General features: G+C 58.1%; 51 protein-coding genes and 2 riboswitches (2 of these 53 only partly in view). Of the genes, 19 read left to right on the top strand and 32 right to left on the bottom strand.

Features of this window, described 5'->3' with window-relative positions; translation table 11 throughout:
* Positions 1 to 868, top strand: the 3' portion of a protein-coding gene (locus ACVDG4_RS19420) for an L-serine ammonia-lyase (protein ID WP_447236323.1). It extends 527 nt beyond the left edge of the window; only the last 868 of its 1,395 coding nucleotides appear in the window; its start codon lies beyond the left edge, outside the window; it ends in the stop codon at positions 866 to 868.
* Positions 869 to 883: 15 nt separating this feature from the next.
* Here ACVDG4_RS19420 and ACVDG4_RS19415 read toward each other — a convergent pair whose 3' ends face one another.
* The 13 genes from ACVDG4_RS19415 to ACVDG4_RS19355 form a co-directional block, all read right to left on the bottom strand.
* On the bottom strand, positions 884 to 1,501 hold the full coding sequence (locus tag ACVDG4_RS19415) for a GntR family transcriptional regulator (protein ID WP_447236322.1): 618 nt from the start codon (positions 1,499 to 1,501) through the stop codon (positions 884 to 886).
* Between the two features lie 164 nt (positions 1,502 to 1,665).
* On the bottom strand, positions 1,666 to 3,027 hold the full coding sequence (locus ACVDG4_RS19410) for an FAD-dependent oxidoreductase (protein ID WP_447236321.1): 1,362 nt from the start codon (positions 3,025 to 3,027) through the stop codon (positions 1,666 to 1,668).
* 31 nt (positions 3,028 to 3,058) lie between these two features.
* Positions 3,059 to 4,144 carry an anhydro-N-acetylmuramic acid kinase gene (locus tag ACVDG4_RS19405; RefSeq protein ID WP_409688961.1) on the bottom strand — a complete coding sequence of 362 codons (1,086 nt, stop codon included), beginning with the start codon at positions 4,142 to 4,144 and terminating at the stop codon, positions 3,059 to 3,061.
* Positions 4,141 to 5,490: an aspartate aminotransferase family protein gene (locus ACVDG4_RS19400; protein WP_447236320.1), complete on the bottom strand. Its 1,350-nt coding sequence runs from the start codon at positions 5,488 to 5,490 to the stop codon at positions 4,141 to 4,143. The genes ACVDG4_RS19405 and ACVDG4_RS19400 overlap by 4 nt, the downstream gene beginning before the upstream one ends.
* Before the next feature lie 177 nt (positions 5,491 to 5,667).
* Complete coding sequence (cysG, locus tag ACVDG4_RS19395) at positions 5,668 to 7,158, bottom strand: siroheme synthase CysG (RefSeq protein WP_447236319.1); 1,491 nt, start codon at positions 7,156 to 7,158, stop codon at positions 5,668 to 5,670.
* Entirely contained in the window at positions 7,133 to 9,823 is a 2,691-nt protein-coding gene (locus tag ACVDG4_RS19390) for a nitrate reductase (protein WP_447236318.1), read from the bottom strand. Before ACVDG4_RS19390 ends, cysG begins: the two co-directional genes overlap by 26 nt.
* A 49-nt stretch (positions 9,824 to 9,872) precedes the next feature.
* Positions 9,873 to 10,220 (bottom strand): nitrite reductase small subunit NirD, encoded by a 348-nt coding sequence (nirD, locus tag ACVDG4_RS19385; protein ID WP_209172541.1) that lies wholly within the window; start codon positions 10,218 to 10,220, stop codon positions 9,873 to 9,875.
* Complete coding sequence (gene nirB, locus ACVDG4_RS19380; RefSeq protein ID WP_447236317.1) at positions 10,217 to 12,670, bottom strand: nitrite reductase large subunit NirB; 2,454 nt, start codon at positions 12,668 to 12,670, stop codon at positions 10,217 to 10,219. The genes nirD and nirB overlap by 4 nt, the downstream gene beginning before the upstream one ends.
* A 16-nt stretch (positions 12,671 to 12,686) precedes the next feature.
* Positions 12,687 to 14,447 carry an ABC transporter ATP-binding protein gene (locus ACVDG4_RS19375; protein ID WP_447236316.1) on the bottom strand — a complete coding sequence of 587 codons (1,761 nt, stop codon included), beginning with the start codon at positions 14,445 to 14,447 and terminating at the stop codon, positions 12,687 to 12,689.
* Positions 14,448 to 14,457: 10 nt separating this feature from the next.
* Positions 14,458 to 15,540 (bottom strand): ABC transporter permease, encoded by a 1,083-nt coding sequence (locus ACVDG4_RS19370; protein ID WP_306148318.1) that lies wholly within the window; start codon positions 15,538 to 15,540, stop codon positions 14,458 to 14,460.
* A gap of 82 nt (positions 15,541 to 15,622) precedes the next feature.
* Positions 15,623 to 17,029, bottom strand: a complete 1,407-nt coding sequence (locus ACVDG4_RS19365; protein WP_447236315.1) for a CmpA/NrtA family ABC transporter substrate-binding protein — start codon at positions 17,027 to 17,029, stop codon at positions 15,623 to 15,625.
* 392 nt (positions 17,030 to 17,421) lie between these two features.
* The gene (locus ACVDG4_RS19360; RefSeq protein ID WP_447236314.1) at positions 17,422 to 18,531 is read right to left on the bottom strand and encodes a CmpA/NrtA family ABC transporter substrate-binding protein; all 1,110 of its coding nucleotides are present in this window, start codon (positions 18,529 to 18,531) and stop codon (positions 17,422 to 17,424) included.
* A 59-nt stretch (positions 18,532 to 18,590) separates the two neighbouring features.
* Positions 18,591 to 19,178, bottom strand: coding sequence for an ANTAR domain-containing response regulator (locus ACVDG4_RS19355; protein ID WP_133948643.1), 588 nt, complete (start codon positions 19,176 to 19,178; stop codon positions 18,591 to 18,593).
* 201 nt (positions 19,179 to 19,379) lie between these two features.
* Between ACVDG4_RS19355 and mtnA the strand changes: the two genes are divergently transcribed.
* Positions 19,380 to 20,483, top strand: a complete 1,104-nt coding sequence (gene mtnA / locus ACVDG4_RS19350) for an S-methyl-5-thioribose-1-phosphate isomerase (RefSeq protein WP_447236313.1) — start codon at positions 19,380 to 19,382, stop codon at positions 20,481 to 20,483.
* Between the two features lie 44 nt (positions 20,484 to 20,527).
* On the opposite strand, the gene doeB is transcribed toward mtnA, so the two are convergent.
* From doeB to ehuR, 5 genes are all read right to left on the bottom strand, one after another.
* Positions 20,528 to 21,517 carry a N(2)-acetyl-L-2,4-diaminobutanoate deacetylase DoeB gene (doeB, locus tag ACVDG4_RS19345; RefSeq protein WP_447236312.1) on the bottom strand — a complete coding sequence of 330 codons (990 nt, stop codon included), beginning with the start codon at positions 21,515 to 21,517 and terminating at the stop codon, positions 20,528 to 20,530.
* Between the two features lie 3 nt (positions 21,518 to 21,520).
* Positions 21,521 to 22,708, bottom strand: coding sequence for an ectoine hydrolase DoeA (gene doeA, locus ACVDG4_RS19340; protein ID WP_447236311.1), 1,188 nt, complete (start codon positions 22,706 to 22,708; stop codon positions 21,521 to 21,523).
* Positions 22,709 to 22,726: 18 nt separating this feature from the next.
* Positions 22,727 to 23,719: a cyclodeaminase gene (locus ACVDG4_RS19335; protein ID WP_447236310.1), complete on the bottom strand. Its 993-nt coding sequence runs from the start codon at positions 23,717 to 23,719 to the stop codon at positions 22,727 to 22,729.
* 3 nt (positions 23,720 to 23,722) lie between these two features.
* A complete protein-coding gene (eutB, locus tag ACVDG4_RS19330) occupies positions 23,723 to 24,721 on the bottom strand; it encodes a hydroxyectoine utilization dehydratase EutB (RefSeq protein WP_447236309.1) in 999 nt (332 codons plus the stop codon).
* A gap of 156 nt (positions 24,722 to 24,877) precedes the next feature.
* Positions 24,878 to 26,266, bottom strand: a complete 1,389-nt coding sequence (gene ehuR / locus ACVDG4_RS19325; RefSeq protein WP_447236308.1) for a MocR-like ectoine utilization transcription factor EhuR — start codon at positions 26,264 to 26,266, stop codon at positions 24,878 to 24,880.
* Positions 26,267 to 26,329: 63 nt separating this feature from the next.
* On the opposite strand from ehuR, the gene ACVDG4_RS19320 reads away from it, so the two are divergent.
* From ACVDG4_RS19320 to ACVDG4_RS19310, 3 genes are all read left to right on the top strand, one after another.
* Positions 26,330 to 26,842, top strand: a complete 513-nt coding sequence (locus tag ACVDG4_RS19320; RefSeq protein ID WP_133948655.1) for an Lrp/AsnC family transcriptional regulator — start codon at positions 26,330 to 26,332, stop codon at positions 26,840 to 26,842.
* A gap of 84 nt (positions 26,843 to 26,926) precedes the next feature.
* Complete coding sequence (locus tag ACVDG4_RS19315) at positions 26,927 to 28,408, top strand: NAD-dependent succinate-semialdehyde dehydrogenase (protein ID WP_447236307.1); 1,482 nt, start codon at positions 26,927 to 26,929, stop codon at positions 28,406 to 28,408.
* A gap of 24 nt (positions 28,409 to 28,432) precedes the next feature.
* Complete coding sequence (locus ACVDG4_RS19310; RefSeq protein ID WP_447236306.1) at positions 28,433 to 29,806, top strand: aspartate aminotransferase family protein; 1,374 nt, start codon at positions 28,433 to 28,435, stop codon at positions 29,804 to 29,806.
* Positions 29,807 to 29,875: 69 nt separating this feature from the next.
* Here ACVDG4_RS19310 and ACVDG4_RS19305 read toward each other — a convergent pair whose 3' ends face one another.
* From ACVDG4_RS19305 to ACVDG4_RS19275, 7 genes are read right to left on the bottom strand one after another with little or no spacing between them, the layout of a single operon-like run.
* Positions 29,876 to 31,132, bottom strand: a complete 1,257-nt coding sequence (locus tag ACVDG4_RS19305) for an ABC transporter substrate-binding protein (RefSeq protein ID WP_447236305.1) — start codon at positions 31,130 to 31,132, stop codon at positions 29,876 to 29,878.
* The gene (locus ACVDG4_RS19300) at positions 31,129 to 32,109 is read right to left on the bottom strand and encodes a branched-chain amino acid ABC transporter permease (protein WP_447236304.1); all 981 of its coding nucleotides are present in this window, start codon (positions 32,107 to 32,109) and stop codon (positions 31,129 to 31,131) included. The genes ACVDG4_RS19305 and ACVDG4_RS19300 overlap by 4 nt, the downstream gene beginning before the upstream one ends.
* Positions 32,106 to 33,020 carry a branched-chain amino acid ABC transporter permease gene (locus tag ACVDG4_RS19295; protein ID WP_447236303.1) on the bottom strand — a complete coding sequence of 305 codons (915 nt, stop codon included), beginning with the start codon at positions 33,018 to 33,020 and terminating at the stop codon, positions 32,106 to 32,108. The genes ACVDG4_RS19300 and ACVDG4_RS19295 overlap by 4 nt, the downstream gene beginning before the upstream one ends.
* Positions 33,017 to 33,745, bottom strand: a complete 729-nt coding sequence (locus tag ACVDG4_RS19290; RefSeq protein WP_447236302.1) for an ABC transporter ATP-binding protein — start codon at positions 33,743 to 33,745, stop codon at positions 33,017 to 33,019. The genes ACVDG4_RS19295 and ACVDG4_RS19290 overlap by 4 nt, the downstream gene beginning before the upstream one ends.
* Positions 33,738 to 34,511: an ABC transporter ATP-binding protein gene (locus ACVDG4_RS19285; protein ID WP_447236301.1), complete on the bottom strand. Its 774-nt coding sequence runs from the start codon at positions 34,509 to 34,511 to the stop codon at positions 33,738 to 33,740. Before ACVDG4_RS19285 ends, ACVDG4_RS19290 begins: the two co-directional genes overlap by 8 nt.
* Positions 34,504 to 35,586, bottom strand: a complete 1,083-nt coding sequence (locus ACVDG4_RS19280; protein ID WP_447236300.1) for an aldo/keto reductase — start codon at positions 35,584 to 35,586, stop codon at positions 34,504 to 34,506. Before ACVDG4_RS19280 ends, ACVDG4_RS19285 begins: the two co-directional genes overlap by 8 nt.
* A complete protein-coding gene (locus tag ACVDG4_RS19275; protein ID WP_447236299.1) occupies positions 35,583 to 35,993 on the bottom strand; it encodes a TIGR04076 family protein in 411 nt (136 codons plus the stop codon). Before ACVDG4_RS19275 ends, ACVDG4_RS19280 begins: the two co-directional genes overlap by 4 nt.
* A gap of 112 nt (positions 35,994 to 36,105) precedes the next feature.
* On the opposite strand from ACVDG4_RS19275, the gene ACVDG4_RS19270 reads away from it, so the two are divergent.
* From ACVDG4_RS19270 to ACVDG4_RS19205, 14 genes are all read left to right on the top strand, one after another.
* Positions 36,106 to 36,756, top strand: coding sequence for a GntR family transcriptional regulator (locus ACVDG4_RS19270; protein ID WP_447236298.1), 651 nt, complete (start codon positions 36,106 to 36,108; stop codon positions 36,754 to 36,756).
* Between the two features lie 11 nt (positions 36,757 to 36,767).
* Entirely contained in the window at positions 36,768 to 38,237 is a 1,470-nt protein-coding gene (locus tag ACVDG4_RS19265; protein ID WP_447236297.1) for an aldo/keto reductase, read from the top strand.
* Between the two features lie 116 nt (positions 38,238 to 38,353).
* Positions 38,354 to 38,578, top strand: a riboswitch (cobalamin riboswitch).
* A gap of 205 nt (positions 38,579 to 38,783) precedes the next feature.
* Entirely contained in the window at positions 38,784 to 38,921 is a 138-nt protein-coding gene (locus ACVDG4_RS19260; protein ID WP_428528426.1) for a hypothetical protein, read from the top strand.
* Positions 38,921 to 39,679 (top strand): metal ABC transporter ATP-binding protein, encoded by a 759-nt coding sequence (locus tag ACVDG4_RS19255; protein WP_447236296.1) that lies wholly within the window; start codon positions 38,921 to 38,923, stop codon positions 39,677 to 39,679. Before ACVDG4_RS19260 ends, ACVDG4_RS19255 begins: the two co-directional genes overlap by 1 nt.
* On the top strand, positions 39,672 to 40,574 hold the full coding sequence (locus ACVDG4_RS19250; RefSeq protein ID WP_447236295.1) for a metal ABC transporter permease: 903 nt from the start codon (positions 39,672 to 39,674) through the stop codon (positions 40,572 to 40,574). The genes ACVDG4_RS19255 and ACVDG4_RS19250 overlap by 8 nt, the downstream gene beginning before the upstream one ends.
* On the top strand, positions 40,571 to 41,467 hold the full coding sequence (locus tag ACVDG4_RS19245) for a metal ABC transporter solute-binding protein, Zn/Mn family (RefSeq protein ID WP_447236294.1): 897 nt from the start codon (positions 40,571 to 40,573) through the stop codon (positions 41,465 to 41,467). Before ACVDG4_RS19250 ends, ACVDG4_RS19245 begins: the two co-directional genes overlap by 4 nt.
* A 92-nt stretch (positions 41,468 to 41,559) precedes the next feature.
* Positions 41,560 to 41,773: riboswitch (cobalamin riboswitch) on the top strand.
* Positions 41,774 to 42,310: 537 nt separating this feature from the next.
* A complete protein-coding gene (gene mbhE / locus ACVDG4_RS19240) occupies positions 42,311 to 45,232 on the top strand; it encodes a hydrogen gas-evolving membrane-bound hydrogenase subunit E (protein ID WP_447236293.1) in 2,922 nt (973 codons plus the stop codon).
* On the top strand, positions 45,229 to 45,618 hold the full coding sequence (locus tag ACVDG4_RS19235; RefSeq protein ID WP_209172494.1) for an NADH-quinone oxidoreductase subunit K: 390 nt from the start codon (positions 45,229 to 45,231) through the stop codon (positions 45,616 to 45,618). Before mbhE ends, ACVDG4_RS19235 begins: the two co-directional genes overlap by 4 nt.
* A 5-nt stretch (positions 45,619 to 45,623) precedes the next feature.
* Positions 45,624 to 47,165 (top strand): Na+/H+ antiporter subunit D, encoded by a 1,542-nt coding sequence (locus ACVDG4_RS19230; protein WP_447236292.1) that lies wholly within the window; start codon positions 45,624 to 45,626, stop codon positions 47,163 to 47,165.
* Positions 47,162 to 47,542 (top strand): Na+/H+ antiporter subunit E, encoded by a 381-nt coding sequence (locus ACVDG4_RS19225; RefSeq protein ID WP_447236291.1) that lies wholly within the window; start codon positions 47,162 to 47,164, stop codon positions 47,540 to 47,542. Before ACVDG4_RS19230 ends, ACVDG4_RS19225 begins: the two co-directional genes overlap by 4 nt.
* Positions 47,539 to 47,895: an MrpF/PhaF family protein gene (locus ACVDG4_RS19220; protein ID WP_447236290.1), complete on the top strand. Its 357-nt coding sequence runs from the start codon at positions 47,539 to 47,541 to the stop codon at positions 47,893 to 47,895. Before ACVDG4_RS19225 ends, ACVDG4_RS19220 begins: the two co-directional genes overlap by 4 nt.
* On the top strand, positions 47,895 to 49,172 hold the full coding sequence (gene mnhG, locus ACVDG4_RS19215) for a monovalent cation/H(+) antiporter subunit G (protein WP_447236289.1): 1,278 nt from the start codon (positions 47,895 to 47,897) through the stop codon (positions 49,170 to 49,172). Before ACVDG4_RS19220 ends, mnhG begins: the two co-directional genes overlap by 1 nt.
* A 200-nt stretch (positions 49,173 to 49,372) precedes the next feature.
* On the top strand, positions 49,373 to 50,791 hold the full coding sequence (locus ACVDG4_RS19210) for an ATP-binding protein (protein WP_447236288.1): 1,419 nt from the start codon (positions 49,373 to 49,375) through the stop codon (positions 50,789 to 50,791).
* Positions 50,784 to 52,151 carry a sigma-54-dependent transcriptional regulator gene (locus ACVDG4_RS19205; protein ID WP_447236287.1) on the top strand — a complete coding sequence of 456 codons (1,368 nt, stop codon included), beginning with the start codon at positions 50,784 to 50,786 and terminating at the stop codon, positions 52,149 to 52,151. The genes ACVDG4_RS19210 and ACVDG4_RS19205 overlap by 8 nt, the downstream gene beginning before the upstream one ends.
* 59 nt (positions 52,152 to 52,210) lie before the next feature.
* Here ACVDG4_RS19205 and ACVDG4_RS19200 read toward each other — a convergent pair whose 3' ends face one another.
* The 7 genes in view from ACVDG4_RS19200 to ACVDG4_RS19170 are tightly spaced (at most 29 nt apart) and all read right to left on the bottom strand, a layout consistent with a single transcriptional unit that may run on beyond the window.
* A complete protein-coding gene (locus tag ACVDG4_RS19200; protein WP_447236286.1) occupies positions 52,211 to 52,645 on the bottom strand; it encodes a GFA family protein in 435 nt (144 codons plus the stop codon).
* Positions 52,646 to 52,664: 19 nt separating this feature from the next.
* Entirely contained in the window at positions 52,665 to 52,973 is a 309-nt protein-coding gene (locus ACVDG4_RS19195; protein ID WP_447236285.1) for a YciI family protein, read from the bottom strand.
* A gap of 8 nt (positions 52,974 to 52,981) precedes the next feature.
* The gene (locus tag ACVDG4_RS19190) at positions 52,982 to 54,943 is read right to left on the bottom strand and encodes a TRAP transporter large permease subunit (RefSeq protein WP_447236284.1); all 1,962 of its coding nucleotides are present in this window, start codon (positions 54,941 to 54,943) and stop codon (positions 52,982 to 52,984) included.
* Positions 54,944 to 54,957: 14 nt separating this feature from the next.
* Positions 54,958 to 56,004 carry a C4-dicarboxylate TRAP transporter substrate-binding protein gene (locus tag ACVDG4_RS19185; protein WP_447236283.1) on the bottom strand — a complete coding sequence of 349 codons (1,047 nt, stop codon included), beginning with the start codon at positions 56,002 to 56,004 and terminating at the stop codon, positions 54,958 to 54,960.
* Between the two features lie 29 nt (positions 56,005 to 56,033).
* A complete protein-coding gene (locus tag ACVDG4_RS19180) occupies positions 56,034 to 56,426 on the bottom strand; it encodes a YciI family protein (protein ID WP_447236282.1) in 393 nt (130 codons plus the stop codon).
* 12 nt (positions 56,427 to 56,438) lie between these two features.
* The gene (locus tag ACVDG4_RS19175; RefSeq protein ID WP_447236281.1) at positions 56,439 to 57,098 is read right to left on the bottom strand and encodes a malonic semialdehyde reductase; all 660 of its coding nucleotides are present in this window, start codon (positions 57,096 to 57,098) and stop codon (positions 56,439 to 56,441) included.
* Between the two features lie 19 nt (positions 57,099 to 57,117).
* Positions 57,118 to 57,671, bottom strand: the 3' portion of a protein-coding gene (locus ACVDG4_RS19170) for a 3-oxoadipate:acetyl-CoA acetyltransferase (protein ID WP_447236280.1). The gene runs 280 nt beyond the window's last position; 554 of the gene's 834 nt are visible here — the last part of the coding sequence; its start codon lies off the right edge, out of view; its stop codon occupies positions 57,118 to 57,120.

Below are 57,671 nucleotides of genomic sequence, written 5' to 3'. Positions count from 1 at the left end.
TCCCTTCCCGTTCGCTTCCGCCAAACAAATGCTGGAGATGGGCCAGGACCATGGCCTGAGCATTGCGGACATGAAACTGCAGAATGAATGTGCAGACAAAACAAAGCAAGAGGTCGAGGCGGGCATCGACAAACTCTGGTCTGCAATGGACGCTTGTATCAATCGCGGCATCACTCAGTCAGGCATCCTTCCAGGCGGCTTGAAGGTGAAGCGACGGGCTGCTGACATCTACCAAAAGCTTCTCAAAGAAGGCCGCTCAAACCCTCCGTTTGAACACAATGTCGTCGACTGGCTGGGTGTCTATGCCATGGCAGTCAATGAAGAAAACGCCGCCGGAGGGCGGGTTGTCACAGCCCCGACCAATGGCGCTGCAGGCGTCATTCCGGCGGTCACCCGCTACTATCTTGACCATTGCCCCGACGCGGACGCCAATGGCATTCGAACGTTTTTGCTCACAGCTGCTGCGATTGGCGGCATCATCAAGTCGAATGCCTCGATCTCTGGTGCCGAAGTTGGGTGCCAGGGCGAAGTCGGCTCAGCTTCCGCCATGGCTGCAGCGGGGCTCTGCGCGGCACTAGGTGGCACCAATGAGCAAATCGAAAATGCTGCTGAGATTGCCCTGGAACACCATCTGGGCATGACCTGCGATCCGATTGCCGGCCTCGTCCAGGTGCCATGCATCGAGCGCAACGCACTCGGCGCTGTGAAAGCCGTAACGGCGGCCTCATTGGCTTTGCGCGGCGACGGCTCGCACTTTGTTCCGCTTGATGGCTGTATCGAGACCATGCGCCAAACCGGCATGGACATGATGGAGCAATACAAGGAAACATCCAAAGGCGGTCTGGCGGTCAACATCGTGGAATGCTGATACCCGCCCAAAAATTCAGATCTGCTGCAGACGGGTTTTGTGGGCATGAGCAATGTGAAGCCGGGCAGCTGTTTCGGCAACGTTGGAGTTGCCGTCGGCAATCGCGGTCACAATAGCTGCATGCTCTTCGACGGCCGTTTCCCGGCGCTCCGGTGTGTCGAGCGTTGTTCCTGCCATGAGGATCAGGGACAGGCGCAAATGCTCGATCTGATCGACGAGATAGCGGTTGTGCGAGGCAAGGCACAGGCGCCGGTGAAACTCCCGGTTTGAGCGGACCAGGCTGTCCGTATCGGTGACCCGTTTGCGGTCCGCATCCACCAAATCCTGAAGGATTTCGATCTCCGGTTTCGAGGCATGTTTTGCGGCAAGGCCTGCAGCCGTCCCCTCCAGAACTTCCCGCATGAAATAGACTTCGTTGATCTGGTTATGATCGAGCGTCGGGATCACCATGCCCCGGTTGGGTTCGTGCACAGCAAGGCCTTGCGCCTCAAGCCGCTTCAACCCCTCACGGATCGGCGTGCGGGACACACCGAAACTTTCGGCCAGATCGGCTTCGCGCAACCGGTCGCCCGGCTTGAGCGTGCGTTCTTCGATGAGGCCGATCAGCCGGTGATAGATTTCAGATCCGTTCATGCCAAATCTGATAGCCTGCGGAAGCGCTTATGCCAAGCCGATAGTCCGGCAGTGCACGAAGACGAGCTATGTGAATGAAATGCGCTGCCCCGGTCTTGAACCGGGGCCATGGTTTTTTGGCCCCGGCGCGAGGCCGGGACAGCATTGGCATTGTCAGGTTAGGCTTAGTGCAGCCGGACGCCCTGACGCTTCAGTTCGGTTTGCAGCAGAGCAATATCCATCGCATCGAGGTCGATGCCATGTTTCACGGAGATTGCAGCGGCAACGCCCGCGCCCTGACCGGTCACCGTGCAGCACATCATGTTCCGTGTGGCCGCATGGCTGACCTTGTCACCTCCGGTCGCACGTCCGGCAACGAGTAGATTCTTCACGCCCTTCGGCAGCATGGTACGGTACGGCAGCTGGAAATAACGGCCCGTGGTCGGCAGGATGAGAATGCCGTACCCATCGATGAATTCCGGGAATATGCCAACGCTGTCATCAAACCGGCCCTGCTCGCGAACATCGTGGCCGGTCATGTCATAGGCTGCCAGGATCTTGCGGGTGTCCCGAATACCGATGGTCATGCCGAAATTCCGCAGCTTAGCGTCTTCACAGCCCGGCTGATAGCGCTTCAGAGCTTGAACCGCGAGCATGGCCTGACGGCGGCCCTCGATCTCGTTCATTGTCATGGAATCCGGATCGGTCCCGTCGCACTCCGGCAAGTGCACCAGATTGAGATAGGTCAGATCTCCGCTGTCATAAACAGCGCCCCAGGTCCCGGAAATGGTCTGCAGATGGGCCGGAATAATACCGGCTTCCAGGGCCTGCTTGAACGGCTTCTTCAGGAATGGCGAGAACATCTTGTCCTCCTTGCCGGTGGTTTCCACCGTCCATTCGCCGCTTTCCCAGTCCTTGTAGGTGTGCGGATCGGCCTTAACCGCCTCCATGAACTTTTTCTTGTCGACACCGTTCATGGAAAACATGACAGACGCCGCCTGCATTTCCTCAACTGGCGTTTTTTGCGTCTCGGCCCCGGCGCGGTAGGCAATGTCGGCATCGCCGGTTGCATCAATGACGCGCTTTGCGAGGATCGCTTCACGGCCCGCCTTGCTCTCAGTAATAATGCCTTTGATCTCATTGCCGTCCATGATCGGGGCAGCGAAGGCACGATGCATCATCGGCCGGATCCCGGCTTCTTCAACCAGATTGTCGGCTACCAGCTTGAAGCCCTCGGCATCAATCGCATCGCTGTCGGATTGCGGTTCCGGGGTCGTTGCACCGGCTTCGCGCGCGCGGCTTTCGAATTCCCGGCCGACGCCTTCCGTATCAACGGTCTTTTCGTGCCGGTACCAGGCAAAGCCCTCGACACCCACTGCCGTGATGTTTCCGCCCAAACAGCCGAAACGCTCCACAAGCGTCACATCAACGCCGGCGCGCGCGGCGCCAAGTGCAGCAGACAGGCCGCCCGGGCCAGAGCCCACCACTAGAACATCGGTTTCATGAATGACGTCAATTTCGCGCGCGGGTTCCGTGATTGTCTTCACGATGCCTCCAAAACCTCTTGAGAAGCGGAACTTACTCTCCGGGCTGGTAGAGCCGTCCGCCAATCACCGGGCCGCTGGCTCCGGTCGTTTCCGGGAAGGTTGTCGGCAATCCGGCCAGCAGCCGCGCGCCCAAAAACGCCATCGCTTGTGCTTCAAGCGCATCGCCATCGATGTTGTAAACATCGGCCGAAACGACGTCACCGGACAGCTCTTCCTCTAATCGGCGGAGTAACACGGGATTATGGCGCCCGCCACCACAGACCAAGCACAACTTTATACGTTTTGGCAAAAGTGTTTCTGCTTTTGAAATCGCCCCGACCGTGAACGCCAGAAGTGTTGCCGCGCCGTCTTCAAGGCTCAATCCTTCAACGAAGTCTCCGGAAAAGCTGTACCGGTCCAATGACTTTGGTCCAGCCTCAGACAAAAACGGATGGGATAGAGCATCAGCAAGACGGTCTTCCAAAACTTTGCCTTGTGCCGAAATCTCACCACCAGCATCATAGTCACCAGCCCCATGACGCCGGATCCAATCATCCAGCAGCGCATTCCCCGGCCCTATGTCGAATGCATGTAGTGTTTCGCCATCTATGAATGTGAGATTGGACACACCGCCTATGTTCAAAAAGCAGATCGGTTCCTGCTCACCGCCGACCAGAGATCGCGCGAGCGCCTGATGATAGACTGGAACAAGCGGTGCGCCCTGGCCTCCGGCCGCCATATCTGCCAAGCGAACGTCGCCGATCACAGGGACCTTCAACGTGTCCGCCAACAGTTGCGGGTCGCCGAGCTGAACAGTCTCTCCTTTGTCCGGATCGTGCCACACGGTCTGCCCATGAAAGACGACAGCATCCGGCGCCAAACCGTTGCTTGCGAGATAAACGGAAATAGCCTCGGCATGGTCTTCGGTCACGGCTCGGGCCAGATCCGGCCAGGCCTCCCGGCCCGTTCCCTTCCGCGCCGCCGCTTCCAAAACACGCGTTCGCGTTTCCGGCTGGTAGCTGATGGTCTCAGCTACGCCAAACGCACTCACCTGGTGTCCGTCGGTTTTGATCTCAGCCAGATCAATGCCGTCGGCCGATGTGCCGCTGATCGTGCCGACAATCGACCAATCGGTCATAGAAGCGCTGCCGCCTGGAGGCTGTCCTCCGCAATGTCGAACATCTCATTGATCTGATTTTCGGTGATGATCAACGGCGGGCAGAACGCCATGGCGTCCAGCATGTTACGCGAGATCAGGCCCTTTTCGAGAAACACCGCATTTGTCCGGGCGCCCAAGGCACCGGGCGTCTCTGCCAACGCCTCGTGGTGAAGCTCTGCCGCACCGATGAGCCCGATCCCCCGGGTTTCAACCACCAGCGGGTTTTGCGCCAAACCGGCGAGCCGCTTCTGAAAAAGTGGCGCCATCGCGCGCACGTTGCCAACGAGATCGCGCTCTTCAATGATCTTCAGGTTTTCCAGGGCAACCGCCGCCGCAACAGGATGGCCGCTACCGGTATAACCATGACCAAGGACGCCAATCTTGTGCGATTCGTCTGCAATCGGCTGATAGACGTTGTCATTGATTAAGAGCGCCGAGATCGGCTGATACGAGGATGACAATGCCTTCGACAGGGTCATGATGTCAGGCTGCAGATTGTAGGTCTGGGTCCCGAACATGTTTCCGGTCCGGCCAAACCCGCAAATGACCTCGTCGGCGACAAACAGTATGCCGTATTTTTTCAGAACAGGCTGAACCGCCTCCCAATACCCGTCCGGCGGAACGATCACACCGCCCGCCCCCATGACAGGCTCTGCAAAGAAGGCCGCAATTGTCTCCGGGCCTTCAGCGATGATCAGATCTTCCAGATCCTGGGCACAGCGCTTTGCAAAATCCGCCTCGCTTTCACCGTCTTTCTTCTGGCTGCGGTAATGCGGGCTCGTTGTGTGCAGGACTTGCGGCAGAGGCAAATCGAAGGAGCGGTGATTGTTGGGAAGGCCGGTCAGACTGGCCGACGCAATCGTCACGCCATGATATCCGCGCACCCGCGAGATTACCTTTTTGCGCTCCGGCTGGCCCAGCGCATTTGACCGGTACCAGATCAGTTTCAGCGCCGTGTCATTGGCCTCGGACCCGGAATTTGTGAAGTAGACCTTGGACATCGGCACCGGCGCCATCTCGATGAGCTTTTCGGCAAGCTCGATCGACGGACCGTGCGTCTTGTAAGTGAAGGTGTGGTAGTAGGGCAGCTTTTCCATCTGACGGGCGGCAGCATCGACCAAACGTTTTTCCCCGAAACCGACGGCAACACTCCAAAGGCCGGCCATGCCCTCAATGTAGCGCTTGCCGTTGATGTCGGTGACATAAATTCCCTCGCCCTTGTCGATCACAAGTGATCCGGTCTCTTCTTGCTTCCGGGCATCTGCATAGGAATGAAGCTGGACCGCGACATCGCGGGCTTCAAGGGAATTTGGGAGCTGCGTCATGAACCGCCTCTGAGACCTTCTGGATCGACAATGACTTGAAAGCCAAGAGCAACTCAGTTCCGCCGCCCTAGCTGAAGCCCAAGCTAGAACCTTTCCTTTCAAACGGGAAGGGCTGAGTCATCGACCGGGTGTTAGCAAGCCTCAGACGTAAACCATTGTTGGTGAATTACGGGCCGCTCAGTTGGCAACAGCAGCCCGGTGTTCCGTCTCATGATACGGCACTACTTCGGCTGCTTGTCCAACGTTGGCAAAGACTTCGCCAACCGCAATCAATACCGGACCGTCTGTTGCCAAGCTCTCCACTCCGTCAGCGAGGTCTGACAATGCGCCTGACCAGCTGGCCGAATTCTGCCGGGAAACATTGGCCATCACCCGTACGGGAGTATTCGGCTGACGGCCTTCAGAAATCAACCGCTCGCTGATCCGGCTTGCCATGCGGCGCCCCATGTAAAAAACAGTGGTTGTTGCAGGATCAGCAAGTCCGGTCCAATCGACTGTATCGGGCAGCGCGCCTTGACGCGAATGTGCCGTTACAAAACGAACGGCCTGAGCGTGATCACGGTGGGTCAACGAGACGCCAAGTTCGGCGGCCATTGCAGAGGCTGCGGTAATGCCGGGAACGACGCTGGCCGGAATGCCTTCCTCAGCCAGTCTCGTCAGTTCCTCACCCGCCCGTCCGAAAATCATAGGATCGCCGGATTTCAGCCGGACGACGTGTTTGCCCTGTCCGGCGAGCGACACCATCATGTCGTTGATGTCTTCCTGACGGCAGCTTTCCCGTCCGCCGCGCTTGCCGACCAGCATGCGTTTGGCTTCACGGCGCGCGAGTTCCAGAACACTGTCGTCGACCAGATCGTCAAACAGGATGACATCGGCGGATTGAAGCGCCCGCATGGCCTTCAGGGTCAGGTTTTCCGCATCGCCCGGTCCTGCACCGACCAGTGTCACCCGGCCCTGCCCGACGTGAGCGGCCTCGCCGAAAACGTCTTCCAGATCACGGCTTGTGGCCTCTTCTGCGGCAGCCTTTCCGGAAAAGGCCATGTCGGTGAACCGTTCCCAGAACCGGCGGCGCTCTGCTCCCGGTGCGAGGCTTTCCAGAACGCGGGCCCGGATCTGGCCCGCAAGCGCTGCCCAGTCCTGAAGCGAGGTTGGCAACAGCGTTTCAATCCGCCGCCGGATCGCCTGACCGAGGATCGGGGCGACGCCATTGGTCGAGATGCCGATGACGACCGGTGAGCGGTTGACGATGGAGCAGAACTGGAACTCGCAAAACGGCGGATTGTCGATGACGTTGACCGGAACGCCTGCGGCCTTGGCGGCGCAATAAAAGGCCTGTGCCGCGCCGTCCGAGGGGGCATCGGCGACGGCAAGCGCTGCCCCTGAAATCACGTCCGTGCTCCACGGACGGGCATGGTGAACAAAGCGGCCCTTCACGCTGCCCCGCTCCAGAAGCGTTTCAAACACCTCGCTGAGCTCTTCGGCAAAGATGTGGACTTCTGCCCCGCTGGCGGCCAGAAGTTCTGCCTTCCAGGCGGCTGCGTCCGTTCCTCCGGCGAGAACCACCTTGCGGCCTTCAAGCGGAAAGAACAACGGCAGGCTCGCCAAAGGCTCGACCCTTGCCGCACGCCGTTTGGGGCGCAGTTCAGCTGGCTTGCGCGATGTCGGCATCTTCACGTGTCTCCTTGGCAACAGCGTCGAGCAGGGTCTGGATTTCAGAGCGGCAAGACCCGCAATTGGTCCCGGCTTTCAGGCAAGCGCCGATCGCCTTAACAGTGGTCGCGCCTTTGGCTGCTTCTGCGGCAATTTCCGAACTGCCGACCTGAAAGCAGGAGCAGACGATTGCGCCCTTGTCGGGAAGGTCAGCCGGTGGACGGCCCGCAAGAACCCGGAACCGCTGATCTTTGTTCGACGTTTCAGCGGTCAACAACCCGCAGGCCCACGGCCGGGAAACAGCGACGGGATCAGGCGCGAAGAAAAACGCTCCGGCAAGGTTTGCGCCGGTCCAGCCAGCGATCCTGAGTGCGCCCGTTGTGCCGTCTTCAAACCGCAGGAATTCTGTATCTTCGGGAAGGAGACGGCCGGCAAGATCTTCGGGATTGGTAGACCTGTCGCCCGCCAGTTCGACCCGCCAGCCGCCTTCTGTCGGCGCAACGGCCCAATATCCGGTATCGAGCTGATCCGGCTTTTCTCGCAAGACGGCGAAGCCATGCCAGGCAAATTCCAGTTTGCGAATGGCAACAGGTGTGAACTTGGAACCGGGCTGACCGGACACCGGATCTGTTTCCGGCGCCACCACGGCATCGATCCGGCCTTTGGAGCTGACCTGATCGGTCCAGTGCATCGGCACGAACACAGATCCTTTCTGCGCCCGGTCGGTGATCTGCGCCCGGACAACGGCAGACCCGTGTGGGCTTTTGACTTCCATCAGATCGGCTGCAGCAATCCCGGCATCGCGCGCATCTTGCGGGTGGAGTTCGGCGAAAGGCTCGGCAATATGCGAAGACAAGCGTGGCGTTTTGCCTGTCCTCGTCATGGTGTGCCAATGATCGCGGATCCGGCCGGTGTTCAGAATCAGCGGGAACCGCCGTTCGCGCTTGCGCGGTTCCTTGTGAGAGACTGCAATGAAATTCGCCTTGCCGTTCGGTGTGAAAAAACCACCCTTAGCAAAGAACCGCGTTTCGCCATTGCACACGGTTGCCCCGCCCTGCGGCCACTGGACGGGCTCAAGATCGTCGAATTCGGCTGCCGAGATGTCTTTCAGGGCACTGATGTCAAAATCCCGTGAGCCGTTGTTTCCGGCATTGGACAGTGCCGCGTGTTCCCGGAAAACAGCGTCCGGGCCATCGTAGTGAAACGCGTCTTCAAACCCCATCCGGCGGGCAACGTCCGCCAGTTGCCACCAATCGGGTTTTGTGTCACCGGGCAGGTCCAGGAACTTCTTTTGCCGTGAAATCCGCCGCTCGGAATTGGTGACGGTGCCGTCCTTCTCGCCCCAGGCCGCGGCAGGCAGAAGAACATCCGCATAGGCGACGGTATCGGCTGCCCGGGTCACATCGGAGACGACCACGAACGGGCATGTCTTGAGCGCTTCGGCGACTCCATTGGCGTCCGGCAGGCTGTCGACCGGATTGGTGGCCATGATCCAGAGCGCCTTGATCTTGCCGTCCCTTGCCGCCTGGAAAAGGTCAACCGCTTTCAACCCCTGTTTTGATGCAATGACCGGGCTCTGCCAGAAGTCTTGCACGAGCGCACGGTGTTCCGGGTTTTCGATCGCCATGTGAGCGGCAAGCATGTTGGCAAGGCCGCCGACCTCCCTTCCGCCCATGGCATTTGGCTGGCCCGTCGCAGAGAACGGGCCCATTCCCGGTTTGCCGATCCGACCGGTTGCCAAGTGCGTGTTGATGATCGCATTGACCTTATCTGTCCCGACGACCGATTGGTTGACGCCTTGGCTGTAGAGGGTGACCGTCTTTTCCGTCCGTGCGACCAGTGTGTAGAAGGTCGCGATGTCATGGGGCGTCAGGCCGGTTTCATCCGAGATCCGGTTGATTTCACAAGGACCAGCTGCCGCGAGTGTCTCTTCAAAGCCGTTCGTATGGGCCGCGATATAGCTGCGATCCAGGGCTTCTGTTTCGGCAAGGAAGGCCAGCAGGCCATTGAACAGCGCGACATCCGTGTCGGGTTTTAAACCAAGGTGCAGATCGGCGATGGCGCAGGTTGCCGTTTCACGCGGATCGACCACGACGACCCGCATGTTCGGATTGTTTGCCTTTGCCGCTTCGACCCGCTGAAACAGCACCGGGTGACACCAGGCAAGGTTTGACCCGACCAGCACGAGAAGATCGCAGGTTTCAAGATCCTCATAGGTTCCCGGAACGGTGTCGCTGCCGAACGCGCGCCGGTGGCCGGCAACGGACGAGGCCATGCAGAGCCTGGAGTTCGTGTCGATGTTGGCCGAGCCGATGAAGCCTTTCATCAGCTTGTTGGCAACGTAATAGTCCTCGGTCAGGATCTGGCCGGAGACATAAAACGCAACGCTGTCCGGCCCGTGATCTCTGATAGCTTCAGAGAATTTGCGGGCAACAAGGGTGAGCGCGCAGTCCCAATCGGACCGTTTGCCGCCGATTTCCGGATGAAGCAGCCGGTCTTCCAGCGACAGGGTTTCCCCCAGCGCCGACCCCTTTGAGCACAAGCGGCCGTAGTTGGCCGGATGATCCGGATCACCGGCAATTCCCACCGATCCGTCTTCCTTGAGTGTTGCCAGCACCCCGCACCCGACCCCGCAATAAGGGCAGGTGGTCTTGACCGTTTTTTCTTTTGATGTGCCGGTCATCGGGCGCGGCTCCTTGGGCTTTCCTCGAATTTTGATTGGATGGACGCGGTCAGCTTGCCGACCGGCGTGCCAGATCGTCGGCGGCAAGGAGCACCTTGCCGCCCTCGACTTTGGCGGCCGTCACCGGGACTGCGCCTTCATCGGCACCGGTTGCAAGACCCGTTGCCAGATCAAACACCCAGTTGTGCAAGGGACAGGTGACCGACGTGCCATGGACAATGCCCTGGCTGAGCGGCCCGCCCTTGTGCGGGCAGCGGTCGTCCAGCGCGAAGACTTCATCGTCAACAGTGCGGAACACAGCAATGCAGCCCGCATCGGTTTTCACCACCCGGGCGCCCTCGCGCGGGATGTCGGTAAGGTCGCCGATCGCGACCCAATTCTTCAGTTCCGCATTCATTCGGCCGCCTCCCGCGTGAGTACTGCCATCGGCTTGAACTCGTGCTTGTCCTTGCCGGAGACACGCTCCGACCACGGATCGACCTGGGCGAATTTCTGGGAGAAGACGAAACGGTCGTAGTAAGCTTGGCGCTTGTCCGTGTCGTCCATGATCTGACGGCGGATCTCGTCATAGCCGATGCGTTTGGCCCATTTGTAGATCCGCTCCAGATAGTGACCCTGCTCGCGGTACATTTGCGTGAGCGCGACGATATGTTCGAGGGCCTCGTCTTCGGTTTTGACGAGACCGAGAACCTCGGTTCCCTTGATGTCGAGCCCAGCCGCGCCCGCAAAATGGATCTCGAAGCCGCTATCGACACAGACAACACCGATGTCCTTGCAGGTTGCTTCGGCGCAATTGCGCGGGCACCCGGAGACAGCCAGCTTCAGTTTGGCCGGTGTCCAGGAGCCCCACATGAACTTCTCGATCCGGATGCCGAGCCCAGTGGAGTCCTGTGTTCCGAACCGGCACCAGTCCGTGCCGACACATGTCTTCACGGTCCGAAGGCCTTTCGCATAGGCCTGCCCGGACACGAACCCGGCCTTGCCGAGATCGGCCCAGACAGCGGGCAGGTCTTCTTTCCTGATGCCCAGCATGTCGATGCGCTGGCCGCCGGTGCACTTCACCGCAGGTATGTTGAACTTGTCGACGACATCGGCAATCGCGCGCAGCTCCTTGGAGGAGGTCATCCCGCCCCACATGCGCGGCACAACGGAATAGGTCCCGTCCTTCTGGATGTTCGCGTGGACGCGCTCATTGATGAAACGGGACTGATAGTCGTCCGCATATTCATCGGGCCAATCGCTGACGAGGTAGTAGTTCAGCGCCGGGCGGCATTTGGCGCAGCCGCCGGAGGATGTCCATTCCAGCTCTTGCATCACGGCCGGAATGGTCTTCAGTCCCTTGGACTTGATCAGCCGACGCACATCCGAATGCCCGAGATGCGTGCAGCCGCACATCGGCGTGACAGCGGACGGATTATATGCCTCGCCAAGGGTCACCTGCATCAATTGTTCGACCAATCCGGTGCAGGTCCCACAGGATGCCGAAGCCTTGGTGTGGGCACGCACGTCATCAAGGGTGGTCAGACCCTTGTCAGTGATAGCACCAACGATTTTTGATTTACATACGCCGTTGCAGCCGCAGATTTCCGCATCATCCGGCAAGGCTGCAACGGCCGCCGTAGGGTCCAGGGGGGCGCCCCCCTGATACGCCTGGCCAAAGATCAAGGTCTCCCGCATTTCCGAGACATCTGATTGTTTTTTCAAAAGATCGAAGAACCACGGGCCATCGGCTGTCTCGCCGTAAAGCACCGCGCCAATGATTTTGTTGTCCTTCAAAACGAGGCGTTTGTAGACTCCGGCGCACGCATCGCGCAGGACGATTTCCTCACGGTCTTCGCCTTCGGCAAAATCGCCAGCCGAATAAAGATCGACGCCGGTGACTTTCAGTTTTGTTGCCGTCACCGAGCCAGAGTACTCGGAGGCGCCACCAAGGAGATTGTCCGCTATGACCTCGGCCATCTCGTAGAGCGGGGCAACCAGGCCGTAGCACTGGCCATTGTGCTCTACGCATTCGCCGAGGGCATAAATATCCGGGTCGGCTGTGCGCATGGTGTCGTCAACGAGAATGCCGCGATTGACATCCAGCCCGGCCGTTTTTGCAAGATCGGCGGACGGGCGGATGCCGACCGCCATCACAACGATGCTCGCCTCGATCTCAGTTCCGTCATCCAGCCGGATACCTTTGACGTTCCCGAAACCGTCATCGACGATTTCATGGCTGTTGGCTTTGGTGCGCACATCAATGCCGCGGCGCCTGAATTCTTCCTCCAGAAGAAACCCGGCTGCCGGATCGAGCTGGCGTTCCATCAGCGTCGGCATCAGGTGAAGGACCGTGACCTCCATGCCCTGCATTTTCAGACCGGCCGCGGCTTCTAGGCCAAGCAGTCCCCCACCGATCACAACGGCGCGGCCACCGCCCTTTGCGGCGTCCAGCATCTGGTCGACATCATCGAGGTCGCGATAGGTCAGGACGCCCTTGAGGTCCTTGCCCGGTAACGGGATGATGAACGGGTTCGACCCGGTTGCAATGACCAGCTTGTCGTAGTCGGCGGCAATGCCGTTTTCCGATGTGACGGTTTTCGAAGCCCGGTCGATATCCGAGACCCGGGCCGACTTGTGCAGGGTCACGCCATGCTCGGCGTACCAGTCGTCACCATGGGTGATGATGTCTTCATAGGACTTCTCACCGGAGAGGACCGGGGACAACATAAGCCGGTTGTAGTTCACCCGTGGTTCGGCGTTGAAGATCGTGACGTCATAAGCGTCATTGTCCTGATCAAACAGATGCTCCAGCATCCGGCCCGGCGCCATGCCGTTGCCGATGATGACAAGCTTTTGTTTCGTCATGGTTGCCATCCCCCTTTCATTCCGCTGCTTCGATCGCGGCCTTTTGACGGGCCATGCGCGCAGCACGTTTTTCCTGGATGGATTTGAGTTGGTCTTCACTCGGATCCGCGCCGCCCTCATAGGCTTCAAGGAAGTCGAGAAGTTCTTCGCGGTAGGCGTAGTAATCCGGGTGAGCCAGCAGTTCCTTGCGCGAGCGCGGGCGCGGCAGATCCACCTCCATGATGTTGCCGATCCGCGCATTCGGGCCGTTCGACATCATCACCACCCGGTCGGCGAGCAGGATCGCTTCATCGACATCATGGGTGACGCAGATCGCCGTCACCTGGGTGCGCTTCCAGACGTCCATCAGAACGTCCTGCAATTCCCAGCGTGTCAGGCTGTCGAGCATGCCGAATGGTTCATCGAGAAGGAGCAGTTTTGGCGACAGTGCAAAGGCGCGGGCAATCCCGACGCGCTGCTTCATGCCGTTGGACAGATCAACCGCCGGTTTTTGCATGGCATCGGCGAGACCAACCTTGGACAGGTAGTATTCGATGACGTCGCGCTTTTCCTGCTTCGACGCATCCGGATAGACCTTGTCGACGCCAAGGGCGACATTCTCATAAGCCGTCAGCCAAGGCATCAGGCTCGGTGCCTGAAACACGACCGCCCGGTCGGGCCCTGCCTGTGTGACGTGCGTGCCGTCAAGGATGATGGCGCCTTCGGTGATCGGATTGAGACCTGCGACCATGGACAGAACCGTCGACTTGCCGCAGCCGGAGTGGCCGATCAGCGTGATGAACTCGCCCTTGTTCATCTTCAGATCGAAGCCATCGACAACGGTCAACGGACCCTTTGGTGTCGGATAGACCTTCTTGAGTTGGGAGAACTCCAGGAAGCGCTCGTCTTTCAGTGTCTCCGCAGCTTTTTCATAGACGACCGGCAGCTTGTCATCCGACTTCAACCGCTGGGTGATCGGAACGATGTTTGGCAGGACGATGTCACGTTCCAGATCCGCGCCGCGTTCGGCCCCAACCGCCATCAGATATTCGGTAATGTCTGCCCGAAGCTTGATGAAGTCGTCATCATGGTTGAGCTCGCCCCGGTCACGCGGACGTTTAAACGGAACCTTGAATTCCGGCCCAAGCGTGGCGGACGTTCCGGGTTTCAATGGAACAATCCGGTCTGCCAGCAGGATCGCTTCATCCACGTCATTGGTGATGAGAACGATGGTCTTCTTTTCCTGCTCGCAGATCGCTGCAAATTCATCTTGTAGCTTGGCGCGGGTCAAGGCGTCGAGCGCGGACAGCGGTTCATCGAGCAGTAGGAGTTCGGGCTGCATGGCAAGAGCCCGGGCGACCGCCACGCGCTGCCGCATGCCGCCGGAAAGTTCCGCCGGCTTGCGGTCCTTGGCGTGGGCCAGACCGACCATCTCGATGTATTTGTCGCAGATTTCCTTACGCTCCCTGGCGCTCTTCTTCTTGAAGACACTGTCGACCGCGAGGGCGACGTTTCCAGTGACCGACAGCCACGGCATCAGGGAGTAGGACTGAAACACGACACCCCGGTCCGAGCTCGGTCCATCAATCTCTTTCCCCTTGAAGATGATCCCGCCGGTATCCGGCTCGATCAGGCCCGCAAGCAGAGAGATGAGGGTCGTCTTGCCGGTTCCCGAGAACCCGACGATGGCAATAAACTCGCCGTCGTCGACCTTGAGATTGATGTCGTCCAGAACATCGGTGCGGCTGGCGCCTTCACCGTAAGACTTCGAGACGCCGGAGATTTCCAAAAAGGACATCAGGGTCTCCTTACCGGTTGGCCGAGAATGTGAAGGCGCGCTGCAGGGCGAACATCAGCCGGTCGAGCATGAACCCGATAAGACCAATGGTCAGAACAGCAACCATGATTTTCGCAAGCGACTGGGAGGACCCGTTCTGGAACTCGTCCCAGACGAATTTGCCAAGACCCGGATTCTGGGCAAGCATTTCAGCTGCGATCAGAACCATCCAGCCCACACCCAGCGACAAACGCAGACCGGTGAAGATCAACGGTAGAGAGGACGGCAGAACCAGCTTGGTGATGGTCTTCCAGGTCGGGAGTTGCAAAACGCGGCCGACATTCATGAGATCCTTATCGACAGAGGCAACGCCGAGCGCAGTGTTGATCAGCGTCGGCCACATGGAGCACAGCGTGACTGTCACCGCCGAGATCAGAAGGGATTTGGACAACCAGTCATACGGGTTCGCGTAAGTCGCAGAGACAATCATTGTGACGATCGGCAACCAAGCAAGCGGCGAGACCGGCTTAAAGATCTGAATGAGTGGATTGATTGCGCCGTTAAAGGTGCGCGACAGGCCCGAGGCAATGCCGAGGGGCACGGCAATGATGGTCGCGATCAGAAACCCGAGACCGACGGTTTTCAGGGAGGTGCCGATCTGGTCGATATAGGTCGGTTTGCCTGTATAGGTCCGGTGCTTGATGCGATCGGTTTTGCCTTCTGCGGCAAACTTAGCGTTGCGGGCGTCCTGCCGTTCATAAAAGGCATCCGCCTTTTCGCGTTCTCGCACATGGTCTTCCCAAAGGTTGACCGTTTGGGTCCAAACTTGCGCTGGCCCTGGCACAGCGCCAAGGGATGTCTGGACTTGCGGTGCGAGCGCTGCCCACATGGCAAGGAACGCCAGGATACCGATCAGCGGGATCACGAGCACCCGCTTCAGCTCGCCCATCTGTTCTTTCGGGCTATCACCAGCGGCGATTTTCAGGAGCGGGACCAGCCAGGAAAAGCCCAGCGCATCCAGCCAGCCACCGGCCTTATTGATCGAAGTAAAAAGTTTTTCCTTGCGGGCGGCCCGGGCAAGGTCCGGGGAGCTAGCTGTATCGGCATTGGCCATCGGTGGCGTCCCTTAACGTCTGAATTCTGGTGTTGGGGAGGTGGAGCGGCGGGCTGCATTCCGCCGCTCCCACAGTCGGGGATTAACCGCCGACCACTTCGTTCCCGTCGACAACCTGCTTGCCTTTCAGGCCGATCGGCAGACTGTCGATGTAGGCGTTCGGCTGTTTTCCGTCGTAGGCAATGCCGTCAATGATGTCGGCTGCCGGGGTCGGAGCACGGTAACCGTCGCTGTCCCACGGGAAGTCTTCCTCGGCCACATGACCTTCCTCGACCAGCATGCGGGCTGCTTTCAGATAGGTATCCGGCAGGTAGACGGACTTGGCGACTTCGTCATACCAGCTGTCAGGCTTGTGCTCTGTGATCTGGCCCCACCGACGCATCTGGGTCAGGTACCAGACGGCATCGGAGTAGTACGGATACGTCGCATAGTAGCGGTAGAAGACGTTGAAGTCCGGGATTTCCCTCTTGTCACCTTTTTCGAATTCAAAGGTGCCTGTCATGGAGTTGGCGATGACCTCAGCATCCGCGCCAACATATTCGGAGCGGGCCAGGATCTCGACGGCTTCCATACGGTTGGCGTTGTCGTTCTCATCGAGCCATTTGGCTGCACGAATGAGTGCCTTCGTGATGGCGAGCGTGGTGTTCGGGTTTTCTTCCGTGAACTCCTTGGTCAGGCCGAAGACCTTTTCCGGATTGTTCTTCCAGATCTGGTAATCGGTGATGACCGGTACACCAATGCCCTTAAACACAGCCTGCTGGTTCCAAGGCTCACCCACGCAATAGCCATAGATGGTTCCAGCTTCCAGAGTTGCCGGCATCTGCGGCGGCGGTGTCACGGAAAGCAATGCTTCGCCCATGATCTGACCGGAGATATCGCTTTCAGAATAGAAGCCCGGGTGGATATCGCCTGCTGCCAACCAATAGCGCAGCTCGTAATTGTGCGTGGAAACCGGGAAGACCATGCCCATGTTGAACGGCTTGCCTTCGTCGATGAACTTGTCAACAACCGGCTTCAGAGCGGATGCGCTGATAGGGTGTTGTGGACGCCCATCATCCATTGTCGGGATGTTCGGCTTCATCATTTCCCAGATTTCGTTGGAGACGGTGATACCGTTGCCGTTGAGATCCATGGAGAACGGCGTGACGATGTGCGCCTTGGTACCGAACCCGATTGTTGCGGCCAGCGGCTGTCCCGCCAGCATGTGCGCCCCGTCCAGTTCGCCGGTGATGACGCGGTCGAGCAGTACTTTCCAGTTTGCTTGCGGCTCAAGCGTGACGAAGAGCCCTTCGTCTTCAAAATAGCCAAGCTCATAAGCAACAGCGAGCGGTGCCATATCGGTCAGTTTGATGAAGCCGAAGGTCAGCTCATCTTTCTCGACATCGAGCATTTCAGCCAAAGCGCCGGTCGCCGGGACCAATGCTGTTGCAGCCAACAGAGTGCCGAGCGCGGCCCGCCGGGTGAATTTGAGTGTATCTCTGAGTGTCACGTTCTGTCCCTCGCAGTTCTTTTTGCGCTGCAATGCAGCATTGGAAGGTCAAACAAAAAGCCGCCGACTGATCCTGCGGGCCTTGGGAGGAGGAACCTGCAAGTCAAATCGGCGGCTTTGCCTGAACGCCCACCAATGGGCGCAATATCGTTAGGCCAACGTCGGCCTCGTGTTATTGGTTAGCAGGAAGCGTGCCAACTACGGCATTTCGAATTTTTCTCATATTTATCAAAGGCCCATGTGCCTAAGAAACAGAGATGATCTTTTGGCAGCGCAACATGTTTTGGCTGAAAATGAAGGCAGATGATGTTTTTTTGTGCAGCGCAACAGGATGAATTGAATGGCAGGACCGCTCTTGATCATGCCGATTTGCCGATGACCAAATCGGAGTTTCACATTTCGGACATATCGAACAAGCGGATGGTTTGCGGCTTCCCAATCGGCCCAATCCCGAGCGCATCCTCATAAAGGTCAGGCGAAAAGATTTCCGCGGCCTGTCTTTCCGCATCCGGATCGGCCGCCGCTTGCCCCCAGCGTACCATCTGGCTGAAGAACCAGACACCTTGTGCGGGGGACGGCGCTGCGCGCAGTCCGCCGGAAAACGTTAGAAAGTCCGGTATGCTCTTGTGAGTATTTTGACCCAGCTTCATATCTCCGCCAAGGGCTGGCACGCAGAGGTCAGGAGAACAATCGATATACTTCGGGCCTGCGAGAAGCTGTGCAAGTTCGGTCAGATTATCAGACTGTGCGCACCAGTCGGCCGCGGCAGAGATTGCGCGCATCAATGCAAACAAGGTGTCCGGCTGGGCGTTTGCCCATTTCCGAGTGACACCAAGGACTTTTTCCGGGCTATCAGGCCAAATCGCCTGTTTGTAAGTCGCAATCCTGCCCGTGCCAGCTTGAACGGCCGCGGTGTTCCAAGGCTCACCTACGCAATAACCGTCCAATTGACCTGCAGCGAGGGCATCGGCCATCAACTGCGGTGGCACAACGGAGATCTCAACATCAAGATCCGGATCAAGTCCGGCTGCTGCGAGCCAATACCGGAGCTCGTAGGCGTGACCTGAAAAAGGATGAACAACGCCGAACCTCAGCCTACCCTCGCCTCTCTCTTTGCGGGCAGAGAGAACCTTTGCAAACGCCACACCCGTAGAAGCAGGATCGCCGTCCGGGTCAGCACCAAGATCTGCCATTTGCCGCCAAATGGAAGCCGCGACAGTGATGGCGTTGCCGCCGAGACCAAGCACCATGGGAGCCAGCATGGGGACCGCAAGACTGGTCAGGTTGAGGCTTGCAGCGATCGGCATCGGCGCGAGCATGTGGGCAACGTCAAAATGGCCGACAGCCAGACGGTCACGAATGTTCGCCCAGGACGTTTCACGGATCAGCTGAAGCGCAATGCCTTCTCGTTCGGCAAAGCCCTTTTCCTTTGCCGCCACCAACACTGCGCTGTCGAGCAGCGGTATGAACCCGGCAATCACCGGTGTCAGTTTGGTGCCCATAGTCTCCTGCTCTCCCCGATAACCGCCCCTCCCTGGCGTTTCGTCTTTTTCTGCATCCGTCAGTCTCCCAACAGCCCGCTGGCAATGACCAGACTTTGCGCGACTTCAATAATCTTTCGGCTTTGGTTCATCGCCGTCTTGCGCAGGAGGTCATAGGCCTCCTGTTCCGTGAGATTTTTCGACTTCATGAGAATGCCCTTGGCGCGGTCGATGGTCTTCCGGTCCGCCAATTCGTTGCGGGCATCTTCCAAATCCTGGGTAAGTTTTGAAAATGCGCGGAAACGGCTGATGGCCATATCCAGGATCGGCTTGACGCGTTCCCGCTTCAAACCATCAACAATGTAGGCGGAAACACCCGCATCAACTGCCGCCTCAATCGATTGGCTATCGGCCTTGTCGACAAACATCGCAATCGGACGCTGCACAGCCCGCGACACCTGGAACATGTGTTCCAGTCGGTCGCGGTTGGGGTTTTCCAGATCAATGACGATGACGTCCGGGTTGATATCCGCGATTTGCCGGACAAGCCCCTCCATCTGATGCACGAGAATGACTTTCTCATGCCCTGCATCGCGCAATCCCTCTTCAATGATGGATGCGCGGATCTTGTTGTCATCGATGACAAGTATGGATAGCCCGCCCCTCATGCCCGCATTATGCGCAAGGTCATTTTTTATGCAATGCAGAAATGCTGCAGCGCGGCATCAAAACACAATCGCACCTTCTTGCGACGTGATCGCTGCCGGGCTAAAGGCGGTAGCAATAGCAATTTGCGGATCTTGCAGCGGCGAGCCCATACTGTCTTTAAAGGACACACAGGGGCCAAAACCGGATAAGAGGGAAGTCGGATGAAGGTCAATGGAACACAGTACCGCTCGTTGTGGTGGGATGCGGAGTTGAACTGCCTTCAGATCATCGACCAACGTTGGTTGCCGCATGAGTTCAAAACCCAACCAGTGCGGACAATGCAGGAGTTTGCGGACGCGATCGTTGAAATGCGTGTCCGAGGCGCGCCGCTGATCGGCGCAACCGCTGCTTATGGCGTGGCATTGGCCATGGCCAATGATCCCTCTGATGCCAATCTGGACGCCGCCTGGACATTCCTGGAAAAGACGCGCCCCACTGCCATCAATCTGCGGTGGGCGCTAAATAGATGCCGAACCGCGCTCAAACCGCTTCCAGTAGAAGCGCGTGCGGCAGCCGCCCTCCAGCTTGCCCATGACATCGCCGACGAAGATGTCGAGATCAATCGCCGTATCGGTGAAAACGGGTTGAAGCTGATCCGCGACATTGCCGCCAACAAACCGGATGGCGAGCCCGTCCGACTGCTCACGCACTGCAACGCTGGCTGGATTGCAACCGTCGACTGGGGAACTGCGACAAGCCCCATGTATCAGGCCCATGACGCAGGTATTCCGCTGCATGTCTGGGTCGACGAGACACGACCGCGGAACCAGGGGGCCCTCACATCGTGGGAGCTCGGAAGCCACGGCGTTCCGCACACCTACATCACCGACAATGCCGGTGGTCATTTGATGCAACATGGGCTCGTCGACATGGTCATCGTTGGCACAGATCGGACAACCCGACGCGGGGATGTGTGCAACAAAATCGGGACTTATCTAAAGGCACTGGCTGCTCGCGACAACGATGTGCCGTTCTATGTGGCCCTACCCTCTCCAACGATCGACTGGAGCGTGAGCGACGGCGTGTCCGAAATTCCGATTGAAGAACGTTCTGAGCGCGAGACAACCCATATCCAGGGAAAATCGGACGAAGGCGCGATTGGCATTGTGCAAGTCACACCGGATGGCACGTCCGGCGGAAACCCAGCATTTGATGTGACGCCCAACAGGCTTGTAACCGGACTGATTACCGAGCGCGGGATTTGCGAAGCATCACCAGAGGGTTTGGCCGGCTTGTTTCCAGAGATGGCGCAAGCGGCGGAATAGAGAGCGTGGGGCTGTTCAATGGAAGTGCGTCCCCACGATCGGCCCTAGACCACCTTTGCAACGACCGCTAGGCAGTCTCCCATCTTGACCAACCCTGGAAAATGACGGGCCATTAGGATGCCAGATCGTTTGGCCCGGTATTCGATCGGAGCGGCACCAGAGCGCTCCGTCTGCCAGACCCGTGCAATGACCTCACCTTCCGCGATCTCGTCTCCCAGATCAATGACCGGCTCGATCATGCCGCTGTGCTCGCAGAACACGAAACAATCACCATCCGGCATGTCGAGCGTGACACTCGGGTTCAACTCCAACTCGCCTGAGAGGATGCCGGCATGTTTTAGAAGATTGCGCGCGCCCTTCTTGGCCATGCCGATCGATCGCGCCGTGGCTGTGCCGCCGCCGCCAAGCTCGGTCGTGACAAACACCTTGCCCTTTTGCTCGACTGCCGTGTCGAGCATGCCGATACTGTCGATTTCCAACATGGTCGCGGAGTACGGCGCGTTGAAGGCCTGCATCGCTGCGACGCACGCGGCCTGCTGGTCTTTGTTGTCCAGAACGTGCGCGGCTGCAAAGGGCACAAAATCCAGCGTCTTGCCTCCAGAATGGTAATCCAGAACGATATCCGCCATCGGGATCAAAACCGTATCGACGAAATGGGCAATCTTCTGGGTGACGGTTCCGTCCGGCCTTCCTGGGAATGAGCGGTTGAGATTGCCCTTGTCGATTGGCGACGTGCGCGACCCAGCAAGGAGGGCCGGATGGTTGAGAGCCGGAACTATGATGACCCTCCCCCGAATGTCCTTCGGTTTTAGGGTTGCTGCCAGCTGCTGAAGGGCAATCGGCCCCTCGTACTCATCGCCATGATTGCCACCGGTTAAAAGAGCGGTCGGACCATCACCATTCCGCACAACCGTAATCGGGATCATCACAGATCCCCAGGCCGAGTCGTCCCGGCTGTAGGGAAGACGCAAGAAGCCGTGATGAATGCCATCTTGATCAAACGGAATGGTCGGGCTGATCGGATTTCCGGTCATCGATCAATCCTTCACAAACAAGCGCCGGGGCACATCGGCGAGGCATTCCGGTTCGCTCTCGCCAATGACGATGCTTTCCGTGATCTCAAATCCCCAGTCTTCCATCCAGAGGCCGGTCATGAAATGGAAGGTCATGTTTTCTTCCAGAACGGACGTATCGCCGCTGCGCAATGACATGGTCCGTTCGCCCCAATCCGGGGGATAGGACAACCCGATCGGATACCCGGTGCGATTGTCCTTGGTGATGCCATGTTTTTTCAGGACCCGGAAAAACGTATGTGCGATGTCTTCGCACCGGTTTCCTGCCTTTGCGACTTCAAGCCCAGCTTCCAGTCCCTCCAACACGGCCTTTTCCGCATCAAGGAACTTTTGCGGCGGCTTTCCGAGGTAAAGCGTGCGCGAAAGCGGACAATGGTACCGGTTGTGAACGCCCGCTACCTCAAAGAAGGTTCCCTCACCGGCCTTCATCGGCTGGTCATCCCATGTCAGATGCGGGGCCGCAGCGTCACTTCCCGAGGGCACAAGCGGGACAATTGCCGGATAGTCTCCACCTGCATCCAGGAGTGCGTCGTATCGGAGTCCCGCATCATAGATGTCGGCCACAAGATCGCATTTCCGGAGACCCGGTTCTGCCTTCTCCAGAATGCGGGCATGGATTTTCTCCACCTTTTTCCCGGCCATACGCATGTAGTCGAGTTCCGGTGCAGACTTGACCGCCCGCTGCCAATTGACCAGCGCATTGGCATCTTGAAAGTGGGCGTTCGGCAGGTGCTTTTGCAGCGAGGCAAACGCGGCTGCAGAGAAGTAGTAATTGTCCATCTCCACACCGATTTTCAGGTTCGCCCAGCCGCGCTCCTCGATCTTGGCAGACAAGTAGTCCATCGGATGCAGCTCCGTGGACTGAACATAGTGATCCGGATACCCGATGATGTTGGCAGGATCCATGAAACAGGTGCGCAGCGCCCCATTGGCGTCTTGTCCCCGGCCGAACCAGACCGGCTCGCCGTCCAAGGACAACAACACCGCCTGATGAACATAAAAGGACCAGCCGTCGTATCCGGTCAGCCAGTTCATATTGGACGGGTCAGAAACGATCAGCAGCTCTAACCCGGCTGTTTCCATTGCCTTGCGGGTCTTGTCGACACGGCGCTGGTACTCGTCTCTCGAAAAACGAAGCGTGAGTTCAATCATCAAACGATCTCCGGCTCATCATGTGTCGATTGTCGTTCCCGCTTGCAGCGACAGAGCCTGCGCGCGGGCGAATGTTGCAATTGCCGTGTCCTGCACCCCCGTTCCAGTAAGGTCACAGATCGTGATGTCAGCATCGGACGCACGCCCCCTCGCCTGCCCCGCAACGATGTCTCCGAGTTCACTGAAGCTAGCCCCGGCACTGACAGAGCCTGCAGCCAAAGCTGACCGCAGCTCTCCCATCAACTCGGTCTGAGATTGCCGGTCCGGCACATAAAGATCGGCCTGCGCCAGACAGGCCGCCTCCAATTCATTCTTTGTGTGCTGGTCCGACCCCATGGCTGTTATGTGGTGTCCGTCACGCAACCATTCGGCCTTGATGAGCGGTTCGGTGCTCGGGGTCGTGGTGACGACCACATCGGCAGCTTCGACAGCGCCTGCAAGGTCCGAAACCGGCGAGACTTCGATTTCCAGACAGGACGCCAACTCGTCTGCGGCTCCTCGCGCCTTGGATACGTCCCGCGCCCAAATCGCTGCGTGTTTGATCGGGCGCACAAGGCACAGAGCCTGCAGCTGAAGTTTCGCCTGCAGTCCAGCCCCTACAATACAAGCGCTTGATGCCTGTTCCGGCGCCAAGTGTTTAGCGGCAACGGCACCGGCAGCAGCTGTTCGAACTTCTGTCAGATAGCCATTGTCAAGCATCACGGCTTCGACGAACCCGGTCCGTGCCGAGAACAAGATCATCAAACCAGAATTGCTCGGCAGACCAATCTTTGGATTGTCGAAAAAGCCGGGAGATACTTTCAGAGCAAAGCTATCGAGGCCCGGAACATAGGCCGTCTTCGCATCAACTTCGCCGTTGAAGTCGGGAATCTCCATGGAAAGGATCGGCGGCATCACGACCTTTCCACTTGCCAGGGCCGCGAAAGCCCGCTCGATCTGCTCAACGGCATCGTTGTTAAGCGGAACCGCCGTGCGCAGCTCTGTTTCGGTCAGGATGGTGATTTGCGGCATGGATCAAGCTTCCTCGCTGTTCGCGAGATCAACGTCCTCTCCGGAGATAACGCGATTATGCAGGTTCATATCGATATTACAGCCAGTCAGCAGGACAGCGACGGGCCCTCTTGGATTTACTTTTCCGGCTAAAAGCCCAGCAATCCCAACCGCGCCGCTGCCCTCAACGACTTGACGTTCCTGCCAATAGGCATGACGTATTCCAGCTGCAATTTCGGCTTCCGTGAGCAGAACAATGTCGTCCACAAGTTCTCGGGTGGTTTCAAATGTAAACTGATTGTCGAGACCGATGCCGCCGCCGAGCGAGTCTGCGAGGCTGGGCTCTTCGGTGACCTGAACCGGACGGCCAGCTAACAGCGAGGCCGCCATCGCCGCGCCCCGCTCCATGGACAGCCCAACAACTTTCGCCGAAGGCCTTGCAGCCTTCAGTGCAGCGGCAACACCCGCGATCAAACCGCCGCCCGACAAGGGGACAAGAACGGTCTGAACCTCCGGGACCTCCTCCAGAATTTCCAGTCCAAGTGTTCCTTGCCCGCTGATAATGTCTGGATGATCAAACGGCGGCAGAAGTACAAGGCCCTCCTCGAGAACCAGGCGGTCCGCCTCCAATTGCGCTTCGTCCTGGGACACGCCGATTATTCGGATTTCGGCTCCAAGTTTCGCAATCGCATCGACCTTGTTTTGCGGAACCAGGCGCGACATGCAAATCGTACAGGAAATCTCTGCCTTCTTAGCTGCATAAGCCAATCCGCGGCCGTGGTTTCCGGTAGATACACACACGACACCTTTTTTGCGCTGGTCCGCAGTCAATTTTGAGATTGCGTTGGTCGCGCCCCGCAGTTTGAAGCTTCCCGTCGTCTGAAGGTGCTCCAGCTTCAAGAAAATCGGCACCCCGGCTCGTTCAGACAGGCTCTCAGAGGGCACGATGGGTGTGCGCCGGATGTGCGGCTTGATCCGCTCTGCGGCCGCCAAAAAATCAAACTGATCGATACTATGGTTCACGCTGATCACCTGATCCAAATGGGAGGGCGATCTGCATGCCAGCTGCTTTTCACTATCCGCTCCCGTGTTTCTCAAGGAATGAGAGTGAAGCGCAATAAATATCAGGTCAATCGAAACATTAAATCATGACATTTTTCGCTTGATCACTTCACTTCGTTACAGCGCGAAAATCTCCGCTTCCGGTTTGCTGTGACACAGCACAGCGAGCTGCTGCATTCCGAAAATGAACTGGTCTTCCGCCATATTTCCCAAGCAAATCCGCACTCCGGGGGCCGCGGCTACCCCCGGCAAGGCGAAAGCTGATCCCGGAGCGACAACAATCCCTATTTGACGCGCGGCTTCAATAAAGCTGTCTTCGCCCCATCCATCCGGCAACGGCAGCCAGATATGCAATCCGTTTGGGCTGCTGTTGAATGGCACCCCCGCTAGAAGCTCATGCGCCAACGTGTTGCGCTGCTTGAGGGCCGTTTTCTGCCAGGACAGCAACTCGTCAGCCGTTCCGTCTTCAATCCACCGCGCGGCCAATTCAGCCATGAAGGGAGTAGCAATCCAGTCCATCACCAGATGACGATTTGAGGCCGCGGACGCAAACACCTCTGGCGCGACCAGATAACCGTGCCGCAAGCCCGGCAACAGGCACTTTGTGAAGCTGGTGAAATAAAAAGTGCGCTCTGGAGCCAGAGCTGCAATCGGCGGTAGCCGCCGCGGCTGCAGAGGTCCCCAAGCGTCGTTTTCAATGATCAAAAGATCGTACTTCCGCGCGCGTGCGACCAGCTGTTCACGCCGCTGCAAGCCCATGGTCAAGGCCATCGGCCCCAGGCCATTCGGCAATAGGAATAATGCCTTAACGGGCTTTTGACGGCACAACTCATCAAGTGCTGCGGGTAGAATTCCCTCTTCGTCCACCTGCAGACCGGCCAAGTTGAAGTTCATGTACTGCGACAGTCTGGAAAGCGGGTAGTGACAGACCGCATCGGTCGCGATCACCTCGCCACCATCAACAGCCGTCATAAGGGCAATCGCCATGGCCGAACTGCTGCCATTCGTCATGATGATCTGATCTGAAGAACAAGACAGCCCGCACTGCTCCAACCAGGAGACAGCTGCTGGCAGATACGGCCGCAAGGTCGTTGCTGGCCGAAAGGAGAGCAGTGCGCTTTCGCTTATATCGCTCGAAAGACCACTCAGAGCCCGGCGCATACAATCCATGTGCAACCGGCCAGTGACTGGCTTCAAGTTTGAGAAATCGACAAGCTGATCCCCGATGAGATGCGGAAGATACGGCGGCGACGTTTCCATCGGCCGCGCGTTTACATATGTCCCCCGGCCAACCTCTCCTTTGACAAGCCCGCGGCGGATCAGAAGATCATAAGCCCGGCTCACGGTTTGAACACTGATTGCAAGCTTGTAGGAAAGGTCCCTGTGCGGCGGCAGTTTTTCGCCGCCTGCCAGGTCTCCGCGCTTGATTGCCGCACTGAGCCAGTCCGCCAGGGACCGGTAGGCAGGACGATCAAGTTTCTTTGGTAGAGCATTCCATATTGTCATGATTTTAAGCTTATCTTTTTCATGACAATTGACAAGCACTGACCGCGTGCTCATGGTCACAGCATGACCTTGAAACTCGACGATCGCGATCTGAAAATCCTCTCTACCCTGTCCAAGGAGGGGCGGCTTTCCAAAGCCGAGCTTGCAAAGCGCGTCAATCTTTCGCCCACCCCGCTTTGGGAGAGACTGAAGCGCCTTGAAAAGCACGGGATTATCTCGGGATACCGTGCCGAGATCTCACTCAAACAGGTCGCTCCTCATATAGAGGTGTTTGTAACCGTTGAGCTGGAAGACCACCGGTCAGAGAGCTTTCAACAGTTCGAACGCATGGTTGATCTACATGATGAGATCGTTGCCTGCTGGGCGATCGGCGGCGGCCTGGATTATATCCTCAACATCGTCACCAGAGACATCGACAGCTACCAACGGCTCATCGACACACTCCTCGCCGGGAAAACCGGGCTGGCGCGATATTACACCTATGTGGTCACAAAACCGGTGAAAACCCGCGCCCAACTCCCCTTGCACAGCCTCTTGCAAGACGATCCTGTAAGCAATCCAGCGCCAAACAGATAAATCGTCCTGCGCGCCATCCAAATACAGAACTTTCGTCTGCCGGTCTCCGCCTAACGTTTGCTCACGCAATCGGAGACCAGAACGATGACCCTAGCTCTGCAGCACGAACCAGCTTCAGCGAATTTGGCCGACATGCGCCTCTTGCGCTCCTTTTCCTATGTCGATGGGCACTGGGTGGCAGGCGCGGACAACGCTGCTTTTGAGGTATCCGATCCGGCAACTGGAGCAGTTATCGGGGATGTTGCCCAACTGACCGCTGGAGATAGCGCCGCTGCGGTCGACGCCGCGACGAGAGCGTTTCCGGGCTGGGCTGCGCTCATGCCGCAAGATCGCGCGCGCATTTTGCGCCGCTGGTTCGAGCTGATCATCGAGAACAAGGAAGATCTGGCTCAGCTCATGACACTGGAGCAGGGGAAGCCTCTGTCGGAAGCACGTGGTGAGATCGACTATGGTGCATCCTTTGTCGAGTTTTATGCAGAAGAAGCAAAACGCCCAAACATTGAAGGGATCACGTCCCATCTGCCGGATGCAGAAGTGGAACTCTGGATGGAACCGGCTGGTGTTGCCGCGCTGATCACGCCCTGGAACTTCCCGCACGCAATGATCACGCGAAAGGCTGCGGCAGCTTTGGCCGCAGGGTGCCCGGTCCTCGTTCACCCGTCGTGTGAAACACCTTACTCAGCACTCGCCTTGGCCGAACTTGCTGAACGGGCAGGTTTTCCGGCCGGGGTCTTTAACGTGATAACAGGGAAACCGGAGACGATTGTCGCTGCCTGGATGGATGACACCCGCGTTCGGGTCGTCTCCTTTACAGGCTCAACGGAAGTCGGCCGGCTGCTCTACCGGCAAAGCGCAGACACAGTCAAAAAACTCGTTCTGGAACTTGGGGGACATGCCCCCTTTCTGGTCTTCGCCGACTGCGACCTCGACCGGGCCATTGATGAAGCGATCAAAGCGAAATTCGCAACATCCGGACAAGACTGTCTCGGCGCCAACCGGTTCTTCGTGGAACGACCCATCTACGACGCATTCTGTCAGGGTTTCGCAGCGCGGACGCAGCATCTCTGCGTCGGACCTGGCATCACGGATCCCGACATCGGCCCTTTGATGAACCGGGCTGCTGTCAACAAACAGGAAGCACATATTGCCGATGCACTGGAGACCGGTGCCGAAGTCTTATGTGGCGGTGGACGCCATCCTGCGGGAGACCTCTTTTTCCAACCAACCGTGTTGAAGGACGTTCCGGCTAACGCCCTAATCATGCGGGAAGAAACTTTCGGTCCGGTCGCCGCGATCTGCCCCTTTGACGATGAAGACGACGTCATCGCCCGCGCGAATGCGACCGACTACGGGCTGATTGCTTATGTCCACACCAGCGATCCTCGCCGGATCTACCGGGCGAGCCGGCAACTCCAATTCGGGATGGTTGCAATCAACCGCACCAAGGTGACCGGCGCACCCATTCCCTTTGGCGGGATGAAGCAATCCGGCATTGGCCGCGAGGGTGCGCGCATGGGCATGGCCGAATTCATGGACATCAAATACGTCTGCCGTGACTGGGCGTAAAACTTCAAAGAAATGAGGACTAAGATGCTGCGCAACGACACGCTTGATCAATGGGATCGTGAAAACTTCTTTCACCCCTCAACGCACCTCGCCCAACACGCGCGCGGTGAAGCGCCAAGCCGGGTCGTAGAAACCGGTTCAGGGGTCTATATCGAGGATCGCAACGGCACCAAACTGCTTGATGCGTTTGCCGGACTTTACTGCGTAAACGTTGGATACGGCCGATCTGAAATCTCAGATGCAATTGCGGAACAAGCCAAGAAGCTGGCCTACTACCATTCCTATGTCGGTCACGGCACGGAAGCCTCGATCACGTTGTCCAAGATGATCCTCGACCGTGCACCCGACAACATGTCGAAGGTTTACTTCGGTCTGGGCGGCTCCGATGCCAACGAGACCAACATCAAGCTGGTCTGGTATTACAACAATATCTTGGGCCGGCCAGAAAAGAAGAAGATCATATCGCGATGGCGCGGGTATCATGGCTCTGGCCTGATGACAGGGTCGCTGACCGGTCTGGAGCTCTTTCACAAGAAGTTTGATCTGCCCCTGGCGCAAGTCCTTCACACGGAGGCTCCTTATTATTTCCGCCGCCCCGACACAGCCATGAGCGAAGCGGAGTTCGTGGCCCATTGTGCTTCAGAACTGGAAGCCATGATCGAGCGGGAAGGCCCGGAAACAATTGCCGCTTTCATCGGCGAACCCGCGCTCGGAACAGGCGGACTTGTGCCGCCGCCGCAGGGCTATTGGGAGGCCATCCAGCCGATCTTGAAGAAACACGACATTCTTTTGATTGCTGATGAAGTCGTCACCGGCTTCGGCAGGCTTGGATCGATGTTTGGTTCCGAACACTACACCATCGAAGCTGACATCATCACGATTGCCAAAGGTTTGACGTCCGCCTACGCGCCATTGTCCGGCTCCATAGTGTCCGACAAGGTCTGGAAAGTCCTGGAGCAAGGTACGGATGAAAACGGACCGATCGGCCACGGCTGGACCTATTCCGCGCATCCGATTGGAGCGGCCGCAGGTATCGCAAATTTGGAACTGGTCGACAGCCTTGGCCTCGTAAAGAATGCAACAGTAATGGGCACTTACATGAAGGCTGCCCTTCAAGATGCCCTCGGTGATCATCCCAATGTCGGCGATATTCGCGGCGAAGGCCTTCTTATGGCGATTGAGTTTGTCGAAGACAGATTTTCAAGGACATTCTTTGATCCGGCGCGAAAGATCGGCCCAACTCTTGCCGGTGAGCTCTTGAAACATGGCGTCATTTCCCGAGCCATGCCGCAAGGCGACATTCTCGGATTTGCGCCGCCGCTTTGCATAAACCAGGCTGAGGTCGACACAGTCGTGAGCGCAACCAAAGCAGCAGTGAACACCGTATTGGCAACTTGACGAGACCGGCATCAAAAAAAGCCAGGCTGCACCGGGCAGCCTGGCTTCGAACTTCACATTTGGAAAACCTTATTTCTTCAAGGATGCAATGAAAGCATCCACTTCGGTCAGGGACAGATATTCAACTTCTTCCGTTCCGCTGTCGGTGAACTTCCAAACGACTGCCGGTGCGGAGACGTCTCCATTGGCATCAAAGCGGACATTCCCAGTCGCGCCCTGGTACATCACGGTGCCGCCCTCCGCGAGCGTGGTTTTTGCGGCCTTGAACCCGGCGGTATCTGCAGTGATCGCCGTGCCATTCGGATCCGTCACCTTGACAACCGCTGCAGCGATGTCGGCACCGGAAGCATCCTTGCCGGCCGCTTCCATCGCAAGCAAGGCGATCATTGCTGCGTCAAAACTGTTTGCCAGACCCGGGCCGTTCGGCTGTGATCCGAATTTCGCTTCATAAGCCGCCTTGAAAGCATCCGCGCTCTCGACACGCGGCGACGCGGTATCTGTACCGAGGGCATTTCCGAGGTACTGCAGCCCGACGCTGTCCCGGAACTCATCGGATTTCAGAGAGTTCGCCAAGATCATGTTCTGTGTCCCACCAAGCGAAATCCACTCACGAACCGCCGACTTACCTTCCGTTGGATACAGCGCGAGGTAAAGCGCATCCGGCTGGCTCGTCAGAGCTTCGGTGACTTCGGCCCGATACGACGGCTGAGCGTCATTGATTGCAACATTCGCTGTCACTTCAATACCCGCGGCTGCGAAGTCTGCTGCGATCAGACGGGACATGTCCTGGCCCCAGTCATCGTTCTTGTAGAGAATGGCGACAGACTTCCAGCCCTTATCTGCAGCCACCTTCGCGCCTATTGCAGATTGCACGCCGGTGGTTGCAAAGGTCCGGAACCAGAGCCCGTTGGTCTTGCCTTCCTCTGACAGCTTGGTGAACGCCGTGGAAGAAGAACAGCAGGACATCTGCATGACACCGGCAGGTACCGTGACCGAGGTCAGGATCGGCATGGAAACCCCGGAGGAGACGGCACCGAGCAGAACCTTGATACCTTCCAGATCAACGAGCGCCTTCGCTGCATCGACGCCAACCTTCGGGTCCACCTGGGTGTCGCGCAAGACCATTTCGATGGAACAGCCAGCAGCGCCACCCGCTTCATTGACCTGATCAACGGCAAATTGCGCCACTTCGGCAATTGGCCGTCCCCAGTCGACGGATGTCGGCAATGCGGCGCCGATTTTTGTGGTGCAGTCCTGAGCCTGAACGCCCGTACTCAGCGTCGTCATGCCCGCTGCAACTGCGGCAAAAACTAGTGCTTTCTTCATGTTAGTCCCTCTGCTTGTGTCTTTCCCCGGCGTCCTCCTCCGGGTTGCGAAACGACCAGCCGCTCGGGGAACAGACCTTGTGGTCTCCAAAGCAGCATGCCGACAATCACCATGCCGATCAGAACGAACTGGATCGAACCGGTGTAAAGTTGAACCTCGACGGGCGCAAAGCGGGACAGGGCCCAGCCTGAGAACGTCCAGGAACCCCAAATCAAAAATGCTCCTGCCATTGCCCCCTTGTTGTTACCAGCCCCGCCGACAATCAGCATCGCCCAGATCTGAAACGTCAGGATCGGCAAAACATCCTGCGGGCTGACAAAGGCATAGAATGTTCCGTAAAGCGAACCCGCCAACCCGATAATCACGGATCCGGTGACGAAGGCTGCAAGCCGCACCTTATCGGGGGACTTGCCGAGAGACCGGGCTGCGGTTTCATCCTCCCGGATAGCCCGGAGCAAACGTCCGAAAGGGGAAACCGTAAGGCGCTCCAGAAAGACATAGACGAGGGTAAGGCAAATCAGAACGGCGATGAGGAACACCACATTATAGGTGAAGCCACTCCCAATAAGGCTTTGAAGCGGCCGTTCGAACCCTCTGATCCCCTGAGCCCCACCGGTAACGGCCGTTGCATTGCGCATGACATTTTCAAAGGCAACCGCCACCCCGAACGTTGCGATCGCGAGATAGTCATGCCGGAGACGCAAGGTGAGTTTGCCGACCACCCAGGCCAACACACCGGCGAAGATCATGCCGCCAAGGAGCGCGAGCGGATAAAAGAGCTCGAAACCACCCAAATGCCCATCTTGAGGCGTGCCACCAAGGATCAGTGTTCCGTAGGCTCCTGCCCCGAAGGAGGCAACAACACCGCCGTTGAACAGGCCCGTATTGCCCCACTGAAGGTTCAATCCCAACACAGCAATCGCGAGGATCCCGGCAACGGTTGAAAAGAACACTAGATAAGAAATGACGCCGATCATGCCCGCGCCTCCCCAAACAAACCGTTTGGGCGCACCAGAAGGACAGCCAGAATCATAAGAAAAGGCACTGAGGGGCTGTACCCGGATGGCAGGATCACCAACGCGAGGTTTGATGCTATGCCGACAATGAACCCACCGAGCACAGCGCCGTAAACGCTGCCGATGCCACCGACAATGGTCGCAGCAAAGATAGGTAGGACCAGATCCCGGCCCATGACGGGCGTGATTTGGTAGCTGAGGCCATAGAAGATCCCGGCAACCGCACCGAGCCCGCCGCCAATTATCCAGACAGCAGCGATCATGCGTTTGAGATTGACCCCGTGCACCTGAGCAAGGCTCGGGTTTTCGGCGACCGCGCGCAGGGAAAAGCCAAATGTTGTCCGCGACAAGACAAGGTGAAGGGCAAACATCAGGATCAAAGCCGCAATCAGCACAAAGACCTGATCCGGTTTGACGAGAAGCAACGGATCCCGCGAGAGGATCATCGCGAAGGCAATGTCCTTGGAATAGAGCTCCGCCGACAGGCCAAACACCAGACCGATGATATTACGGATGATGAGCGCCATGCCAAAGGATGCAAACACCATGGAGAGCTCTTCACCCTTTTGCCGGACCCGCTGAAAGATGAACCGGTCGATCAGGACAGCGGACAGCCCGGTGATCGCCATCGACAAGACGATCGAAATGGCGAGTGCACCTGTCATGGACAGCGGACCGATTTTCGTGGCCAAGATCGGCAAGAGGCTCTCGAAAACCTTGTCAAAAACCAAAGCGCAGTAAGCGCCGATCGACAAAAGCTCGGCGTGAGAGAAATTCGCGAAGCGCAGGATGTGCATGGCCATTGTCAAACCAATCGCGCCAAGCGACAGGAACGATCCGACCAGGATACCGTCGACAAGATGCTGGATCATGCCGGCACCCGCCTTTCCCCGCCGAGATAAATCCGGCCGAGCGCCGGGTCCTGCAAGAGATCCGTTGCGGACCCGTCAATCTGGTTTCGGCCCTCGGCGAGCACATAACAATGATCGGCCCGTTTCAGAGCCTGTTTGACGTTCTGCTCAACCAGCAAAATGGTCACGCCGAAGCTCGTAAGTTGTTTGGCATGATCGAGCACCTCTTCGGCAGCCTTGGGTGAAAGGCCCGCCGATGGTTCGTCCATCAGGATCAAAACTGGATCTGCTGCCAATGCCATGGCGACAGCGAGGAACTGCCGCTGCCCGCCGGACAAAGACCCCGCCTTGTCGCGCTGCTTCTCTGCAAGAACCGGAAAACGCTCGTAAAGTTGTGAGAGCCTTTCCGCAGCGTGCGCGTGTCTTTGCAAAGCCAGATCAAGGTTCTGGCGGATTGTCAGCGTCCTGAACACATTGTCCGTTTGCGGAACATAAGCAATGCCCACGCTTGTCATGCGATCAGGAGATAGGCCTGTGATGTCTTGACCGTTGGCTGTGATACTTCCGCTGGAAACCGGCAAAAGGCCGATAACTGCCTTGATCAAGGTCGACTTTCCTGCCCCGTTGGGGCCGATAATGACCGTCAGTTTTTCCTGTTCGGCAGTCACGGACACGTCCCGCAAGATCGGCAAATCCGGAACGTAGCCGGCAGTCAAATTGTCGACGGAAAGCACAGCATCAGGCATCGACCGGCGCTCCAAGATATGCGTCCAGTAGAACAGGATTGGACTGTGCTTCTTCTGCCGAACCTTCAAAGACCACTCGTCCCTCGGCAAGGGCGATTACCGGATCGCAGTGGCGCATCACGAAATCCATATCGTGTTCAATGATGAGGAAGGTTTTTCCAGACCGGTTGAGCTCTTCGATTTTGCCGATCAGAACTTCCGTGAGTGCCGGGTTCACCCCTGCAGCCGGTTCGTCCAAGAGGATCAGTTTCGGATCGCCCATCAGGACACGGGCCAATTCCAGCAGCTTCATCTGACCGCCCGATATCTTGCCGGCCGGCTGGTCCGCGAGCGGACGGAGTGTCACGAAGTCGAGCACTTCGAGGGCGCGCTTTCGAATGGCTGCTTCCTCCCGGCGGATCCGGGCACGGCCAAAAACCGGAGCCAGCAGCCACTCACCGCTTTGATCCAGCGGCGCAAGCATGACATTTTCCAGAACACTCATCCGCTTGAAAGGGCGCGGGATCTGAAAGGTCCTGCCAAGACCGGCGGCGAAACGGCGTTCCGGCGCAAGGCTCGAAATGTCCTGACCATCAAACACCACCCGGCCGGCACTTGGCGCCAGGTCTCCGGCGACGACGTTGAAAAGTGTCGACTTACCGGCACCATTTGGGCCAATAAGACCAGTGATCGACCCGCTCCGGATATCCAGCGACACCCCATCCACAGCAAGAAAATCGCCGAAGGCGCGCGAGACGTCCGCCAGTCTAAGGATCGGCTCACCCATTGACCGCCCCCAACACGGCATCGTCCGGGCGGGTGTTAAGATTGTATTTCATGATCCGCCCATGACGGCCGTTCCGGTCTCGTTCCAGCCCAAACACGTCACCTTGTGGGCCCGGCGCCGTTTGCAGCAGTGCGTCAATGCGCGAGAGATCCTCTGCATCCAGCTCAAATTGGAAGACTTCCAGGGTTTTCGGCAAGTGGCGTGCATAGCGCGCGCCGACAATGGCCGCTGCGACCTGGGACTGCTGCAACACCCAGCGGGTCGCAACTGAGCTCAAGGACACACTGTGACGACGTCCAATGTCATTGAGCAAAAGAAGCAGGGTTTGAAACCCGTCCCAGGTTCCAAATTCATCAATGATAAGGCGGTATTTGATCAGGGAGCGGTTTTCGAACTGAAATCCCGGGTCGGGCTTTCCGAGCCAGTTTTCAGTCAAGAACCCGCCGGCCAACGTGCCATAACATAGAAGCTGGACATCATGAGCCGCTCCCCATGGCGCCAGGACCTTGGCAGCGCGTCGGTCTAGCACAGAGTACTGCACCTGTGTCGAAACCAGATCGATTCCAGCATCCAGATAAGGCGCAGTTTCCTTGACGTCCCAGTTGGTGACCCCAAGATGGGCGATCTTGCCTTTTTCCTGACAGCGCTTGAGCGTCTCCATCGCCTTGACCGGCGCACCGATCGACGTATCCCACCAGTAGAACTGCACCAGATGCAAACGGTCGATTTTCAAACGCTGGAGCGACCGGTCGACAATCGCTTCGACCTCGTCTGCCGTGAGTTCGGCAAGCCTCTCCAGATCCGGCACCAGTTTGGTGTGAACCTGCACCCGATCCACAATCTCTGCCCCACGCCGCTTACGAACATCTGAGATGAAGCTGCCAATCATCTCTTCCACGCCGGTGTAAATATCTGCGCAGTCGAAGGATGTGATCCCTGCGTCAAGAAAGGCTTCCATATCCGCAATAGCGGTAGCAGGCTCCACCGGGCCATGATCGCCGGCAAGTTGCCAACCGCCCTTGATAACGCGGGAAATGGCATACCCAGGCCGGAGGTCTGCGGTTTCAGCTGTCATTCCGCCTCGTCTTTCTGCCAGTAAGGTGTGCTGCGCTGATCGGGTAGTCCGGTTGTCTCTGAATGGCTGAACCAACGCTTTTTCGTCCGTGTGATCCGGAACCGCCCGCCGCAATGCGGATCTGGACAGGCAACTTCCGCATCCGTGCTCATCCAGTCGTTTGGACTTGTGGGGCGTTGTTTTGCAGGAAGGAGCGGCAACACGGCAGCGAGCGCGTACATAGACACCCGCTGCCCCTCGTTGAAGACCAGCGCTTCCCCCTCGACCGCGAAACTCTCGCCTTCGACATGCCGACACACAGGTGTTCGACCGTCCAGAACCGTCTCGACTTTCAAGTCATAGAGCCAGAAGCCGTCGCCAGCCTCTGCCGCTTCAACACAGTCCGACCCGTCTAAATCTTCCGCCACCGCGCTCCCCACTTTTTTGTTTTGGCGCCTTGCTTGTGATCTGTGATATTTTATACCATGTCTCAAAACCGGATTGTCAAGACAAGAAGCCTACGCGGCCAAAGGCACAGGGATGAACGAGCCAAAGATTGCCAGGATCGATCAGTCGAAACTGAGGGAAAGCGTCTATGAAGAGTTGCGTGACGCTTTCACGCGCGGCGTTTTTGCTCCGGGGGAAAGTGTAAGCCTGCGCACACTGGCTGATCAGCTCGGCACCTCAATGACGCCGGTGCGGGAAGCCGTACGCCGTCTCGTGGCTGAGGGGGCGTTGGTGGATACGCCCAGCCGGACACTAGAAGTGCCGCCTTTCGATGCCGACCGCATGCGTGAGCTGAAGTCCGCCCGTTTGGCTCTTGAGGCAATCCTGCTCGACGAAGCCATCGACCACATGGATGACGCTGCGATCGATGCTCTTGCTGCAATCATTGCCCGGTCGCGGCCCGAAGGCGAGTTACCGGACCTCACCCAAAACTATGAATTTCACTTTACCCTTTACCGGCAGTCCCGATCCCGGGTCATCCTGCCGCTCGTTGAGGCGTTGTGGCTCCAGTACGGAGCTTTTTTGAACCTCGTCGTTCAGGAAAAGGCCGCCTCAGAAATCCCGGAACACATCCATCACGAAGAGATCATCGCAGCATTGCGTGCCAAAGACCGGGCAGCCGCGCAAAAGGCTCTTGCCCTGGACATTGAACGCAGTTTCAAGCTGCTCCTGCCGGAAAACTGAAGGATCCAGTCATGACCCTCCATCCGCCGCGCCAGATCCTAGCTGACGGCCTGGAAATCAGCCGTGTTTTGACAGGCCTCTGGCAGGTCGCCGATATCGAAAAGAACGGTTCGGAACTCGACCCGGAAAAAGGTGCGGATCACCTGGAAGCCTATCTGAAGGCCGGATTTTCCACCTTCGACATGGCCGATCACTATGGCAGCGCTGAGATCATCTCCGGGCGATTGCTCGCGCGCCATGATGGACAGAACCGCCCCCAGGTCTTCACCAAATGGTGTCCGGAACCGGGCCCGATGACGGCCGACGTCGTGCGCGCAGGCGTTCAGGAACGGCTCGACCGGCTGGGCACGGACTGCGTTGATCTCCTACAGTTTCATTGGTGGAGTTTTGAACACCCGGCCTGGCTGGACGCCCTTCATGAAATGACAAAACTGAAGGACGAGGGCCTGATCAGGGCACTCGGCGTCACCAATTTCGATGCCGCGCACCTGCGCCTTGCGCTGTCGGACGGCATTCCGCTTGTCAGCAATCAGGTTTCGTTTTCCATGATCGACCGGCGGGCGCTTGGCCCCTTGTCCGATCTGTGTGCGGAAAGAGACGTCCGGTTGCTTGGTTACGGCACGTTGTGTGGCGGCTTCCTGTCGGATCGCTGGCTCGGCAAACCTGAACCTGCAGACATCACCGACTGGTCGAAAATGAAGTACAAGCGCTTCATCGACGCTGCCGGTGGCTGGGACGGATTTCAGGCGATATTGAAAGCAGCCAATTCCATAGCGCAAAAACACGATGTCTCACTCGCCAACGTGGCGACGCGCTGGGTTTTGGAGCAATCGGCAGTCGCCGGTGTGATTGTCGGTGCCCGGCTAGGTGAAAGCGAGCATATGGCAGACAATGCAAAGCTGTTCTCCTTCGCCCTCGATGAAGAAGACAACACGCGGTTGGGCAAGGCTTTTTCACAGACAACACCGGTCCCGGGGGACTGCGGCGATGAATACCGCCGACCGCCATTTCTAACGGCCTCCGGTGATCTCAGTCATCACCTGTCTGAAATGCCGCGTGCTCATGCGGCAGCCCCGGCACCTCACCGTCCGGATGCAACTCATGTTTTGACAGGATCCGACTGGGAGGAGATTGCCGGATATTGCCGGGCCCATCGGATCGGCAACCGCATTCTTGTCTCGGGCACGACCGCGGTGGCCGGCGCGTCCCGGGCCGTTGCGCCAGAAGACGCCGCCGCACAGACCACCTTCATTCTCGACAAGATCCTCGCCGCGCTTTCAGCGCTTGGCGCGACTGCAAATGATGTTGTTCGAACACGCATCTTTATCACGGATGAGGCCGATGTGTTCGACATCTCCCGCGCCCATGGCCGCGTTTTCTCGGACATCAAGCCGGCAAACACACTTGTGGTCGTTGCCGGATTGATCGGCGATCACAAGGTGGAAATTGAGGCCGAGGCTTTGTTGCAGGGCGATGCCTGACGGCACCAACTCGCATGTCTAACACGTTCTTCCTTGGTTTTTGCACGCCCTATTCAGTGACCTGTAAGGTCCCGCTGAATAAGATAAATTCCGTATTGATCATTCGCGTCTGCACAAATAGTCTGAGCGCTGATGGTTCCCGCGGAACGAAATCGCTGCGGGATGAAAAGGGAACACGGTGAGGAAGAGCCGCAAGGGCGCCTAATCCGTGACTGCCCCCGCAACTGTGAGCGGAGAGCGACCCCGAACGACGCCACTGGGCCCATGATCGCATGGCCCGGGAAGGTACGGGGAAGCTTCGACCCGCGAGTCAGGAGACCTGCCATCGCAACCACAACAACCCGGGCGGGGTGTCCCGGAGGGAGAAGCCAATGTGCCACGCGGCCGACACTGCCGTTCGACAATATGGTCTCGCCATGCCCCCGTCTCATCGGAGGTGGCGATGCGCCCGATTGCGATTCGAAACAATTTTCCAGCCCACGGCGATAACCGGGTCATTGCACCCGAGCTGATCCCCACCATCTCCAAACATCGCGAGTTGTCCCGATGACCCGGCGCGCTGCTTCAAAGGCGCTTCCGGCGAGCCGGTTTCCGTGCCTGACGGAAATGAGCCTGCCGGCCCTCATCGGCGGTGCTGCCGGTCTGTCCGCCGCGCTCTGGCTTGCAATTCTGGCGGTGCTTTGATGACGGCAGTTGTCGAAATCCGGAATCTTGCTCTGGGATATCCCGAGCTGACGTTGTTCAAGCATTTATCGTTGGACATTCAAGCCGGAACCACCCTGGCGGTACTCGGCGCCAACGGCTCGGGCAAGAGCACCTTCGTCAAGATGCTGCTTGGGTTGATGGATCCCCTTGCCGGCCGTGTCACCTGGCCGGCCGGGCGCCCGCAGGAAGTCGGCTATCTGGCACAATTGACCGAATTTGACCGTAGATTCCCGATCCGCGTCCGGGATCTTGCAGCCATGGGCGCCTGGCGCGGGTTTGGCCTTTGGTCAGGCCTTGGCCGCACGGGGCGGAACCGGGTGGCAGCAGCGCTTGAGGAAGCCGGCATTCTGGATCTGGCAGACCGATCGCTCCACACGCTGTCCGGCGGGCAACTGCAGCGGGCCTTGTTTGCCCGCGTGATCCTGCAGGACGCTCCCTTGATCCTGCTCGATGAACCTTTTGCTGCGGTTGACCAAAGCACCGAAGCGCACCTCCTTTCGATCATCGATCGCTGGCGCGCCGAAGGCCGGGCGGTCGTGCTTGTTGTGCATGACCTGTCCTCTGTTCTCGATCACTGCAGCCATGCCCTGCTTCTGGGCGGTGGGATGGCAACTCAGGGGACGGTTGAAGAGGTTTTGACGCCAGACCGGCTCGTTGCCCAGGGGTACATGTCCGAAAGCCAGGCCTCTTGGATGTTCCGGGGCAACGCCCAACGGAGGGAGGCTGCCCATGTTTGAACTTTTTTCGGAGATGTGGGACTTCGTCTTCATGCGGCGTGCCTTTGTCGCGACCACCGTCCTTTCGGCCTCTGTTGCTCCGATCGGAGCATTTTTGGTCCTGCGGCGGCTATCCCTTGCCGGAGAAGCCATGGCGCATGCGATCACGCCCGGCATCGTCATCGGCTTTGTCACCGCCGGTTTGTCTGTGGTGTCTTTGCTGGTCGGTGGGCTCGTAGCCGGCGTCGGCGTTGCGATCCTGACCGCGCTTCTTGCGCGCAAAACAATCCTGCGCAGCGATGCCAGCCTGGCGTCCCTTTATCTTATCGCCCTGGCTGCCGGGATCTTCATTCTGTCGGCGGCCGGATCCGCCGTACCGCTGAAGAGCTTCCTGTTCGGCTCCATCCTCGGAATTGACGATGCGTCGATGATGCTCGTCGGCGGTGTTGCGACCGTGACCCTGATCGCCTTTGCAATCCTGCTCCGGCCGCTCATTGTCAGCACCTGCGATCCGATCTTCTTCGAGGCCCAGACCCGGCGGCCATGGCTGGTCGACCAGGGGTTCATGCTGCTTCTGGTGCTGAACCTGCTTGCCGCCTTCAAGACGCTCGGAACTTTGATGGCGGTCGGCTTGATGATCTTGCCGGCGACAGCTGCCCGCTATTGGGCAAGCACGATCACCGGCCAACTTGTGCTGGGTTTCGTCTTTGCCCTTGCCAGCTGCTGGATCGGCCTGACCCTTTCCTACCTGTTTCCCGAGACTCCCTCGGGGCCTGCCATCGTCCTGGTGGCCGGCGGTTTCTTCCTGATTTCGGCCCTCTTCGGACCGCTCGGATTCGGCGCCCGCCTGCGCAAACCGTCACCCAAGACAATACCTTCTATCGAACAAACCTACATTGAAGAGAGAACTCAATGAGCCTTTTGAAAACCCTGGCCGCAGGTTTCGTGGCCACATCGCTGGCGATTGCGAGCCTACCGGCCAGCGCACAGGGCGACATCCAGGTCGTCGCCAGCTTCTCGATCCTTGGCGACATGGTCGAGCAGGTGGTGGGCGATTATGCGAGCGTGACCACGATCGTCGGTCCGGATGCCGATGCCCACGTCTATCAGCCGTCGGTCGCCGATGCGAAAGCGGTTGCGAAGGCCGATGTGATCTTCGTCAACGGCCTCGGCTTTGAAACCTGGTCGGACACCTTGATCAAGGAATCCGGCACGGAGGCAGCCGTCTTTGTGGCAACGGAAGGCGTCACTCCGGTGAAGGTCGACGGGGAAACCGACCCGCATGCCTGGAACTCCCTGACAAATGGCGCCATCTACGTGCGCAACATTGCAGATGCCATGGGCAAGGCCCTGCCCGAGCATGCCGATGGCTTCACCGCAAACGCGGACGCCTACATTGCAAGGCTGGAAGCGCTCGACAAGGAAACCCGTAAGAAGCTTGCCGCTCTTCCGGAAGATCGCCGCACGGTCGTCACGGCGCATGACGCCTTCGGCTATCTCGCCGACGCTTACGGCCTGACCTTCCTCGCACCGGTCGGCATCGACACCGAAGCCGAGCCGTCCGCGCGGGATCTTGCCGTGTTGATCGCGCAGCTGAAAGAGCAAGGCGCAGCCGCCCTCTTCGTTGAAAACATCACCAGCCCGGCGCTTGTCCAGCAGATCTCCGATGAAACCGGCATCGAAATCGGCGGACGTCTGTTCTCTGACGCTCTGTCGGAACGCGGCGGACCTGCGACCAGCTACGAGGCCATGTTCCAGCACAATCTCGGCACACTGCTCGAGGCACTCGGCAAACAGAACGCAAGCTGAGCGACATGGAACAATGAAGGCGACGATCTCCCGTCGCCTTCAATACATACGCCTGCCGCCTGTTTGGACGAGTTGACACGCTTCATATGGCAGGTGAGACTGATGATGATGGTTCCCGGCGGTGACTCGCTCACCTTGGGATGAAAAGGGAATACGGTGCGGCTTTAAGCAACAAAGCCAAATCCGTGACTGCCCCCGCAACTGTGAGCGGAGAGCAACCTTGAACTGGCCACTGGGTGATCCCGGGAAGGCTCAGGGAAGCTAAGACCCGCAAGTCAGGAGACCTGCCATCGTTCTGTAACTCAAACCCGGGCGGGGTGCTCCGGCGGAGAAGGACGATATGGTATTCGTGACCACAGGCCAGATGCCTGCATCCAACTCTGTTCCAGTCCATGCCCCGCACAGACGCGGAGGGCGTAATGAACCGGAATACGACACAAGACATAGCCAGCAATCTTCTCAATTTGACTGAAAGCTTGAGCCAGCGTGCCCAAAGGGCCATGCGCCCAAATGGTGCGGGCGGCTCTGAAACCCTGGAAACAGTGCAACACGTGATCGCTTTCGCGCCCTCATCAGAGAGGACTGCAGAAACTGGGCAACCGTTGTTTAACGGTCCCTCTTTGAGCAAGCGAGTGCGTTGAGAGTAGCGAATAGCGGAATTCCACCGGCGCATATCACGGTTGGAAACGCATGTTCAGGTTTCCGAACATGAGCTTGAAAAAGGTGTTCGGAAGCCCGAACACTGCCAACAGAGAACTACTCGTAACTTATTGAATTTACGTAATAAGGCCGGATGGCACTGCAATTGCTAACGTCCTAGAGACGATCAATTGAGGTGCCAACATGTTTTCAAACACGCTTGATAGCTCTGCTATCGCCAGCTGGATGCCCGGAGAGGCCATTCCAAGCTTGCTGGTGATCGCTTTTCTAGGTGCTGCGCTCAGCTTCCTGGTCCTGCCGCGGCTCGGCAAGGCTGCCGGCCCCGTCGCCGCATTGTTGCCTGCAGGCCTGTTTGTGGCCTTCATGACTTACGTGCCTGTCATGGCGTATGGCGAGGGCGTTCCGACAATCCTCCAAACGGTGCAATGGGTTCCATCGCTCGGCATCAACTTCGATGTGCGCCTCGACGGGTTTTCCCTGTTGTTCGCCTTGATGATCACAGGCATCGGATCCCTGGTGGTTCTCTATGCAGGGTCGTATTTTGCAGAAAAACCTGCGGATGACCGGGGACGCTTCCTAAGCTACATTCTCCTATTCATGGCCGCGATGCTCGGCACCGTTTTGTCCGACAACGTGATCGTGATGTTCGTCTTCTGGGAAATGACGAGCCTCTTGTCCTTCCTGCTCATCGGCTTCAATTCCACCTCGATTGAAGCACGCAAGGCGGCACTGCAGTCACTGGTGATCACCGCCGGTGGCGGTTTGGCGCTGTTCGGCGGTCTGCTCATCATGGGTATGGAAGCCGGCACCTTCTCGCTGCTTGAAATCACAAGCAACCCAGGCCTGGTGACCGACAGCACATGGTTCGGTGTGATTGCCGCCCTGGTCCTGATCGGTGCCTTCACCAAGTCCGCGCAGTTCCCGTTCCATTTCTGGCTGCCGAATGCAATGCAGGCGCCGACACCGGCTTCCGCTTATCTCCATTCTGCAACAATGGTGAAGCTGGGCATCTTCTTGCTGGCCCGGTTCGACCCGATCTTGAGCGCCTCGCCGACCGTGATCGTAATCATGGTTGCCGTTGGCCTGACCACGATGCTGGTTGCCGCACTGATGGCGCTTCGGGCTGATGGTTTGAAAGCTATTCTTGCTTATTCGACAGTGGCCTCTCTAGGCCTGCTGGTGACGCTTATCGGCCTTCAGGGCCCCGGAAGCTCGATCGGCATCGCCGGGTTCATTCTCGCCCACTCGCTCTACAAAGCCGCGCTGTTCTTCTGCGCAGGCATTGTCATTCACGCGACCGGAGCGACGCGGGTCCGGGATCTCGGTGCACTCTTCGGCCTGCTGCCGCTGACCGCAATCGCGGCAATCCTCGCCAGCTTGTCCATGGCCGGCCTGCCGCCGTTCGTTGGGTTCATCGCCAAGGAATATGTCTTCGAGGCAAAACTCGACTCGTCCTTTGCGGCCGTCGTGACGTTTGTTGCGGTTCTGGTGAACTCGGTGCTGGTCGCAATTGCAGGTATCTTCGCGCTTCGCCCGTTCTTCGGCAAAGCAACGGCCTACACTGAAAAACCGAAACATGGCGAAACGATCGGGATGACTACCGGACCCGTTGTTCTGGCAGCCCTCGGCGTATTCTTCGGCCTGTTCGCAGATATCCCGCAGTACTTCATTGTCGGACCGGCGGCTGTCGCCCTGCAGGGCGCCCCCTTCTATGTGTCCTTCGAGCTGTGGCATGGCATCACGCCGATGCTTGGCCTGTCCGCTCTGGTTGTTCTGATTGGCGGCCTTCTCGTCTGGAAATGGACACCGATCCATGAGGCCATGCTGCGCCTGTCGTTCATCGATCGCTTTTCCTTTGAAAAGGGCTATGACGCGATCTTTGGCGGTCTCCTCAGCCTTGCGCAGAGCACAACACGCACAGTCCAGAATGGTCAGATGCGGACCTATGTCGCTGTGACCATTGCCGTGGTCACGGGTGCTCTGGCCTACGCAGTGCTCGCCGGTGAAACCTTTGCCGGCGCCGCCGGCCTCACATTGCCGCCGCTCGCTGCGGATGAAATCCGGCCGTACCTCTTGATTGTTTGTACGCTCATCGCACTTGGGGGCATCGTTGCGGCGATCTCCCGTTCGATGGTTGTCTCACTCGTCGGCGTGGGGCTTTCGGGCTATGGCATTGCATTGGTCTTCTTGAAGAACGGCGCGCCTGACCTCGCTCTGACACAGTTCCTTGTCGAGACACTTCTGGTCGTCATCGTCTCTGCAGTCCTGGTCAAGATGCCAGCGATTGCCGATGGGCTGCGCAGCTATTCCAAGTTTGACCTGCGGACCGGGGACGCGCTGTTGTCGACCGTCTTTGCCGGTGCGTTGTTTGTCGTGCTCCTGTCAATTGCGGCCAAGCCGTTCAATCCGACGGTCACCGAATACTACGCCGTCACAAGTCTATCGGAGGCGTTCGGCCGCAACGTGGTCAACGTGATCCTGGTCGACTTCCGGGCTCTGGATACGCTTGGAGAGATTGCCGTTGTCGCATTCGCGGCCATCGCAGCCTGGGCGGTCCTGACCGGCGGCAATCCACCATCGAAAACCGCAAAGGCGGGCGTTGCTACAAACCGCGCCGTGCCGTCTTTGATCTTCGAGACGACGGCACGGATGTTCTTCTTCCTGATGCTCATCGTGTCGGTGTGGGTTCTGTTCCGCGGTCACAACGAGCCGGGCGGCGGGTTCATCGGTGGTTTGATTGCCTCAGCAGGGTTTGCAGTGCTCGCACTGGCCTTGGGCGTCGACTTCGCACGCCGGAGACTGCTCCTGCATCCAGTCGCCTGGATGGGTATCGGTCTGACCCTGGCCATCCTGTCCGGTGTCCCGGGCGCCATCATCAACGAGTCGTTCCTCACACACCAATGGGTCAACCTGAACCTCGGCGTGACCTCGTTGAAGCTTGGCACCACCTATCTTTTCGACATTGGTGTCTACCTGACAGTGATCGGCGGCGTTCTCGCCTTCCTCATTCGGGTTCAACAGCAAAACAGTGGCGGCGATGACGCCACCATTGCCGCTGGCGATGTCACGAAATCCAACATCTCAACTCAAGGAGCGTCGGCATGATCTACGTTTATGCGGCTACCATCGCCATCGTTGCAGGAGCTGGGATCTACATGATCCTTGCACAGAACATCGTGCGGATCATTTTGGGCGTCGCCCTGCTCGCCGCCTCGGCCAACCTGCTGATCTTCCTGTCCGGCCGGCTTGGCTCGGTCACGCCGCCGATCATCCGGCAAGACGCGGAAGTGTTGGGCAGTTATGCCGCCAATCCACTGCCGCAAGCCCTGGTACTGACGGCGATTGTGATTGGCTTTGCTCTCACCGCCTATGCCGTCGCGCTCGCCGTGAAAGGCTACAAGTCGCTGGGCACCATGGATACGAGCCAGATGCATGACGCAGAAGATCTCGGATCGCCGTTCGCAGCAAAATCAGCACCAAAACAAGGCTGAGTTAAATGACAGAAACATCATACAATCTGCTTGTTCTCGCCTTTCCGGTGCTGGTTCCGCTGACACTTGCAGCGATCACAGCAATCCTCTGGCGCAACATTCAGGCCCAACGCGTTGTCGCGATTGCCGGCCTGGGCGTGATCGTGGTCTGCTCGGTCCTGCTCACGATGGCCGTGCTCCGCTACGACATCCTTGCCGTTGAATTCGGCTCGTGGGCCGTGCCATTTGGCATCTCCTTTGTGGCAGACCGCTTCGCGGCGGCTCTGGTCATGATCACGGGTGTTCTTGCGTTCTGTGTAGGCATCTTCAGCCTACGGGATATGCGCCAGATCCATATGCGTGCAGGTTTCTACCCGCTCTTCTTCGGCATGGTCGCCGGGGTGAACGGGGCGTTCCTCACCGGAGACCTGTTCAATCTCTATGTCTGGTTCGAGGTGATGCTCATCACGTCACTCGGCCTTCTGGTGATTGGCCGCACGAAAGCGCAGATCGACGGCGCGATTAAATACGCGCTGCTGAACCTCCTCGGCACGGTCTTGTTCCTGATGGCCATCGGCTTGCTCTATGGGGCTGCCGGCACGTTGGCATTCGCCGACCTTGCGCGGGTCCTGCCAACGCTTGAGCCGACACCTGGCCTGGTTGGAGCAGCGATCCTGTTCCTGTGTGCCTTTGGCATCAAGGCAGGCGTGTTTCCTCTGTTCTTCTGGCTTCCGGCCAGCTACCACACAGCACCCTTCACAATTTCTGCGATCTTTGCAGGTCTCCTGACCAAGGTCGGCGTCTACGCGGCATTCCGCGTGTTCACTTTGCTCTTCACGGTCGAGGAGTCTGGGATCCGCGAGATCATCGCCGTTGTTGCAGCGCTCACCATGGTGACCGGGGTGTTCGGAGCTGCTGTCCAGTGGAACATCCGCCGGATCCTGTCGTTCCACATCATCTCGCAGATTGGCTACATCCTGATGGGCCTTGCGATCGCCACACCTTTGGCCATCGCGGGTGCGGTGTTCTACATCGTTCACCACATCATCGTGAAAGCCAATTTGTTCCTGCTGGCCGGTGCCATTCGTCAGGCAAGCGGGACGGACGACCTGAAGAAATCTGGCGGCCTCCTGAAAAGCCACCCGTGGCTGGCGGTGCTCTTTCTTATTCCTGCCCTGTCGCTGGCAGGGTTGCCGCCGCTGTCGGGTTTCTGGGCCAAGTTCCTCGTCGTTGACGCCTCGTTTAAAGGCGACATGGCGTGGCTGGCAGCCGTTGCCCTGTTTACCGGTCTGTTGACGCTCTACTCCATGACAAAGATCTGGATGGAAGCGTTCTGGAAAGCACCGGGCATCGAGCGTTCTCAAACGCGTCCGGTCCCTGTCCTGATGGTCGCTCCAATCGCCGTTCTGGGTGCGATCACGCTCACAATTGGCTTTTACGCCGAACCGTTCGTTCAGTTCGCGGAGAAAGCCTCCATCACACTCACTCAACCGGATGTCTACATCGCCGCCTTCTTCGGTGAAGAGACCCAGGTTGGTGAAGCTGCTCTTGAAAGGATCGACCAATGATTAGCCTTGTAAAGCGTTTGGGCGCCTTCGGCCTTCTGTGCGGCGTCTTTATCATCGAGCTGGTAAAAGCCTCAGTGGACGTGACGGTCGCCGTCTTGTCCAACAAGCAGAAATTGAAGCCGGCCATTGTTGCGGTCCCGCTCGACCTGCGGACAGACATGGGGATCACCACCCTTGCAAACATCGTGAGCCTGACGCCGGGAACCACCTCGCTGCACATCTCAGATGATCGCAAGACGCTCTATGTCCATGTCTTGGACCGGGAAAGCGACGAGGACGTGATCCGTTCCATCAAAGACACGTTTGAAACCCGCGTTCGGGCTGTCGAGGGACCGGCTCCCAGCGAAACTATAGCCAAGAAAGGAGCCGTCGCATGAACATCGAGAGCATTATGGGTATTTCTGAGACCCTCAACACGGTTCTGGTACTGTTGATTATCGGCGCTTTCGCGCTCACCGCCTTGCGTCTCATGAAGGGCCCGAGCTATGCGGACCGGTTTGTCGCCATTGATATGCTGACGGGTCTGGCCGTGGCCGCCTGCGCCTTGACCGCGCTGACAACCGGCCGGTCCGAATTCCTGGATGTGGCATTTGCGCTGGCCCTGATCGCCTTTGTCGCAACGGCAGCATTTGCAGCTTTTCTGGAACGCAAGGTTGCTGTCACCGATGGCCGCTTCCGGGACAATGGCAAACAAAAAGCCAACAAAGCCGCGCAGCAGGAGGCATCGTGATGGTTGATCTTATTGCCCTTTTGGTGAAATTCGTTGGCGTTGGCTTCTTGCTGATCGCAACGATCGGATTGCTGCGCTTTGACGATCCTTTCCAGCGGATGCACGCCGCAACGAAAGCAGGCACGCTGGGTGCTGGTCTGGTCTTAATCGGGACCATGCTCAGCAAATCCAGCTTGGATTCAACGATGATGGGCGGCATGACCCTGTTGTTCCTGATCCTGACGATCCCAGTCGCAAGTCATTTGCTGGCGCGGGCGGCGTACCTGTCCGGCGCTGAGCTGGCCGGGATCGGAGATGCGGACAATGCCTTGCGTGATGTTTTGAAAAGGCCAGAGCAGCCGATTGAAAAACAGGCTGAACGCTTGGATCTGCAAGGAATGGCGGCCGCAGCTGAAGCAGACATTGCAACAGAAGTGCCGGTGTCAGCGGATCCTGTGCTCTGCGATGCAGAAAAATCGGGTTTCGTATCCCTCAAGGATGTTGTTGCGCCTGAGCGCGTCCGTTTTGCAGCAGTTGGCGATGCCGCGCCGAAACTCGCGCGCCGCGCAGCAGAATTTGCAGCACGTACAGACCTCCCGCTCATCGCTGTTGTCGCTGTGGACACTGGATATGTGGATGCAACAGACAACAGCACCGAGACGATGCGGTTGATCCGCGACAAGGTTGGTCATTGGCTGCCTGATCTGCGCTCGCTCTCAGACGATCTCGGCGTTTCAGTGGAGCTCGTCTACGAGGAAGGTGATGCGGCTGCATCAATGGCCGGTGTCGGCGACGTGCGTGAGTTTCTGGTTCTGCCAACGGACGGATGGGCGGATCATGGTGTCGGCGTTGCAACGCCGCATGCCACCAAGCAACCCGACGGATTGCTGCGTGTTGCCAGCATGCACCCCGGCCCGACGCTTTACGCGGTCGATGTCCCCAGAGCCGGTCCCGTCACTGTGTTGTTCGATGGGTCTTATGATGTCTGGCGCGCCCTTGACCTGGCGCTTGTAGAACGGCTTTGGACTGCGACAGAACTTCGGGTGTTTGGATACGTTGACGCGGCCAGCCGGGCGGAAATTGAGCAACGTGCTGCCGATGCCAACACACCGGTTGTCTTCGCAGACCCGGAACTGACCGCACCGGATGATGCCTTGTTGCCGGAACAAATGGTGTCTGACACTGTCGCAGTGATCCTTCCGGACCTTCCAAGACCTTTGCGGACCCGCTGGTACGGAACCTTCTGGCAAGACAAGATCTCGCCAAATTGGCGGGGAGACGTTCTGGTTTGGACCTAGCCCAAGGCGGTCCTTGGCATTAGGATGGCAAACGTTCTTGAAAAACATCAAGGGGATGGCGGCAGCGCCATCCCCATTCTTTAGCTGGGCCTCATATGCCATCTGACGCACCATTGGAAAACCAAAAGAAAACCGGCACAGCCGGACCGGGTGCAAAAAAACTGAGATCCTGGCCGTTGGTTTGGCGGCTACCGGTGGCCATGGCTTCGGTGGTTATGCTGTTTGCGGTTGTTCTGACCATTTTTGGTTTGCAAGAGCTGGAACGCAGGGAAGCCCAGCTCCGCGTCGAAGTTGGCGGGGCATTTCTCGACACCTTGGCCGGGCTGATCACACCAGCGATTGTCACCGGTGGTCCGTTATCGGAAATTGAAGGCTTGCTGTCGGCCTCTGCCAGGTTCAAACCCTCTTTGCGCAACGAAGCTGTTGCCGTTTGTTGTCTGGCGGACGGCTCCATTTTGATAACATCCTCCTACCCCGATGATACCGCAAATGGCGCCAAACCGCGAACAACCGAGCTTGCACTTGAAGACTGGCTCAACGCCAATCGCAGTCTGCCGCCAAACGAAGCCGCAATCCAAATTGTCGATGAGACAAACAAACAACTGATTGTGCAGTCTTTTCCCGTGAGCGATGGCTCAACGATCCTGCTTGGTGCGGCCTTTGATCTCGAATGGCAACGCGCCGAGCAAGAAGAACGGCGCCGTGTCGCTCTTGCCGTGGATGTCGCGTTTTCTGTCCTCGCGGCGATCCTGACGTTTTTTGTCGCGCAATACAGCCTGCGCCCCATTGATGACCTCACTAAGGCTCTCGACGACGATTCCTACGATGCAAATACTGAGGTTGATCCAGTGTCAGCGAACACGGAAATCGGGCGTCTGCAAAATGCGCTGAGAACCCGGGCCGAGCTTCAGGCACGGGCGGACGCAATCGCGAAAACAGAAAACAAACATGCGCGGGAGGCAACGCTGGCCCGCCTTGCAGCAGGGCTCGCGCATGAGGTGCGCAATCCGCTTGCCGGGATGAGCGCGGCCACATCGACACTACGCCGATTTGGAGACGACAAAGCTGTGCGAGAACAGACGATTGACCTGATCGACCGGGGCCTGCAAAGCATTGATCATGTGGCGGCCAGCATGTTGTCGACCTACCGGCCACCGGAAGGCAACAGAGATCTAAAGCCCGACGATCTCAATGACTTGCGGACCTTGATCAACCCGAAAGTGCGCGCCAAACAGGTGGACTTGAGTTTTAAATCGGAGCTCGCGGAGACTTACCCTGCCAGCGCGGAAGCCGTGCGCCAGATCGTGCTCAACTTGCTCCTAAATGCCATAGACGCCACTCCGGTTGGCAGTTCCGTTGCCTTTGAGTCCAAGCTGATCGAAGAGCAACTCACCATCAAGGTCTCCGACAGCGGCCCCGGTCTTCCAGGAGAAGCCTTGAATGTTCTGACCGGCGGAACCACTCCGGAGAAGCCACAAACGCGGCGCCTTGGACTTTGGCTGGTTCACCAACTGATCGATGATGTGAATGGCCGGTTGGCAATTTCAACACGCCCGCAAAGCGGCACGGTAATCACCATCACCATTCCAAAACGCACCGACGAGGCGGAAAATGTCTGAGCTGATTTTGTTGGTGGAAGACGATCCGGTCCTTGGACCCTCTTTGCAACAACGGCTAGTGCTGGAAGGGTTTGCTGTCGTTCATGCCACAACACTGGCCGCCGCCCGCGAGTTTCTTGGCAAACGGGTTCCGAGCTTTGTTTTGTCGGACATTCGGTTGCCGGACGGGTCCGGTGCCGATTTGCTGAGGGAGGTGCTCAGCCAGCACGGTGCGGTGCCGATTGTCTATATGACGGCCTATGGTTCTGTCGATCAGGCCGTGGAACTCGTGCGCGATGGCGCCAGGGATTACCTAGCGAAACCCTTCAACCTGGATGAGCTTGTCAGCCGCATTCAGGAGCTTCTGCTTCGCCCGCTTGCGCCGCAACTGGATGACCCGTTTTCAACCTTTGGACTTTCGGCCTCCATGCGCGGCGTGCGATCCATGCTGGATCGCCTGGCGGGGATTGATTTGCCCGTTTTGCTGATTGGAGAAACCGGCACCGGCAAGGAAATCGCAGCACGGTATCTGCACGCCAAGAACGCTGCACAATCGCGCCCCTTCGAAGCTGTGAACTGCGGACAACTCTCACCCGAGCTGGCAGATTCGACGCTCTTCGGGCACGAGAAAGGCGCCTTCACCAGCGCACATGACAGGCGGATCGGCGTTTTGGAAAGTGTTGGCGAGGGGACGCTGCTTCTCGATGAAATCGGTGATACGGGACCGGAACTTCAATTGAAGCTTTTGCGCGTGTTGCAGGAGCGGCAGTTCAGGCGGCTGGGTGCAACACAGGATCGTGCCTTCAACGCCCGGCTGGTGTGCGCAACGAACCGTGATCTGGAGGAGGCGGTCAGAGACGGCGTGTTCCGCGAGGATCTCCTGTTTCGCATCAACGTTGTGACGATCCGCATTCCGCCCTTGCGCGAGCGTTTGGAAGAAGTGGCGCCGCTCCTCACAGCCTTTGCCGCAAACGCTGCGCAGCGCATGGGAATTGCTCCAAAACCTGCCACAGCTGCTGCAGTATCAGCGGCCGAGCAGCATGATTGGCCCGGGAACGTTCGCGAACTCCGGAACCGCGTTGAACGCGCCGTTGCACTGGCAGGCGGGGCCGAGCTGACGCCATTCGATTTGTTTCCGGAAAACACCGCGCACATCCTCCAGCCTGCAGCCCAGACATCTGGCGACCCAAACTCTGGCCTGCCACACAGTTCTATTGGGTTTCCCTCGTTGGCTGAAGTCCGGGATCAGGCAGAACGCACCCACATTTTGCGTGCCCTTGATGAAACCGATGGCCGGTTGCAGGACGCCGCCAAGCTTTTGGATATCTCACGCACAACCTTATGGGAACGCATGCGCCGCCACGGCATCGACCGTACTTGAGATTTCAAAGTGTAATTTATTCTTTTTTGGGTCTGCGCATTGGGAAACATAGGCCCTAATCAACTCCTGAAAAAAACCGATGGATCTGGAGGCATTTCGTCGAAGGTTGGGATTTCGGTTCCTTCAATTGCAGCGGGAAGTGCCCTTGAGGAATAAATATTGGCGCGCGGGACGACAAAACTTGGGTCATCGATGGTACCCGCCCTTATCACCTTGATTGCCGGGCGTCCGGAATTGCCGTTAAAAAGCTGCGAACCACAGTTGGAGCAATATTCCTTGGTCATGGTGTTGCCGCTGTCTGCCTTATGCTGGAACAATGCGGGCTCACCCTTTGTGATTGTCAGGTCCACAACCTTCACAAACACATTTGTCGCATAGCTGGCCCCGGAAGACTTTTGACAATCGGTGCAGTGACAGTTCCACATGTTGACCGGTTTGGCCGCCACTTCGTATCGGATCGCGCCACAAAGGCATCCGCCTTTAAATTCGGGCATTCCTTTTCTCCCGTGTGTTCTACTGGTCTGTTGGCATGTTGTTTTGTCGGACCGTAACGGCGGAGATGTGCTTCTCCGCCCAGACGCCGGCAGTCTGCAGCGGGTCATTGGCAAACATATCTTTGATCTTTTCGCGGTTTTCAGCTTCGAGCAGGAAGAAGGAACCGCGCATGGTGGACCCATCGTCCTCGGTAAGGGGACCAGAGAGCAGAACCTTTACACCGTAGTTGGCCGGTTCTGTTCCCAGAAAATGCCGATGCGCTTCCAGAACCTCCAGACGAAGCCGGAGGGCGTCGGGCTTGTCGATTGCATAGACCACGAACTGCATGGTGGATCCTATTCAAAGACCAGGCTGAGCGCCGGGATGAAGGTCAGCAGCAAGGTGACAAACGTCATCATGACGACAAACGGAAACGTGCCGATGAAGATGTCGCCAAGGGTCGTGTTCCGGTCTGATATTGTGGCTTTCACCACGTAGACGGTGAGCCCGAAGGGCGGCGTCAACAAACCGATTTCCACGGCAATGACCGTCACAATGCCGAACCAGATCAGATCCCCGCCAAGGCCGGTGACGATCGGCAGCGACAGCGGCAGAAGGATCAGCATGATCGAGGTGGAATCGAGGATCATGCCCATCACGATAACGAGCAGCAGATAGATCATCATGAAGCCCATGAGGCCGAGTCCGGCGTCGGAGAACATCATGGTGATTTCCTGCGGGATCGTCGAAAGGGTCAGCATACGGGAATACATGGACGCTGCGATAATTAGGAGCAGAATCGAGACGGAGACCAACCCTGTGTCCACCAGAACCCGCCAGAACCGCGCCCAGGTCAGGCTGCCCTTCAGCAAGGCCACGACAATGGCAGCTGCCGCTCCTGCGGCACCTGCCTCGGTAGGTGTAAAGACACCGGAATAGATCCCCCCAAGCACGATGACGACCAGCGCCGTGATCGGGATCAGCTTGACGACAGCCGTGCCCCAGGTCTCTCCCTCGATGACGGCCGGGCGGTCGCTTTGCATAACCATCTTGGGCCGGAAGCGGGCCATCAGGTAAATCCCGACCCCGAAAACGAAGGCCAGCAAAGCGCCCGGAACGATGGCGGCCAGGAAGAGGGCACCGACGGATTGCTCTGCCAAAACGCCATAGATGATCAAGAGAAGGCTCGGAGGGATCAGCATGCCGAGAACCGAAGACCCGGCGACGACCCCAAGGGCGAAGCGGTTGTTGTAGCCGTTGGCCACCATTTGCGGGACGGCGACACGGGAAAAAACCGCTGCCGAGGCGATCGAGATCCCGGTGATGGAGGCAAAGACCGCATTGGCGGCCACCGTTGCCATACCAAGCCCGCCCTTGATCTTCTGCAGCATCCATGCGGCCACGCGGTAGGCGTCCCGGCCGATGTCCGCGGTGTCGACAATCAACCCCATCAGAACAAACAGCGGGACGACACCGAACAAGTAGCGATTGATGGCCCCGTCAGCAGCGAGCGCCAGCGAGCGCATGGCAACATTTGGATTGTCCCGGATCAGCCAGATGCCCAAGAAACTGAGCAGGATCAAAACCACGGCGATGTGGGCGCCCGAAAAGATCAGCAGCAACATGAAGCCGATGGCTGCAAAGCCAATCTCAATGCGCCCGAGATCTGCAAAAAACAAAGCGTAACCAAGGACAAGGACCAATCCGAAGGCGATTAGGAATGGAATACCGCGCGGCTCGACCGTGACCGAGTGCCGGATTGTCAGCGGTTCAACGCGGGTGGAGTTCAGAATTTCCTTGATGTCTTTGAGAACCTGGGTGGCGAAGGCAAGACAGGTCAGAACGGAGCCGCCGAAAAGACAGGCTTTGATTGGCCAAACGGGAGCGGTGAAAACCCCTTGAGCGCCAAAGAATTCATTCTCGACCCAGGCATCGACCAGCTTCGGCCAGGTGCCCCAGGCAATCAGCGCAAAGACGAAGATCCCCGCGAGATGGAAGAAAACCCGCATCACTGCGGCAGCAAAGGGCCGGTTTTCCTCGATCGCACCAATCAGGATATCGGTGCGGGTCATGCGCCCGCTCATAACGGTGTGTGCTGCTTGAAGAAAAACAATTGCAACGATCGAATTGGCCACAATCTCGGCCACACCCTGGACGGGTGAGTTGAAGAAGGTCCGTCCAATGATGTCTGAACAGATCAGAAGCATCAGGCAAAAAATCCAGACCGAAGCAGCCGCACTGACAGCGCCGGTGAGCGAGGAAACCCCGGTCACCGTCCGGTCTGCGCCGTGGCGGAATTGTCTGAGTGTTATCGCCACGGCGAGGCCCCCGCTTACCGTTGTGTCCAGTCAATGCGCGGCTCAAGGCCGGCATCGCGCACTTTCGCCATGTAAGCCTCCAGTGCTTCCTGAGCGCCTTTGCCTGCATTGGCGTCTGACCAGTCCTTGGCCAGGTTTGGCAGGCCGTCGGCCCATGCTGCAATGTCTTCCGCCGGCAGCGTGGTGACAGTTGCGCCAACTTCCGGCAGCTTGCTCAGGAAGGTGTCATAGCGTGCCATGACTTCTTCGGCGTGGGCGACTGTGTACTCCTCACCGAGTTCGGTCAGGACTTTTTTGACGTCGTCGGACAATCCGTCCCAAACATCCTTGTTGATGCCAAGACCGCCGGTCATCTGCGCCCCGATCCCGACAAGGGTGACATATGGTGCAACTTCATAGTGCTTGTTCGGGAACGCGCCGGTCAGGATGACCACCATTCCGTCTGCCACACCGGTCTGGATCTGGTTGTAATAGGTTGGCAGCGCTCCGTTTACGGGCACGGCACCGAGATGCTTGATCCAATTCGCTGACGGTCCAGGTGCCAGGATCTTGCGGCCCTCCAGATCTTTGAGGGAATTGACCGGGAAATTGGTCAGGAGATGGTAGGTCTCCACACCGCTTGCACCCAGGAAGACAACGTTTTGGTCGTCCCAGGCTTTCTGCAGTGCCGGAACTTCGCGGTGTAGTTCGTTCATGATCTTCAGCGTTGCAACGAGATCATCGGAAACGAACGGGGTGAAATACGTCATGTTCTGGAGCGGCATTTTTGAGCCCTCCCAGAGCGTGCCGACCCAGCCGGCGTCTGTCAGCCCGTCTCCCACGGCCTCCAGCGTATCCTTGAAGCCATAAAGCGAACCGCCATAAGCTTCGGTCCATTCGATGCGGTCCTCTGATCCTATCGCTTCAAGGCGTTTGTTGGATTCGCCGACAACCAACGTAGACAGTTGCCCGACCCAGGGCAGAACAGTCGGGTGACTGGATGCCATAGTGAGGTTGTAGGTTTCGGCCTGTGCCGCGGCGCTGAAGGCGACGGCAGCAACGGCTGCAAGCATGCGTTTCATGGTACTTCCTCCCAAAAAAAATGCGGTTCTCAGCTCACCGCGTGCCGTCCGGTCGAGAAATTCACCTCCACCGTGATGCGCCCCTCATTCAGTAGCCATGGCCGCACAGTGAAACTGCGGGCGCCGGAGGAATGCATCGGATCCGTTTCTGCAATCTGGCGGGCATGATCCAGGCTGTCTGCCCGAATGATCACCATGCCTTCGCCGTTCCAAGTGTGTTCGTCATCGGCCCAGAACGGACCGGCGCCAAGCATGATGCCGCGCTGTTCCAGATCGACCTGAAACTTCAAGTGCTCTTCAATGTTCTCCATGACCGGCCCAAGTCCATTGGTCGGTGTGGTGAAGACCACATACAGCTGTTTCTGGAGCATCCCGGCGGATGCTTTTAAGATATCGTCTTTTGTGACAGTTGGGCCGGACATGGCTTTCTCCTCCTAAAGCGTCTGGCAGACATCCGTGTAGTCGAACCGCGGCAACCGCCTGAAAATGCGGCCAGTATCCGCGTAGCCCAGGTTCACCAGAAAGTTCGACTTGAGTGACGTGCCGTGGAAAAACTCTTCATCCACCTTCATGTTGTCGAAGCCGGACATGGCTCCCACGTCAAGACCGACAGCACGGGCCGCCAGCATGAAATAGGCGCCCTGAAGCGTCCCGTTCCTGAAGGCGTTGACCTGGGCCGCGGTTGCGTTGTTTTTGAAGATGTCCTGAGCAGCCGGGTTCGGTGGAAAGACCTTTGGCAACTCTTCCCAGAAATTCAGATCATAAGCGATGATTGCGGTCACAGGAGCTGATCGCATCTTAGGCCGGTTGGCTTCCATGAGAGCCGGTTCAAGGCGGTCCTTGGCCTCATCGGAACGGATGAACACAACACGCATGGGCTGTTGGTTCATGGACGTCGGGCCCATCTTGGCAATCTCGTAAAGATCTTTCAGGACCTCGTCCGGAACCTCCCGATCCTGCCAGCCGTAGTGCGTCCGGGCTTCGGTGAAGAGCAAGCGCAATGTTGTTTCGTCGGCTCTGAGATTTTCAAGCTGCAACGCCCTGGCGGCCTCACGGGCTGCGGCATCGGCGGCGAGATCTGCATCAGACATCAAGGGTCTCCAGTCTAAAGGTTCATGCGTGTTGCGGAAGGCCGAGAACGTCTCGGGCCTGAGAGGGGGTTGCGACGGGCCGCTCGTTCGCAGCGCAGATATCGGCCGTGCGTTTCACAAGTGCTGCGTTGGAAGGAGCAAGGTGATCTCTGTCGAGACGGATATTGTCCTCAAGTCCGGTCCGGGCATGTCCTCCGGCGGCAATTGACCACTCATTGAGGGTCAACTGATTTGCCCCAATTCCTGCGGCACACCACTCGGCTTCCGGCATGAGGCGTTCGACGGTCTTGACGTAGAAATCAAAGACATCCTTGTCTGCAGGCATGGCGTTTTTCACGCCCATAACGAACTGGATGTAGATGTTGCCCTCGATGCGGCCGTCCCGGTTCATCGCCGCAGCTTGCAGGATGTGGCTGAGATCAAAGGCCTCGATTTCAGGTTTGACGCCGTAGGTGCGCATCTCGCCGGCCAGCCAGTCCACCAGATCCGGCGGGTTCTCATATACTCTCGTCGGGAAGTTGTTCGAGCCGACCGAAAGGGACGCCATGTCGGGCTTGAGTGGCAGCATGCCACCAC

This window comes from Roseibium sp. MB-4, assembly GCF_053005265.1.
The sequence above is the reverse complement of the archived record's forward strand: the minus strand, read 5'-3'. Positions and strand labels throughout refer to the sequence as shown.

Coding starts and splice junctions, on each gene's coding strand:
- ACVDG4_RS19415 (WP_447236322.1), bottom strand. CDS start 1,501: ATGAACGGATCTGAAATCTATCACCGGCTGATCGGCCTCATCGAAGAA.
- ACVDG4_RS19405 (WP_409688961.1), bottom strand. CDS start 4,144: ATGACCGATTGGTCGATTGTCGGCACGATCAGCGGCACATCGGCCGAC.
- ACVDG4_RS19400 (WP_447236320.1), bottom strand. CDS start 5,490: ATGACGCAGCTCCCAAATTCCCTTGAAGCCCGCGATGTCGCGGTCCAG.
- cysG (WP_447236319.1), bottom strand. CDS start 7,158: ATGCCGACATCGCGCAAGCCAGCTGAACTGCGCCCCAAACGGCGTGCG.
- ACVDG4_RS19390 (WP_447236318.1), bottom strand. CDS start 9,823: ATGACCGGCACATCAAAAGAAAAAACGGTCAAGACCACCTGCCCTTAT.
- nirD (WP_209172541.1), bottom strand. CDS start 10,220: ATGAATGCGGAACTGAAGAATTGGGTCGCGATCGGCGACCTTACCGAC.
- nirB (WP_447236317.1), bottom strand. CDS start 12,670: ATGACGAAACAAAAGCTTGTCATCATCGGCAACGGCATGGCGCCGGGC.
- ACVDG4_RS19375 (WP_447236316.1), bottom strand. CDS start 14,447: ATGTCCTTTTTGGAAATCTCCGGCGTCTCGAAGTCTTACGGTGAAGGC.
- ACVDG4_RS19370 (WP_306148318.1), bottom strand. CDS start 15,540: ATGGCCAATGCCGATACAGCTAGCTCCCCGGACCTTGCCCGGGCCGCC.
- ACVDG4_RS19360 (WP_447236314.1), bottom strand. CDS start 18,531: ATGGGCACCAAACTGACACCGGTGATTGCCGGGTTCATACCGCTGCTC.
- ACVDG4_RS19355 (WP_133948643.1), bottom strand. CDS start 19,178: ATGAGGGGCGGGCTATCCATACTTGTCATCGATGACAACAAGATCCGC.
- mtnA (WP_447236313.1), top strand. CDS start 19,380: ATGAAGGTCAATGGAACACAGTACCGCTCGTTGTGGTGGGATGCGGAG.
- doeB (WP_447236312.1), bottom strand. CDS start 21,517: ATGACCGGAAATCCGATCAGCCCGACCATTCCGTTTGATCAAGATGGC.
- doeA (WP_447236311.1), bottom strand. CDS start 22,708: ATGATTGAACTCACGCTTCGTTTTTCGAGAGACGAGTACCAGCGCCGT.
- ACVDG4_RS19335 (WP_447236310.1), bottom strand. CDS start 23,719: ATGCCGCAAATCACCATCCTGACCGAAACAGAGCTGCGCACGGCGGTT.
- ehuR (WP_447236308.1), bottom strand. CDS start 26,266: ATGACAATATGGAATGCTCTACCAAAGAAACTTGATCGTCCTGCCTAC.
- ACVDG4_RS19320 (WP_133948655.1), top strand. CDS start 26,330: ATGACCTTGAAACTCGACGATCGCGATCTGAAAATCCTCTCTACCCTG.
- ACVDG4_RS19315 (WP_447236307.1), top strand. CDS start 26,927: ATGACCCTAGCTCTGCAGCACGAACCAGCTTCAGCGAATTTGGCCGAC.
- ACVDG4_RS19310 (WP_447236306.1), top strand. CDS start 28,433: ATGCTGCGCAACGACACGCTTGATCAATGGGATCGTGAAAACTTCTTT.
- ACVDG4_RS19305 (WP_447236305.1), bottom strand. CDS start 31,132: ATGAAGAAAGCACTAGTTTTTGCCGCAGTTGCAGCGGGCATGACGACG.
- ACVDG4_RS19300 (WP_447236304.1), bottom strand. CDS start 32,109: ATGATCGGCGTCATTTCTTATCTAGTGTTCTTTTCAACCGTTGCCGGG.
- ACVDG4_RS19295 (WP_447236303.1), bottom strand. CDS start 33,020: ATGATCCAGCATCTTGTCGACGGTATCCTGGTCGGATCGTTCCTGTCG.
- ACVDG4_RS19290 (WP_447236302.1), bottom strand. CDS start 33,745: ATGCCTGATGCTGTGCTTTCCGTCGACAATTTGACTGCCGGCTACGTT.
- ACVDG4_RS19285 (WP_447236301.1), bottom strand. CDS start 34,511: ATGGGTGAGCCGATCCTTAGACTGGCGGACGTCTCGCGCGCCTTCGGC.
- ACVDG4_RS19280 (WP_447236300.1), bottom strand. CDS start 35,586: ATGACAGCTGAAACCGCAGACCTCCGGCCTGGGTATGCCATTTCCCGC.
- ACVDG4_RS19270 (WP_447236298.1), top strand. CDS start 36,106: ATGAACGAGCCAAAGATTGCCAGGATCGATCAGTCGAAACTGAGGGAA.
- ACVDG4_RS19265 (WP_447236297.1), top strand. CDS start 36,768: ATGACCCTCCATCCGCCGCGCCAGATCCTAGCTGACGGCCTGGAAATC.
- ACVDG4_RS19260 (WP_428528426.1), top strand. CDS start 38,784: ATGACCCGGCGCGCTGCTTCAAAGGCGCTTCCGGCGAGCCGGTTTCCG.
- ACVDG4_RS19255 (WP_447236296.1), top strand. CDS start 38,921: ATGACGGCAGTTGTCGAAATCCGGAATCTTGCTCTGGGATATCCCGAG.
- ACVDG4_RS19250 (WP_447236295.1), top strand. CDS start 39,672: ATGTTTGAACTTTTTTCGGAGATGTGGGACTTCGTCTTCATGCGGCGT.
- ACVDG4_RS19245 (WP_447236294.1), top strand. CDS start 40,571: ATGAGCCTTTTGAAAACCCTGGCCGCAGGTTTCGTGGCCACATCGCTG.
- mbhE (WP_447236293.1), top strand. CDS start 42,311: ATGTTTTCAAACACGCTTGATAGCTCTGCTATCGCCAGCTGGATGCCC.
- ACVDG4_RS19235 (WP_209172494.1), top strand. CDS start 45,229: ATGATCTACGTTTATGCGGCTACCATCGCCATCGTTGCAGGAGCTGGG.
- ACVDG4_RS19230 (WP_447236292.1), top strand. CDS start 45,624: ATGACAGAAACATCATACAATCTGCTTGTTCTCGCCTTTCCGGTGCTG.
- ACVDG4_RS19225 (WP_447236291.1), top strand. CDS start 47,162: ATGATTAGCCTTGTAAAGCGTTTGGGCGCCTTCGGCCTTCTGTGCGGC.
- ACVDG4_RS19220 (WP_447236290.1), top strand. CDS start 47,539: ATGAACATCGAGAGCATTATGGGTATTTCTGAGACCCTCAACACGGTT.
- mnhG (WP_447236289.1), top strand. CDS start 47,895: ATGGTTGATCTTATTGCCCTTTTGGTGAAATTCGTTGGCGTTGGCTTC.
- ACVDG4_RS19210 (WP_447236288.1), top strand. CDS start 49,373: ATGGCTTCGGTGGTTATGCTGTTTGCGGTTGTTCTGACCATTTTTGGT.
- ACVDG4_RS19205 (WP_447236287.1), top strand. CDS start 50,784: ATGTCTGAGCTGATTTTGTTGGTGGAAGACGATCCGGTCCTTGGACCC.
- ACVDG4_RS19200 (WP_447236286.1), bottom strand. CDS start 52,645: ATGCCCGAATTTAAAGGCGGATGCCTTTGTGGCGCGATCCGATACGAA.
- ACVDG4_RS19195 (WP_447236285.1), bottom strand. CDS start 52,973: ATGCAGTTCGTGGTCTATGCAATCGACAAGCCCGACGCCCTCCGGCTT.
- ACVDG4_RS19185 (WP_447236283.1), bottom strand. CDS start 56,004: ATGAAACGCATGCTTGCAGCCGTTGCTGCCGTCGCCTTCAGCGCCGCG.
- ACVDG4_RS19180 (WP_447236282.1), bottom strand. CDS start 56,426: ATGTCCGGCCCAACTGTCACAAAAGACGATATCTTAAAAGCATCCGCC.